Consider the following 57,671-nt stretch of genomic DNA (forward strand, 5'->3'; position numbering starts at 1 on the left):
CGCGGGGGTGTCCCCCCCCCCGGCGGGGGGGCGGTTCCGTCCCTGGGCCCCCCCCCCCCGCCACGAGTGCCTCGGTCGACGGCGGATCAGGTGTACAAGCCCAGCTCGGGCAGCTGATCGCGGGCCTCTTTCAGCATCGATCGCACCGTCGGAAGGTAGGCTTCGACGTCGTCAACGGTGGCGCGGCTGTCCCGGCCGATCGGGTTGTTCATCGCCAGCATCCGGCGCCGCATCAGCTCCACGTGGCCGAACTGGGTGCCGAACTGGACCACGATGATCTTGCTGACCGTCGCGGTGTCGGTTCCGGGTGTGAGCCGCAGACCCTGGCCGGCCAGCAGACCTCTGCCGATGAGTTGCGCCGCCTGGCAGATCAGCATGAACGCCGAGCCGGGTGTGGTTGCGGCGACGTGGTCGGCGGCGGTGAGATGTTGTTCGGCTAGGTCGAAATACGGCACGCCACTGGCGGTGGGGCCGCTGATCAGTTCGAGTTGACCGTCGTCGACGAGTTTGTCGATGAGTTCCGCGCCGGTGGGTGTCTCGTCGTCGGGTACCGGAACGCTATCTGGGGGCGCCACCGGCTTGACATGGACAACGGGTGGCCGGGCGCCTTGGTCGCGTAGTGTGACGTCCGCCGATGGCCTAACTGCTGGCCCGGCGGCGCGGGTGGGGCCCAGCGGAGCCGGTGGAACGGCCCGCGGTGGCGTGGTCCCGTTCGACCGCCGAACCCCGGGGCGCAGGCTCAACGGCGCCAGCCGATACCGTACCGGGCGCTTGAGCCGGCGCTCCGCGCGGCGGACCGCCGCGGCCAGAGCATCGCGGTCCGGCCGGACCCCTTCGGTGATCACCAGCCGAACCTGGATGTTGTCCGGCTCCGGGCCGGGTACCCCGCCGAACCGCTCGGCCCAGGTACCGGTCAGCGCGATCCTGGTGATGCCGGGAACCTGGCCGAACTCCTCGCCGATCACCTGCGGCACGCCGTATGTGACCCGGATGAGTTCGGTGAGCGGGCCCAACATGGGCCGGTCGCTCGCCGCCTGGGTGAGCCGGATCGCACCGTCGTTCCTGGTGCACAAGATGCCGGCGTTCTCCAGCAGCACTGACTCCTTGGAGACCGACGCCAACGACGCCCCCGCATGTTCGGCGAGTTCAGTGAGGCTGAACGCACGATCGGGGTTGAGCAGGACAGCGGCCAGCACGCCGGCGGCGACACGTGACCGGAAGACCGGCAGCAGAGCCGGTGTGCCCTGCATCCGGCGGCCATGGCGCGGATCGGACGAGTTGGCCGTTGATCCGGCGGCGTTGCCCAGCCGGTTCAGCTGGCGCGCGGCGGCCGCCCCGGCATCGAGTTGCTCTGGAGGGACCTTCAGCACCGCTGAGAGCCACTGCCGCCACTCCGACCGGGGCACCTGGCGGCCACGTTCCCACCGGGCGACCCGGTCACGACCCATGGTTGGTCGGCCGGAGATGGTGGCGAGTTCATGCGCGAGCGAGTACTGACTCATGCCGAGCCGGTGCCTGGCGGCGCGGATGATCTGCCCAATCGGCTGTTGTGGGGGGACTTCGGTCATGGGTGTCACCTTCTTCGTGATCCCGTCCGCAACCGGGGGCAAGACGGGCCTACGGCGGTGACACTACGGCGGCTGTTGGAGGGCAAGTAGTTCGTTTTGTGCGGATATCAGGCCACTTTGCGAACGTGCACGTCATGGGCCTGCCGGCCCGAGCGAAACTGGCCCCCACGTCCGTATATGTGGCCGCGAAATGGCCCTTGGCTTCCGCTGAGCGGATCAACGGTGACGAATTGGGGCAGGTCATGAAAGCACAGAATGCAACAATGAAAGCCAGAGACTATCCGGTTGACCGCTCCCGCCACCAGTCCGCCGCCATATCGGCCGATCTGCGCGACCGGTGATGCACAACGTCGTCCCATCGAGCCCGCACGTCAACGTGACCTCTTAAGTGTCGTCCACCGGAAAGGCGATAGTGGATGCGAGCTGAGCTGATCGATACCGCGAACGGACCACGCACCACTCTTGGAGAGAGCCCTCGGTGGGAAGGACGTGCGTGGTGGTGGGTGGACGCCTGGCAAGGTGTGGTGTGGCGACGACATCCCGACGAGGCCGCCGTCGCCGTGTGGGCGCCGGGGGAGCGGACGTCGCTGGTCCAGCCGGCCACGGATGGTGGGGTCGTGGTGGCTCGTGGCGGACAGCTGGTCCTGGTGGATGGGGGCGGCAGCGGTCGTCCGTGGTGCGACCTCGGCCTCGGGCCGGGGTGGTTGGCCAACGACGGCGCGGCGGATGCGCGCGGCCGGCTGTGGATCGGGTCGGTCGCCCCAGGCGGTACACGGCGCGGAGGTGCGCTGCTTCGGGTCGACGGGGACGGAACCGTTCATGAGGTGGCCGGGGGATTCACCATGTCCAACGGGATGGCGTGGCATCCGGTGGCGAGTGTGCTGTTTCATGCCGACTCGTCGGAGCGGGTCATCTGGGCCCATACCGTCGATCTCGAGTCAGGCACCGTGATCCAGAGTCGGGTGTTCGTCCGGCTGCCGGAGAATGATGGACTGCCCGACGGCCTGGCCACCGACGTGGACGGCGGGGTGTGGGTGGCCGTCCACGGCGCGGGGGAGGTACGCCGCTACTCCCCGTCGGGTCGGCTCGACATCGTGGTCGCCGTCGACGCCCCGCAATGTACGAGCCTGGCGCTGGGCGGCCCCGACGGCTACGACATGCTCATCACCACCGCACGCGAAGGTTACGAGGCCGCGCGGAGCCTGAAGGAGCCGGCTGCCGGCCGGCTGTTCCACGCCCGCAGCCCACACCAGGCCACACCCATCTCGACGGTCACCGTCGATCCGGTCAGTTGAATCCCGTGCGCGGTTGGGGCGGCGGCCGGTCAGACTCGGGCAGGAATGTAGGTCTTGTCGTGATCGAGCCGGCCGGCCGTGGCATCCTCGACCATGCTGCGGAAGGTGTGCCGAGGCCGGTAGCCCAGGGTGGTCCGGGCCGCGTCGACGGTCATCTCCAACCGCCAGGTGAACGGCATCTTGACGACGAGCTTCTGCACACCATCGAGCTCCGAGATGATCGACGCACCCTCGTCGTAGTCGGTAGGTTCGGCTGCCGCGATGTTGAACGCGCGCCCCGAAGCGTCCGGAACTGTCAGCGCCAGATGTACACCCTGCACGGCGTCCCGGACGTCCAGCATGTGGATGCTCCACGGCTGGCCATCGGCACCTACCACCGCGACCGCATCGTCGTCGTCGGCGCCACCCACCACGTCGTCGAAGATCTGCAGCAGGTGTGGATGGCGGCGGAACAGCTGCCAAATGTTCGTGTCTTTGCCCATCGCGTCGCGGCGCAGCACCTCACGCACGCTGCCCACGCGGAACTGCCGCCTGGCTTCGGCGGGGTCGAGGACCGTCGCGAAACGCACGATCGAATAGTCGATGTCGAACTGAGCCGCGTGGTTGCGCAAGATCACCTCGCCGAGCAGCTTCGACGTGCCGTAGTAGTCGGCCGGCTCTTGCGGGGTGTCCTCCGGCAACGGAACGGTGGGCGGGTCTCCCGGGCGATACGTCCCGTCGGTGCTGGCCAGCACGAACCGCTCCACACCCCCGGCACGCACCACACCCTCCAGCAAGCGCAGCGTACCGAACGCGTTGACGTCATAGAAGCGGTCGACCGGTGTGGAACCGCGGACGAGCTGGGCAGCCAGATGGGCCACATGGGTCACACCACGGCAGGCATCGTCGATGGTCAGCTGATCGCTCAGATCGGCCTCAACGAGCTGCACACCAGGCATCGACGTCAGCTTCCGCACCTGCGGATCAGCGGGCATCACCATCGCCCGCACCTGGACTCCCTGCGAGACCAGGCGGTTCACCAGGTTTGCGCCGACGCGTCCAGTGGCGCCGGTGACCAGAACTCTCATGGGTAAGCCTCACTCTAGGTTCAGGCGGGATGCGCGAGTTGCACGGCGGCGCGACTCACCTCTGGCCCGCCGGCGCATCATCCACCTGTGCGAGTACGAATAAGACATCGCCGGCCAGAACTCGAGCTTGCCGGCGAAGGAACATCACCATTCCGTCGTTGGGAGCCTCGACCAGGCGCCGGAACTCGCCGTCGTACGCGTGACAGCGTCCGATCTCGTCGCCGGCGACGACCACTTGCCCGGATCGGACGCTAGAGACGAACAGGCCAGATTCGTCTGCTTGGGCACCCTGGTCCAGGTCGCCCAGGCCGCTCACCCGGACAGGATCAACGCTCGAATCTGGATGACGCGGCGCGATCATGCCCAGCTCCGCCATCACCGCCAGCACACCGTCGACGTACGCGTCGAGCTCCCAGGCGCGGATCGATCCACCGCCGGAACATTCGGCATAGAACGCCGGTATGCCGAACTCGGCGGCCACCGACAACGAACGCCCGGGCGCTCCGTGCGGATGTGCCCAGATCACCGGCGCCCCGAACGTCTCAGCCAGCTGTTGGGAACGCTTGGCGACGGTGTTGTCCTCGCAGTATCCGCTCATCAGCGGCATGCGATACCGCAACCCGGCCGAATGCAGGTCGATCAGCGCGTCGCTGTCTCGGATCACCGCGTCCGTGATGGCCGCGGCGGCTGCGGCCGTCGGACCGTCGACAGCCGACCCCGGGAAGACCCGGGCCAGGTTGGCTCCATCCAGTGGACTGAATCGGTCGTGCGCCGCCCAAGCGGCGACATTGGCCGGCGCGACAGCTCGCAGTGTTCCCAGCAACGGCAGAAGCGAGACGTCGTGGATGAGCCTTCGCACCGCGAGAACACCCTCGTCTTCATCGCCGTGGACACCTCCCAGCAGCGCGAGCGTCGGCCCAGGGCCAGCACCGGTGACCGTAGTGAGGGTGGCATCCCCGGCCAGGGGGGCGTGGGCGACGCGGTTACCTGATGCTTCGACCATGGACGCCTCCACCTCTGCGCCGACCTGCACGGGCTCGTCCGGTTGCAGCTAAGTGAAGAGAACTTTGTTGGATGATACACAGGTTTCAACTTCTTGTGGGTAGCTCGGCCCTGAGCTATAGACGGATGGGATTGTCCAGGCCCAGGGCTACGGTCTCGTAGTCCCATTGCGGCGTCTGTGGGGAGCGGACTCAAAAGGCGGCGCGCGGCGAGTATTGTGACGCCACCTCTGCCACGTGGATCAGTGCGAGTGTCGTGGCTCCACATGTCCACTGCCCCCGACGAGAAAGTCAAGGTCGGCGCCGTGATTCGCTTGCATGACATGATCGGTATACAGCTTGGTCCAACCACGCGATGGCGTGTCCGCTGGAACCTGGTACCTTGCTCGCCGTGAATCAAGCTCGGCAGCATCCACGAGGAGTTCGAGCTTGCGGTTCGCAACATCGAGCTCAATCCAATCGCCGCTGCGGACGAGGGCAAGTGGCCCACCTACCGCCGCCTCCGGCGCGACATGCAGGATGCATGTGCCGTAGCCAGTGCCGCTCATGCGGGCATCACTGATCCGAACCACGTCCTCCACCCCCCTGTTCAGCAGAACCTGGGGCACGGGTACGTTGCCAACCTCCGGAAAGCCTGGATAACCCTTGGGGCCGGCATATCGAACAACAATGACACTCGAGGCCACCACCGGTAGATCAGGATCATCGGCCGCTGCGACATAGTCCTCCACCCTGTCAAAGACGAGTGCTTGCCCTCGGTGACGGAGCAGATGCGGGGATGCCGCCGAAACCTTGAGGACGGCGCCGTCTGGGCACAGGCTACCCCTGAGGACCACTGTGCCAGAGCCCGCGGGGAGGACAGGCCGCTCGACCTCGGAGATGACGTCTCGGTTCCAGCATGGAGCGTCCGCGGTCTCTTCGCCGATGGTCCGACCGCTGACAGTGAGGGCGTCCCGGTGAATCAGGTGGCCGAGCTCCCGTATCACCGCAGGAAGCCCACCAGCGTAATAGAAGTCTTCCATTAAGTACCGACCAGAAGGCTTGAGATTGACCAGGAGGGGGACGTCGGTGGTCAACTCATCAAAGTCGTCTAGCACGAGCGGTACGCCCAGGCGGCCTGCGAGGGCCAAGAGGTGAACCACTGCGTTGGTGGAGCCGCCAATAGCGGCATTGACACGGATAGCGTTCTCGAATGCTGCGCGCACCAGCAACCGGGAAGGTCTAAGCCCTTCGTCGGCGAGTTCAACGGCTCTGCGGCCGGCGGCCTGTGCGAGCGAGAGACGGCGTGAGTCAACCGCAGGGATAGCTGCACCGCCGGAAAGCTGCAGGCCAAGCGCCTCAGCGAGGCATGCCATAGTCGAGGCCGTGCCCATCGTCATGCAATGACCACGGCTGCGCGACATGCAGCCCTCCGCCTCGGACAAGTCCGCTTCGGTCATGCGCCGGGCTCGTACCTCCTGGCTGAACCGCCATACGTCAGTCCCGGAACCTATGTTGTGGCCACGGAACACGCCATTGAGCATGGGGCCGCCTGTCACCATAATGGCCGGAACGTCCACGCTGGCGGCGCCCATGAGCTGAGCCGGCGTGGTCTTGTCGCATCCGGCCAGTAGTACCACAGCATCAAGTGGATTCGCCCGAATTCCCTCCTCGACCTCCATGGCCATCAAGTTGCGAAACAGCATGGTAGTTGGTCGCATCATCGATTCGCCGAGTGACATGGTGGGAAACTCCAACGGCCAACCGCCGGCCTCCCATACTCCCCGTTTTACGGCATCGGCAATGTCCCGTAGGTGGGCATTGCACGGCGTCAACTCAGACCAGCTGTTCGCAATCCCCACGACAGCGCGTCCGTCGAAGACCTCGGGGGTGAATCCCTGGCTGCGCATCCATGACCGGTGGATGAACCCGTTTCGTCCGTTCGCCCGGAACCAAGCCTCGCTTCGTCGTCCGAGGGGAATTCTCGTCGTGCTTGCCTGATCTTCCACGTACCGTCCTCCTGGCTGAATTGGATTGATGGTGACGGGCGAAACACCTGGCCGCCGTATCAACCGACCTTCTGTCGACACCTTCTTTCGGTCTTGTCGTTCGTTGCTGGGACGCAGAACCGAACGCCGCGGTCGGCCGTGCGCCAAGCCGTTCTAGAGAGGAAGGCGAACGCAAGTCGTGCCAATCTAGAGGTGGATACGTTGTTGTCTACATGGGAGAGCAACACTCGCCGACTCTCCATCAGTGGAAAACGTCCCCTGGTTGGAGCTACCCCTGATGAAGAGGGTAGTAGAAACAAGGAGTCGCCGGCCCTAAGAGCCTAAACCGGCGTTTCAGGAGGCTGGCCACTCCTTCAGTGGATGCTGGTCGACACGAGCCTGAAGTGGCGTGATCCCTGGAGTCCCGTTGTTCAAGGAGCGAAACCTCAGCGATATAGAAGTCAAATTCAAGGGGAAGGGGCCTTGCTACGTCATCGGATACAGCGGCTCGATAGACGAAGCGTCGTTCAAAGAGGCCACGGTGTTGCTGTGCCAGCGCCACCCTGTCCTCGGGGGAAGAATCAGACGGGACAAGGACTCATATATTCTGGACCTACGGAGCAGTCGGCCGCCACCCTTTGTCGCGGGCGGCGGCAGTCTGGCGACAGTGCTGAGGGCGGCATTCTCTTCATGGGATCCTGAGCAAGCACTGTCAAGGTTCGTCCTGGTGCAAGACGGACGCCGTGGGTACGTCGGGTTCCGGCCCGATCACTCCGTCGCCGATGCGAGCAGCACCTTGGTCATGTTGACGGATCTCTGGACCATCTACGTACAGATAGTTCAAGGTGGCGATCCTTATCTCCCGCCCTCGCGTGCGATGCCGGCATCTCCCGACGCGTTGCTCCGAGGCTGGAGCGCGAGTCAGGGTGAGCGCCAGCCAGTCATACGTGATGCTCACGAGGACCAGGGCTACGTCGCAATGACTGAGCGGATCTGGCTGTCTGTGGAGGAGACGGCGCGAGTTGTGACAGGGGCAAAGGCAAAAGGAATGACGGTTCACGCGCTAGTTTGTGGAGCTATTTTTGTTGCACATGCCCGGCAACAACGTCACCAGTGGCCATTCGCGTGTATCTCTACCGTTGATCTACGGACTCGGACTGTCCCACCTGTGTCGCCAACCGATACGACGAACCTAATTGGATTCCATCGCATCGTAATTCAGGCAGGGGCAAATTTGAGTGCTCCCATGATGGGTAAACGAATTGGTGCTGACTTGGCACACTGTATCGCTGACCGGTCCCTCTATGTGCCGACTTCGTCGCTAGAACTCCCTTTCCTGAAGAGTGTTCAAGGGGTGGAATGGCAGAGGTTGAATATATGTGTGAATAACTGGGGGATAGTTCCAAATTTCGTGCAGCCGCCCGGTGTTGACTGGCTGGACTTTCGAGGGATCTGGCCGGATCCGATTAAGACTTCATTTTCCGGGTATCTGGTGTATACATTCAATGGCCGGTTGAGTATAGACTGTCATTATCCGGGTGGATTATTTGGTAGAGACGAAGTGAAGGAAATGGCCTCAGAAGTGGTAGATGAACTGGAGGTGGCGACCCGTTGACTGGCCGAGTCTGTTGAGGAAGTCCGAGGTTGTGCATGTTCGGAAGTCTCGCTCCTCGCCCTCAATGCACCGTTCGGCACCCATTGGTGACGGGTCTGAGTTGTGTCTGGGTGGTTGAGGTTGCGGTGGAGTGAATGTAGGAAGGCTGCGGCATCCCAAAAGGTGTCCCGGATTTCGGGATATAAGGCTTCGAGCGAGGCAAAGCCGTGAGGTAGACCTTCGAGCATCGTGTACAGATGAGGCGTTCGTAGCGCTTCGAGGATTGATAATAAGTCCTTGGACTGTTGCAGGCATAAAGTATCATCTGAGCCCACGGCAATGTAGGCTGGTGGAAGATTTCGGGCCAGATGGATCGGGCTAACGCGAGTGTCGTCTATGAAGTCATCGAAGTTGGGGCCAAGGTAATAGGCGAGTACCTGTTGCCAATCTCTCTTGTTCTTCGTGTCGCGCATCATTCTGGCGTTGTCATATATGCCATACAGAAGTACAGTTGCGGCGATCTCGGGCGCTTCGCGCTCGTTTGCAAGATTGACAGCGACGGAGGCGCTGAGATTGGCGCCAGCCGAGTCTCCGCCGATCGTGAGGAATGACGGGTCTCCGCCGTACTGACCTGCAACCTCGGAGACCCATCGCACCGCCGCAATGCAGTCGTCGTAGGCGGCTGGGAAGGGGTGCTCCGGCGCAAGTCGATAATTAATGTTGAATACAAGAATTCCTGCTTCTGCGAACCTCATTGCCACGTTTCGGTAATCTCTTGCGCGACCCGTAATGAAGGCACCGCCGTGGATGTAGATCAACACAGGGTGTGGTCCAGGACCCCGGGGCTGAACAACGTCGGCGGTCATGGTGAATTGGTTCACCTCACGGATCACGACGTCGTCGTTGATCGCTCCTAAACCCAGATCGGTGCCGAAATGAGCGAAGCACTCAGATGCCTTGGCGCGAGTGTCTTCAATGGGTCGATCAAGGATTGGCGAGGCAGTGAGCTCCGCGATCCTAAGCTGTAACTCGGTGTCTTTGAGGTGACGAAGGTGGGAGTGGCAGGCAGGGCTCATGATTCCCCACGTTGTGGTTGGCTCTTCATTTGCCATATGCTGACACTCCCATCGTTTTCGCATTCGCTTCTGGCGGGTCGTCTAGGCTGACCGACTTTCAGATGCTGACTCCGTCGAGGTAAATCCCGGTAGTTGCGGGTGCCTGGAATCCAGTAACGCGGTTACTCCAGGCCGTTATGCTCATCTTCCGATGAAGGGGCGCTAGGGGAACGAGCTCTTGAATGAGCCGCTGCGCGTTTTCGAGGGACTCGCGACGTAGCCCGTCGTTAGGTGCTTGGTATGCTTCGTCAAGTGCGTCTTCGATGCGGGTAGCGGTCGCGTCGTCGAGGAACGCGAACTGACGAGGTATTACCCCGTAGTACAGCCAGCGAAGAATGAACTCGGCATCCGGGGCGAAGATGTCAGGACCACCAACGAGGATGAAGGCGTCGGCTCCCACATCGGCCGGAGAGCGTGGATCGGCAGGCCTGATCTGCGGCTCGAATCCGACGTCTCGGAGGTTCTCTTGGATGATCGGGAGTTGTGCCGTGACGAATTCCAGCGCCATGCCATGTACGTCGATTGGTACGGGTTCACCGCCGAAGCCAGCTTCGCTTAGGAGTGCCCTGGCCTGATCAGGGTCATGACGATAAATCAGATCTGGTTGTGCATAGTCAGGGTCCTCGGGGCGAATGACACCGTCCCAGGCTGGTTCGGCTAGACCAAAGAAGCACGTCTCCGAGATGGCATCACGATCGATAGCATAGAGGGCTGCCTGGCGAACTCGTACGTCGTCGAAAGGCGGTTGGCTGTTGTTGAAGAATATGAAGGTTGAAAAATTGCTAGGCACCGCATCGATACCCACAGCTTCGCTTGTGGAGAGTTCGTTGAATGCGCTCTCAGGTGGAAGCTCGATGATGTCGAAGCGATCGCTATATAGCCCGGCGAGCCGCGCGGCCGCATCTGCTGCATAGGTGTAGTTGACCTGATCCAAGTGATATGTGCCTGCGCCGGAGTAGCCTGAAGACTTGACGATAGTAAGAGCCTCACCAGGGACGACCTCTGAAACTTCGTAGGGACCGCTGCCAAGCGGCCTAGTCTCGAAGATGTCGGGTGTGTCGGCGACGGCGGCCTGGGAAATGATCTGCAACACTCCCAGACGATGTGCAAGCAGGGTCGTTGGCGCCTTGAGGATGATCTCTAGTTCCCCCGGTCCTGTGGCGGTTAAACGGGTGAATAGAGGCTCAAAGAATCTTGTGAGGAATGATGGCTGATCAGGGTTCATGTAGTGGTCGAACGTAAAGACCACGTCGTCGGCCGTGAGTGGGCGGCCGTCGTGGAAAGACACGTCATCGCGGAGTCTAAGGCGATACGTCGTTTCGTCGACCTGCTCGGGAAAGTCGATAGCAAGGTCGGGCGTAAGGTCCGTCTGGGGTGGGAATGGGCTGTGACGGTAGAGAGATTGGTAGATGTGCTTGTTGACGGCGACATCCGCGCCCCTCGCGGTTTGTGCTGGATCAAAGCTCGTGTTGACCTCGCTCTGGCCTATTGAGACAGCCCCACCCGTTGGCGGAGTTCGGTCGTTCTGATCCGGCTCATTCTGGCTTGTGCAACCGGCGAGGTAGGGCGGCAGGACTACAGCGCCAAGACCTATACCCGCTGTGCGGAGAAGCGCGCGTCGGCTGACCTCGGTTCGGGCGTCCAGCCGGTTGGTGGGGAGACTATTGCTCATAGCCGTTCTCCTTAGGAAAAGGCGTCGGGAGGAGACTACGTTGCTTGCTGAAGCAGTAGAAGCCAGTCAGCCCAACTGGGCAGGGGAGAAGCACCGTTGTATCCGCGGCTGAGGCTATGGGAACCGTCACGCTCAGGCTCGACGATGAACTCTTGCTGGACCGCACCGGTAGTGGGGTCGATTAGGCGCGCTTGCCAGAGTCCGTCTTCGAGGCCGTGTAGTCGGATGGAGGTGTATGCAAGCTCGTTCCGGAGCACTGAGTGGCACGGAAAGTAGAAGACTCGAGGTCCGCCGGAGGTGCCGGCGGCGTAGGGAAGCAGGCGGTCACCGGCGTGTTGGCTTGGGGAAACCCATTCGGGATGAGGCTCAAATTTATGCCAAGGCAGTGAGTTGAGAAGCCGGCGGCCGAGCCCGAGCTGGTGTGCTCCGGGCAGTTTCGCGGCATCATTCCAGGCCGGCGCTAGGCCGGAGTAGAGTCCAGGGATCGTCGCGTTGTTGAAGGCCCAAACGCCGTGCGCTCCGTAGCTGTGCCCTGCAGTGCCCGAGAGAAGGTGAGACCAAAAGAAGAATCGCTGGGTGTCTTGCCAGCTCGACCCGGCGATTCCTTCGTAAGACGGCTCGCCATTGATCACCGGCTTCGCAGGTTCGTGTGCAAGCGCCTCGTGGATCGCAGTGACGGCGGGCTCAAGGCTGTTTGCGCCTTGGTGGCCCGTCTGGAGAAGCCAGAAGTCAACCAGACTCTCGTCATCGAGGTAGTGCCAGGGCTGAACGCCGGGAACTGAATGTATTGTTACTGGTCGTCCGAATGGTTCCATGTCACGGAGGGCGTACGCCGTTTCGTTGAGGCGTTTCAACTGCTCAGCTACGGCGAGGTCCGCGCCGGCTAAGGCGATCGGAATTGCCTCTTCGGTTGTCGCGGCCAATGCAGCCTTGGCGGTGTCCAGGGTCTCGCCTGGTCTTTCCGAGCTGGTCTGCGCAGGGAGCGGGGGTTCACCTGCTAGGCACCAAACGACGGGATAGGCTCCCCATCTGGCGATCAGTTCGCGCCAGTGTCGAAAGATCTGGTGGGGATCCATAAGTCGGAAATAGTGGCCCCATGAGCCAACTATGCAAGGTATGAGGTCTTGATCTAGCAGCGTTACGACGCGGCGGTCCGCCTCATCGAACCAGGCAGAGTTCGGCGCGGTGAAGTCTTCGCTCCAGACCCATCCACTGCTGCTGCGGGCCTCAGGTGTGAAGGGCATCGTCTCTGGGTATAGTCCGGCTACGATCTGGACGACCGAGAAGCCTTGCCGGGCGCGTAGAGCGGCGAGATCGCTGAACTCGGTCAGCGACACTCGATCGGTGAAGCCATACCACCAGGTGTCGGCCAACCATAGGAATGGTGTGCCATCGGCATGTTCGAGGCGGCGCCGGTCGCATGACACCTTGATCGGGCCGTGTGCTCGGAGTGGCCCAGAGGCGTCGCGTGGCGCAACTTCAATTTGACCGTTAGCGCCGGAGAATGAGTCGTCCGCAGGTGCTTCGGCACGGTATCGGTGCGTTCCGACCAGGCTCGAGGAGTAACGGACTCGCCATCGGCTGCGCGAGGCAAAGGCGGGCACGCGTCGTTCGTTGCCTTCTGGATCGGTGAAGACCACATCAACGATCTTGTGTCGAGCATCGGTCTCAGATGAATCGCCGAGACTAACCTCGACGACTTCGTACTGACTCACCCGAGTGGGGGCGCCTGGCATGTGACCTCCGTTTAGGTCTCGAGACGTGAATATCTGGCAGAAGATGGCCTGGTGACAACTGCTGTTAGCCAGCTCGGTCGTCTCACACTCAGCAACTCCGGTTGGGCGCCTGGGCCAACTTGGCGCCGGCGTACATGTCGTTCGCAGTCAGTCGACGGTCCACATGGTTTGCCGCGGTTACGGTCTGAATCTTGGGTTGCATCCAGCCAACAACCTCAGATCACTGAACGAAACAACTATTTCACCGTAGTGTATATTGGTACGACCGCTAGTACCAGCCCTTTGAGGGGCGGGTTAGGGTCAAGGTGGCCACGAAATATAGCTGTGAGTTACGAGCACTCGCGGAGTGTAGTGTCCCTGTTCAATCTTCTACCCTCGCCGATCGCGGTGCGGCAGATGGGAGGTGATCGGCTTGGCGGTCGTTGAAGATGACGTTCAAACTAACGCGGCGAGCAGTCGGAGAGGGCTCGCGGGCGCATCCGCTCGTCGCTTAGTGCTGCGCCGGGTTCTCCTGGCCCCGGCTATTCTGTTGGCCGCAACCTTTTCGGTATTCGTCATGGTCGACTTATCGCCTCATGATCCCGCTTTGGCTACATTAGGTCCGTTCGCCAGCGCGGAGGATCGGTTGCGTTATGCGGAGGAGCATGGCCTCAATGATCCGTTGCCTCTTAGGTTTGGGCGGTTCTTGGTAGCGTTAGCGCATCTCGACTTAGGTGAGTCGCTGATTCGGCCGGAGCCTGTCATCGAGTTGATTTCACGCGCCTTGCCGGTGTCCCTCCAGTTGATGGTGCTGGCCGTCACCCTTGCGGTGGTGTTCGCGTTGGTGCTGGGTGTTTTGGCTGCATGGAAGGAGGGGCGCTGGATCGATCGGGTCATCAGTGGCGTCGCTGCTCTGCTTCATGCTGCGCCCGACTTCTGGCTCGGCCTACTGTTCATTCAGGTCTTCGCTCTAGGTCTCGGGGTAGTGCCCTCCGGCGGGTACACGCCCCCGTCGGCAGGTTTCACGCCGTGGCTCTCGTCAATGATCGGCCCAGCAGTGACGCTTGCCCTCGGGAGCATGGCCGTCTTGACCCGGGTGATCCGTGCATCGATGGCCGATGAGTTGGCCAGAGACTATGTCATTACTGCCCGAGGTGCCGGATTGTCCTGGCCGGTCGTATTGTTCCGAAACGTGTTTCGTAACGCATTGATAACGCCAGTTACGGTTCTGGGAATAATCGTTGGGTCGCTGATATCTGGCGCCGTGTTGGTGGAGAGTGTTTTCAATATTCCCGGAATGGGCACGCTTCTGGTCGCTGGAGTAAATACGGGTGATCTTGGGGTCGTGCGAGGCGTCGTGATAGTTGCTGCCGCAGCATTCATTCTGGCGAATCTTGTCGTTGATCTTCTATATCTGGCGCTCAGTCCCAAGAGTGCGGAGGTGAGCGGTCAATGACAAGGGGTAAAAAAGAGACGCATGCCAAGGAATCCGTCGGGACGATGGACGCTGAAGCGATGTCTCGGCGATTTAAGTACAGAAATCCAATGACTTACTGGGCAGGCGCAATATTCGTCGTACTTCTCGCGGTCCTAATTGTCATTCCAGCGGCTATTTCGACATCACCCACTGCGTTGAACGTTGGGGACCCGTTGGCGGCGCCGTCATCGGAACACTTGCTGGGCACCGACCAACTTGGTCGCGATGTCCTAGCGCGCGTTCTACATGGCACCAGGATCAGTATGGTGGTAGCAGTAGCGTCGGCCGCGCTGGCGTTGGCGATCGCTACCGTCATCGGGGGGCTAGCCGCTACTGGGAGGCCATGGCTGCAGGAAGTCTGCATGAGACTTGTCGATGTCGGCTTAGCCTTCCCTGGAATTCTCTTTCCTCTCGTTCTTTCGGCGGTCATTGGGCCAAGTCTTATTACTACAGTGATCGCGCTTGGCGTCTTGTTTTCGTTTCCCTTGTCGCGGGTAGTTCGATCGGCGATCTACAACGAGTACGGAAATGATTATGTGACCGCCGCCCGTATGCTGGGTACTAACCGCGTCCGTTTGGTTGGCTATCACATTGGCATCAATGCGATGCTCCCGGTCTTGGTCTATACGACGCTTGTTATGGCTAGCGCGATTCTTGCGGAGGCAGCCTTGTCGTTTCTCGGCGCCGGTGTGCCACCGCCCGCGCCGAGCTGGGGAAATATGATCCGTGACGGGTTGACGATCGTCCATGCTGGAGCCTGGTGGGTGAGCTTCTTCCCTGGCTTGGCGATCGTGTGCACGGTGTTCGCACTGAATCGCTTCTCTGAAGCACTCGGACGGCGACTCCGAACTCGTTGAACTTTGAGGCCGCGCTTAAGCGCCCGGGGCAATCCAAGTTGTGCATGCTCGCCGGGCACGGGAACAGCACAGCAACGACTCAGGAGGTTTGTGATGTCGACTCCAGGGCCACTCCGGCGGCAGCGCCGCAGACTAAACGAGGGATGGTTGTTCCATCAGGGTGAACTCGAGGTTGCACCGGGACGAGGTGCAACCAAGGCCGGAGCTTGTGGCGGGCTTAGCGATCTAGCGATCGAGGAGTTGTCGGAGACTCACCTTCATAAGGCGTCCGTGGCAGCGGCAAATTCAGATGGGATCTTCTCAGGTGAGCCGCCGCCGGGAATCGGAATGTCGCCGGCATCGTTGGGGCAGGGTTGGAGAAAGGTACGTGTGCCTCATGACTGGCGTATCGCTCAACCACCGGCACAAGATGGTCCAGTCTGGCAGGCCTTTTCGCCGAACGGTGTCGCCTACTACAGACTCACCTTGCCGCCGCTCGAGTGGTTGGAGCGTACACGTACCGTGGTCGAGTTTGAAGGAGTGATGCGGGATGCCACGCTGTGGTGCAATGGCTTCCTTGTTGATGACCATTTGAGCGGCTATACGAGCATGCTTTTTGATCTCACCGAGTTGCTCAGGTATGGCGATGAGGGAAGTAACGTACTTCTGATTCGATGCGACACGACTACCCCCGAGGGCTGGTGGTACGAAGGTGGTGGCATCTACCGGGACGTCTGGCTGATCCGTCATCCAGACGTACATGTCGACTATGACGGCGTGTATGTGACGACGGCAGATGTGAGCGGCGAGGTAGCGGCGATCCGGATCGTCACGGCTGTACGCAACCAGACGACAGAGGACGTCACAGTCCCGGTGATGACGCGTGTGAATAACGATGCTCCTTCCACCCAAGTTGTGATGGTGCGAGCTGGGGACACTGCGGAGGTAGTGGCCGACGCGAAAGTAGTGTCACCGACACTGTGGGACATCGCGCAGGGCAATCTATATTCAGTCACGTGCGAAGTCGGGTTCGATCGTGTCGAGACTAGTTTTGGGATCCGGACCATTGAGGTGCGCGCTGGGGAAGGAGTCTTCCTCAATGGTGAGCGGGTGCGGTTCCAGGGAGCAAACCTTCATCAGGACTTTGCGGGACTGGGGATTGCTTTGCCAAACCGTGTCGTCGAGCACAAACTCGAGTTGTTGCAGCAGATGGGCTGTAACGCTGTTAGGATCGCGCACCACCCGCCGTCTCGTGTGTTCTTGGATGTGGCGGACAGATTAGGGATGTTGGTCATCGTAGAGAATCGCCTGTTGTCGACAGCGCGTCCTTACCTGGATGATCTCATCCAGACGGTGCGACGTTATCGCAACCATCCTTCGGTCTGGGCGTGGAGCCTCGAGAACGAGGAGCTGCTTGAAGATACCGTCCAAGGTACAAGAATCCTCCGCCGTCTAGTGAACCTCGTCCGACGCGTCGACTCGACGAGACCAACCATGGTCGGAGCGGACGGCCTGAACTGTTACTCGATTCGGACAGGCTACTTCGACGCCGTGGACGTGGTGGGAGTGCACTACCGAGCGTTGAACAGCACCATGGGCGATCTACACGCTTCACTGCCGAAGGCTGTTGTACTCGCAGATGAGGATGGTCTCTTCCCGACCGTGCGAGGGCAGTACGAAGATGATGAGATACACGGTTGGGCTTCATCATTCGGAACGAGAATGGGACAGTACGCGGTCTTACGTGAGTTGCACGCTGAGAGATCCGGTAGGGCGTTGCCTGATTACGATCTCGGCGCCACCTGGCAGTGGTTCGTTGACCATCCCGAGTCAGGGGGTGGATTTGTTTGGTCTGGCATGGACTACTTCGGTGAGCCAACGCCGATTAGGTGGCCGGTGACCCTAGCGAGTTATGGCGCCATGGATGTATGTGGATTCCCGAAGGACTATTACTGGCTGCTGCGTTCGTTCTTCCGACCTGAACCGCTTGTACACGTTCTACCTCATTGGACGTGGCCAGGTCATGAGGGTAGGCCGATACGGCTGTGGATCTATAGCAACTGTGACGAGGTCGAGCTCTTGGTCAACGGATCATCGCTTGGAGTCCGACAGGTGGAGAATCACATCGTAAGATGGGACGAGGGCATTGTTTACCGGCCGGGGATTCTCACCGCCCTCGGGCGTCAAGATGGGGAGATCACCGCGAAGTTCGACAGCCATACGGCGGGTCATCCGGTGAGCCTTCGAGCTACGGTCGACCGAAGTGTCATAGAAGGCGATGGCCGAGATGTTGCCCTCGTGAGCTTAACGGTCGAGGACGCTGAGGGGCGGTTTTGCCCCTGGGCGGACGACGATGTTCACTTTGAAGTTGAAGGTCCAGCCGAAGTGATCGGCGTGGGGAATGGTGACCCAACAAGTCTAGAAGCACATGTTGGGGATCGCCGTCGTGCTTTTCGTGGGCGCTGTCTTGCCATCGTGAGAGCTACTGGCGTTGGTTCTGTGAACGTTCATGCCACGGCACACGGCTTGGTGAGGGGCACCGCGTCGTTCGAGGCAGTTCTTTCGTAGTGCACGAAGGATCTCCACCTGGGGCAGCAAAGGCAGCGTCGACTCAGGGTGTCGTGTATGTAGGCCGAATTTCAAGCCGAGGAAGGTTCAGAGGCCATCTGTCTGTGTGAACTTCTCGGCGCAACGGTAAGCAAGCGCGAGAACGGTCAGGGCCGGATTGACACCTCCGTTGGTGACGTGGAGGGATGCATCCATGACCCATAGACCGGGGTGGTTGTGGACTCGACCATAAGGATCGGTTACTGACGTGGCTGGGTCGGTACCCATTCGTGCTGTTCCGGCCTGATGTTGGCCGGCACTCAAGCCGGTTTCAACCGGAAGCGACCACACACGTGTGGCCCCGGCGGCGGCTAGCCACTCTTCAGCCCGGCGTTTTAACGAGTGCCCTGCCTTCACGCTTTCGCGGTGGACCCGGCCCCGCAGCTCAGGCACGGGGACGCCGCGTCTGTCGGTGATGCCGGTGAAGAGCCGAACGCGGCAGGATGGCGTCGGAATTTCCTGGACCGGACCTAGAACGTGGCTCGTATATGCGTAGGAGTTCGCCATCGCCTCTTTGCCTGCCGTTCCCCACCGTCGAGCGTCTGGCGCCAAGGCGAGTTCCCAGAACATGACTGGGAGCTTAACGGTCGCGTTGCTCAATACACCGCCCCCAACTACGTCACCGACAGGGTTGTGTGCAAAGTCGAGGGTTGCGATGCTTGTGCCAGGGCCCTGTCCGTCCTGGACTTTGGTGTCGAAGATCCCAAAAGCATTCACATAGATGTGTCCCTGGAGGTGCCGGCCGACTTGTCCGGTGGCGTTGCCGAGCCCGCTTGGAAAGGTGTCGTTGGCGCTCGCAAGCAGGAGACGGGCGGTTTCGATGGCGCCAGCAGATAGCACTACAGATCTTGCATAGATCTCGCGCCGTTCGCCAGTGTCGGTATCGGACACGAGAACGCCTGTTGTGCGGCCAGTGGTGTCAACGAGGACACGTTCTGCCCGCGTGTTGGTGGCGAGTGTGCACCTGCCGGTCTCCAGAGCGATAGGAATAGTGGTGTTGTGGGTGCCGTTCTTCGCATCGACCGGACAAGCGAAGCCTGCGCATTCGCCGCACCCAACGCACGCCGAGCGGCCACCATGCGGGAGTGAATTGAGTAGGAGCGGCACTGGCCCTGTGGTCCAACCGAGCTTGTCCGCTCCTCTTCGGAGGACATCTGCTTCGAGATTTGCCGGCAGAGGTGGCATCGGATATTTTGTACTGCGGAACCCAACGTTGAGGTGAGCATGGTCGTCACCGCTTACCCCAAGTTCGTGTTCTGCTCGACTGTAGTACGGCTCAAGTTCATCGTAGGTTAACGGCCAGTCAGCTAAAGAGCTGTCTTCCGGGATGCCGTACTTTGTGGCCATGCGAAAGTCGTCGGGATGAAACCGCCATGCGATTCCCTGATAGACGCGACTTCCACCGCCGACCGTCATGGCGTTGTTGTTCCATTTCCGTGCAAAGGGCTGGCGGACGACGTGGGCTGGCTCTCCGGGCTGAACTATGACGCGTGGTCCGCCATCGGCGGCGTCAGGTCCCGTGTTATGTCCATAGAGCGGAAACGCTTGGTTTGCGACGTGATCATCTCCCACGGAACTGTAGGGGAGGAACTGGCCACGCTCGAGGAGTAGCACCGTAGCGCCGGCACTGCTAAGTACCCGAGCTGCCACACCGCCACCTAAGCCAGCCCCGACTACGATCACGTCGTACGTGGCGGACGAGTTGGAGAGTCTGGACTGCTTGAGTACGACATGGCGGCACGGCGGCGAAGGTGGCTGCTTCGGGCCAGGCGTATATCCCAGTGCGGTCCAGGCCTTGCTATTCGGTTGACGGTACCAGCCATGCGCTGTCAATCGTGTGAGAGTTTCGATAAACCGAGAGGGAGAAACGTTCCAGCCTGGGCGGGTCCGCTTCTGCTCCAGCTCGTGCACGAGAGCGGCGTCAGGCGCGCGGGGTTCGTTGGCGAGGGAAGCAAACCCTGGGCTTAGAATGTCTCGCCATAGCGGTGCATGGCTTGTCTGTGCAAGTGAATCTAGCCAACGCATGACTTCGTCTTGTTCGGCCGAGGGTTGGTCGTCGGGAACGATCACGTTGATGATCTTAGCAACGAGCTTACGATCGTTGAATGGAATCATTAATCGATCTCCTAATCCATTCGGGGAAGCAGGTCACAAATATGCGCCGTTGTGGTCTTGGTTTCCTTACTATTTTCTTATAGAGATCGTGGTGGGTGAAATTGTGGCGACTCTAGGAAACTGGACGGTCGGGGCAAATCATCTCCAGCGTCGGGCGTAGTTGGAGTCTGGAATGGTGCCGAACTGGTGTGGCGATCGGTTGGGCTCCTTCAATCTTGCCAGTACTCTTGTGGTGCGGCGGAGCGTTCAAGCGTTTCCCAAAGTTCTTCCGGAATCGGCCAATGAGCGAGGCGCAGGGTGTTCCGAATCCGCTCAGGTTGAGAGACGCCGATGAGTGTGGAGCTGATCCGAGCATCGCGAGTTGAGAATTGGACGGCAGCAGCGGCGAGCGGAACCTGGTGGGCTAGGCAGGCGTCCTGAATCGCCCGAACCCGATCAAGGACAACCGGGTGTGCGTGGCGATATGCATAACTAGCAGATCGGCTAGCACCGCGGGCGAGCAGGCCGCCTCCGAATGGCGCGGCGTTCACCACAGCAAGACCTGCGGAGTTAGCAGTGTTGATCAGATCGTTCGCCGAACGATCGAGCAGTGTCCACCGGTTGTGTGTCAATACCGCATGGAAGATCCCGGTATGGATATAACGAGTGAGCAGGCCAACCGGTCCACCCGCAACGCCGATATAGTCGGCGAGTCCCTCATCGTGGATGCGGATAAGCTCTTTGACTGGACCGCGTGGGCTTGTAGCCTCGGAGAACGAGATATGCTCTGGGTCGTGAAGGTACAGGAGCGGGAAACGATCCAGACCCAGCCGTTTGAGGCTGCCTTCTAGGGACTTCCGGATCTGCGATCCGGAAAAGTCGCCTGTATATTTGTCCCGGTCAACCTTGGTTGCTAGCACGAACCGTTTCGGTATCCCGCCGTACTCGGAGATCGCCGTGCCGATGCGTCGTTCTCCCGAGCCGTCGCCGTACTCCGCCGCGGTGTCGATGAGGTTCACCGGCCCGCGCAAGATCTCCAGTATGGTGTCGATCGCGCGCCTTTCTGGAACCGCATACCCGAACGCCGCAGGCATGCTCGCGAGTGCGCTGGTGCCAAACCCGATCTCGGTAACTTCTAAGCTGGTTGACCCGAATGTCCGTAGCGGCATGTTGACCGTTGGTTCGTTCATGGCCCTCGCCTCGGGGAAGGTGGAGTGCGGCGGTACGCGATCGTCAGGGGACAGTCTCCAAGATCTTTACTGCCTTCGTGGGGCCGTCCTCCGCGCGGATGCGGTCTCCCAGTTCATGTGCACGGCGAGCTAGTCGACCGTCGGTGACCGCCTGATGGATCGCCCGAGCGAGGCGCTCTGGTGTGAGGTCGCGGTAGGGCTGAGGCGGTGGGGCGACGCCACATGAGTGTAGTTGGCGGGCGTAGAACGCTTGGTCTGTTGTGCTGAATGGGCAGACTACTTGTGGCCTGCCTGCGGCGAGCGCGTAACCGATCGTCCCGTTGCCACCATGATGGACGATGGCGGCTACACGCGGGAAGAGCCAATCGAATGATGTCTCTTGGACGTAGGCTATCTCGTCTGGTAGTTCGTGGGGGTCGATAGCTCCCCAGCCGCCCACTACAACTGCACGTACGTCCGCGAGTCGAACCGCTTCCGCTACGGTGCGTCCCAAGCGCCGCGGCTCTGTCAGGGCCATGCTGCCGAATCCGATACAAATCGGGGGATCGCCAGCTTCGAGGAAAGCTGAGAGGGCTGTCGGTGCTTCTCGACGATCCGGAGCGGTCGGGAGGAGCCAGTAACCGGTGGTATGCACCCACTTGGGGTACCTCAGGGGCGAAGGCAATACATGCCTGCTGAATGCCTGGAGTGCGACAGTGGGTGTGCCATCTGGGCGCAACATCACGTTTCGGTGACCTCGCCTTGGGGGCAGGCCTAGCGTTCGACGGCGCCATCGGCCGACCGTTGGGAAAAGCGTCCGCATGACCAGTCCGGTCCATGCATAAGAGGAGCGATTTAAGCTAGATGGCAGAGCATACGGGAAGAACGGATTGGCGAACGAGGTGGTCGGAACCCACGATGGATGTGCGCACACCGGCACAGCTGGCACGCCGAGCAGTTCGGCAATTTGATGTCCGGGAAGTGCTGCGGAGTGTATGACAATGTCCGGCTTTTCGTCGGCCGCGGACGCGAAGTCGTCGAGCATGCCTGCGCGTTCTCGCTGAACTCGGGGAATCAACTGGAGTGGCACGTTCTTGCGGCTGAGTCCGCGAATGTGAGGGTCGTTCACGATCTTCTTAGTGCGGTCCTGAAACCGAAGAACGCGTTGTGCGTTGGCATGGAAGAGGTGTGCCGATGTCTCGGGTGCCCCTACCGTCACCTCATGGCCTTGCTCGCTAAGGCTCTTCGCTAGTGCGGCAAATGGTTGAATATCGCCGCGACTAAAATGAGTGAGAATCAGCACCTTCATGTGGCGACGGCCTTTCGGTAGCGGCCGCGGCGTGGCCTGCAGGGCCAAACGCGGGCAACGTGTTGGTTTATGGCCGGGCTGGCTCGGCCGAGGTCCCGCGCCTCTTCCTTGTGATCGAGTTCGCCAGGTTGTGGCTCAACCTTGACACGAGCCAACCTTGAGTGTGGAGGGGGTCGGTTTTGCCCCCTTGCGGCGCACCCCTCCTGCTTGGTGACGTGCGGATCGAACCGAGGCATCTACCGCGGCAGCAGGTTTTCCCGTCTGCCTGGTGGCGATTCTGGACAGTTCTTCTTGCGCCATAAATGATCCCCTACTCAAGCAGGAGAAACGATGGGAGAGTCTCGTTGATGGACTACCGGAGCTTCAATATTCCGAACGACAAAGTAGGTAGCATGTGCATCATCTGTTCTTTTGCGGTGGAATGACGGTAGGCTATGAGGGTTCTAGTAATTACTCACGGTACTCGTGGTGATGTCCAACCATTCGTCGCCCTCGCTCAGGCGCTAAGCGTTGCTGGCCATGAGCCGGTCTTGGTTATGCCCAAGGGATTCAGTGCCCTAGCGGAGCCGCACGGCGTACATGTTGAGGCCATCCACGATGCGTTCGGTGAGTTCGGCAAAGATCCTACGGTGCGGGCTGCGTACGAAATCAACTTCCGTGGTGTGCGTGGCAAGCGACTTGCGATTGAATTCATGCGAAGGTACAGGGGTTCAATTGCTCGTGCATTCGACGACATCGCAGCTGTCGTTGATCATTGTGATGCCGACCTGGTTGTACATCTTCCGAACATTCCTGGTCACGAGGTCGCCGAGCGACTCGGTGTGCCGTCCGTCGCGGGGTGCCTGCAACCTGGTTGGGTTCCGACGGATTCATTTCCGAACCCGCTCATATCCCTGCCGCTGCCACGCGCCTTCAACCGAATGTCGTATGTGGCGACCAGGCTATGGTCTCGTGCGCAGAACGGCAGTACCAGGAAATGGCGGCGGACCGCGCTCGGGTTGTCGTCCCGCCGTCGGCGTGCGGACATCTTCCGACGACCCGATGGTTCTCGAGCGATCGCGCTGCACGCCTTTAGTCAATATCTCCTTCCCCCGTCTACCAGCTATCCGAGTTGGGCACACACGACGGGATTCTGGAGCTTACCGGCACCGCCTGACTGGCGTCCGCCGGCTCGCTTGGTGAACTTTCTCGCTTCCGGTGAGCCTCCGATTTATGTAGGTTTCGGAAGCGTCGCTGGTAGCGATCCGGCCCGTGCGGCACAAGTGGTTACCAAGGCTGTAAAGCAAGCTGGTGTTCGGGCGCTCCTGGTGAAGGGTTGGGGAGGGATTCGCTCTGCCCAGGAGACGCCAGACGACATACTCGTCCTGGACGACGTGCCGTTTGAGTGGCTCTTCAGCCGCGTCTCCCTCATTGTCCATCATGGGGGAGTCGGAACGATCGGTGCGGCGCTAGCCTCTGGGCGACCCCAAGTGGTCTGCCCTTTTATGTACGAACAACCCTTCACTGCGCGGCGTATGCACGCGATTGGTGTGGCGCCACCTCCAATATCGCAGACCGAGTTGACTGCCGACTCGCTCGCCAGCGCTATTCGCGAAGCGCTCACTGACCGTTCGAGTATCTACAGGGCCGAAGAGGCGGGGGATCTGGTCCGCTCCGAACGTGGTACAGCGGTTGCCGTGAAGATTCTAGAGTCACTCACCTAACGCATAGCAACCCCTCCGCGGATCGGCATGGGTTAGGCCATTATGTGGGCGGCGAACGTCCATGACGGTCGCTGCTGAAGCCACGAGTTGATGTTGTTGAACTGCAACGATTTGGAGCGCGCCGGTCAATACGCTCAACCCCCGTAGCGCCAACTGGCAGCGCTGTCTGCCCTGGCCATTTGCCGTACTCGTCATCGATCAGAGGTTGACCCACCTTGTCTGTCTCGACATCGAATGACACGGGAGTTTGAGTATCAAGATGGCTGGACTGCTAAGCCTGGCCCGCGAACGTCGGCGCGATAGTCCCGCTGGCCGCTTCGTTAGCTGGAACTGTGCTTGCCATGACCGAGGCGAGTCTTGGTGCGGCGGCGAGGAGTGACTTGGTGTAGGGGTGCTGAGGGTCTTCGTAGACCTGCTCGGTATGACCTTGCTCGACAATCTCGCCACGGTACATCACGATCGTACGGTTGGTTAAGCACCGCACTACTCGCATGTCGTGGGAGACTACGAGGACTGCGAGTTGTCGTTGAGCACGTATGTCACGTATTACGTTGAGAACTTGTGCTTGCACAGACACGTCGAGCGCTGAAGTAGGCTCGTCGGCGATGATCAAGCTGGGGTCAACTGCCAGAGCGCGTGCGAGTGCCACTCTCTGAAGTTGCCCGCCGGAGAGTGCTCTGACGGGACGGCCCGCTATGGACGCGGGCAGGCCGACGCTTTGGAGCGCATCTATCACCTTGGCGTCACGTTCGCGCCGAGTGCCGATGTGAAGAACCGTTAGGGGGTCGCGCACTACCGCGGCGACACTCAGTCTCGGGTTCAATGAACTACGTGGATCCTGGAATACCGTTGATGCATCCCGGCTGAGCATCCGGAATCTAGCGGTATTGCGAATGGCGTATATATTGCGCCCTCGATGTGCAACTTGGCCTGAAGTTGGCCGGATGAGGCCGAGCATACAGCGAGCTAAGGTCGTTTTTCCTGACCCTGATTCGCCGATCAGCCCTACGGCCTCAGCAGGCCGAACGCAGAGGGTAACATTTTTTAGTGCCCACGTCTGACCATGTTTGCCTGGATACGAAACGCTGACGCTGCGAACATCGAGGATGGCTGCTGAGGTGGCAGACACAGGACTCGAACGGTTGGTTTCCTCGAGAACGGTCATCACTCGTCCTTTCCTCGGTGCTACCCGTTGGCCGAACGACGTGTGCCTTCATTTGCTTCACTAGTCCAGGAGGACTGGTCGCTAGGCGGGAGCGGGTGGTGACATGCCAAGAGGCGGCTGCCTGAAGTCTGAAGGGCTGGTCGAGTGACGCACGCGTCACTCGCTCTGGAACAGCGGTCACGGAAGCGGCAGCCGGTGGGAAGATCTCGCGGTTGACGAACTTGACCTGGAATGGGTGCCAACCGATCCCAGCGTTGTTCGATGCTCATGCTCGCTCTGAGCAGGCCAGACGTATATGGATGACGCGGCTCGAGGAGGATGTCGTTGGTCGGTCCGGTCTCGACGACCTGGCCGGCGTAAAGGACGGCCGCACGGGAGGTGACCTCGGACACGAGGCCAAGGTCGTGGCTAATGAAGAGTAGGGCGAACCGCCGACTAGTCTGCAATGCCCGGAGAAGTTGGACGACTTGCCGTTGGATGGTGACGTCCAATGCGGTGGTCGGCTCATCGGCGATGATGAGAGCGGGATCGCGGGCCAACGCAAGTGCTATGAGGACGCGTTGACGTTGCCCTCCGGACAGCTGATGCGGTCTGGAGCGCATAATACGGTCGGTTTCTTGGAGGCCAACTGAACTGAGTAGGTCTTCGGGGGTAGACGATGAGCCGAGCCTACATATTTGCCGAAGTTGGGAAGCTATTGTCATTCCTGGGTTGAGGCTACTGGTTGCATCTTGATAAACCATTCCAACACCTGCGCCATGCATGCGACGCACCTGAGATCGTGACATGCTGCGGACGTCTTGCCCTCGGAATTCCACGGCGCCGTTCCATGTGGCGGCCGCCGGAAGAAGGTTGGCTGCGGCCAAGCCGAGGAGTGACTTCCCGCAGCCTGATTCGCCGACGACGGCGACAGCTTCGCCGGGGTTGATCGTGAGGTCGATTCCATCCAGCACAGGAACGTTGCCGTGGCGTTTGGGAAAGTGCACATGCAGGTCCTGGACACGCAGGAGCGGTGTTCCGCTGGGCGCGTCCATCGTGCACTGTGCGGTCGGATCGCTGGTGAGAACCATTGTCACCTCCGAGTAGGCCCAGCCTGAGGTGGCGCTCATACATGAAACACATGTTTCGTTTTACGGTAGCTCAAAAAGGCCGCGACTACCTAGCCCGGCGAGATGTAACTGTTCAGATGCACTTCAGAGCGCGAGAGGCGCGAGAGCGCGAGAGCGCGAGAGCGCAGGGTGGAGCAGCCATGTGTTCAGCACTTCAGGTGATGGTTCGTGGTCCGGGTGGAACTCTGCCCCCTACCTTTAGGCGCTCTCGCGCGGCGACGATGAACTGCAGTCGCGATGTGCCGGTTGGACTTGAGGTAGCGGTATCTATGTCGAGATAGTCCCATTTCATGGGCGAAGGCTTGGCTGCCGAGACTGGCCGCCTCGTGTGTCAGACAGCGCTATGACGTCCTGCATGGACTTCGAAAGTGGCGGGAATTGAGGCGAGCGGAGGTGGTCATGAGGATCTTGGTGACCGGAGTGGCGGGACGAGTCGGCTCGACGTTGGCGCAACATTTGGTCCAGGCTGGCCATGACGTTAGGGGTGTGGTCCGCCCCCGGGGCCGGCTGCCGCATGAGTCGATGATGCAGCATGTCGGCCTCGTCCAGGCTGACCTCAGCGACACAGACGCACTCATGCGCGCGGTGTCCGGTACTGACGTTGTCGTCCACCTCGCAGCTCGGATGGTGATGTCCGACATGCCGGTCGAAGAGTTCTTCGACGCCAACGTCACAGGCACCCTCAGAGTGCTCGAGGCGTGCGTTCGCCAGCCGACGCCACCGCGCCGGATCGTCTTCGCCAGCACGGACAACGTCTACGGCCCGGCCGAGCCACGGTCGTGGCCGATGACGGAGGAGCACCCGCAGGTGCCGGGAGACTATTACGGCACGTCGAAGGTGCTCGGCGAAGAGCTAGTGCGCAACTACGGCAAGCTGCACGGGCTTCCATACGTGATCGTCAGGTTGGCATCTGTGCTCGCCCCCAACGAAACCTCCAGTGTGTGCCGGCTTGACTGGGCCCGATCCTTTGTGGCCGCACACGTCGCGGCGAACCGGCGCAGCAATCTGTGGCCGCTGTTCGCTGATCGTCTCGATGTCATGTCCGCCATGGAGGCGGAGGCCATGGGACGCAGAGACAACCCCGCTGTCGCGTTGACCGGACCCGACGGGGAGCCGTGGGCGATCCACTTCACCGACGTTCGTGACGCGGTGACCGGCCTGATGCTCGCCATCAGCGACGACGCTGCGGTGAACAACACGTTCAACATCGCCGGCCCGCGGACGACCACCTTTGAGGAGGCATCTCGGGCTCTGACCCAACACCTGCAGCTGGACAGCGTGACGTTACGCCTGCCAGTACGGCTCGCTTTCGAGCTGTCGATCGACAAAGCGGGCCGCCTGTTGGGGTACTCGCCCGAGTGGACCTTCGGGAGGTCACTAGCGAGCGGTATTGGTCTGGCCGACGCGCATGAGGTGCACGACTATGTTCCCGTCGGCGAGGTGTGAGGCTGGTGCGGCGGATCTGCGTAGTCACCGGCTCGCGCGCAGACTACGGACCGCTGTTGGCGTTGCTCCACGCGCTCCGAGAACATCCGGAGATCGACCTGCGGCTCGTGGTGACGGGCGGCCACCTGGTCCGAGGCCAGGGTATGACCGTTGACAGAGTGAAAGCCGATGGTTTCCAGGTCGATGAATGTCTCGACATCGTGCTGGCCGGTGACAGCCCGGCAGCGGTGGCGAAATCGTATGCGCTCGCGGTGATCGGACTGGTCGACGTATTCGACCGGCTCACGCCGGACATCCTTGTTGTGCTCGGCGACCGTTACGAAGCCCATGCTGCCGCCTGGACCGCACATCTTCGTCGGCTTCCCGTCGCTCATATTCATGGTGGCGAGCTTTCCTATGGATCGACCGATGACGCCGCTCGGCACTCCATCACCAAGCTCGCCCATCTTCACTTCACCGCCAATGAAGAGTTCAGCCGACGGGTGATCCAGATGGGGGAGCAGCCCGACCGGGTCTTCACTACGGGGGCGCCAAGTCTCGACACAATCCGCTCCGTCGCCCTACTTCAGCGGGGCGACCTTGAGGCGCTGCTCGGGATCGATCTGCGAGACCCTCTCTTCGCGGTCACCTATCATCCGGCTACCAACGATCCGCCTGGAAGTGTGGCCGGGGCGAAGGGGCTGATCGAGGCACTCGACACGTTCCCGCACGCGACCTTCGTCTTCACCGGCACCAACGTGGACCAGGAGGCGTCGGCCATCGCCGAGATGATCGATGCCTATGTCGGCCGCCACCCCGGCCGCGCCATCGTTGTTCCATCCCTCGGGCAGGTCGCATATCTGAGTCTCGTGGCGTGTGCCTCCGCGGTCGTAGGAAACTCCTCCAGCGGATTGGTAGAAGCGCCGGCGTTGGGGACGCCGACGGTCAACATCGGCTCTCGGCAGCAAGGCCGGCCTCGCGCCACCTCAGTGATCGACAGCGGTGAATCGGCGGCCGAGATCGAACACTCGATCCGACAAGCGTTGACACCCCGCCATCAGCAGCGTAGCCGCCTAGCTCGTTCTCCCTGGGGGGACGGTGACGCGGCGGGCCGCATAGTGGACGTGCTTGCAGGCATTGAGCCTGAGCTAGTGTATTCCAAGGTATTCGGCGACGAGCCGATGAAGTGCCATGATCGGTCGTGAAGCTCTCACCCGACTACCGAGATCCGCGGCTCGCGTACGCGGAGGAATAGTCCATTTCCAGCATGGACATGGAGCCTGGGATTGTGGGCTCTACGAATTCTCGATAGCGCCAAAGCTCGTCCACGACGCTGAGGCGACCTCGAAAGTACGACCGTGAGACCGGACAACCGCGTTGGGCGGTCGCTGGGGTACGGGATCAGCCAGACAGCGGGCGGTCTGCCGGTGCTACTCATCGGTTGCCTGGCTCAGTTCGTCGTGGCACTGAACGCCACCGTCGTAGTGGTCGCGTTGCCCTTGATTCAGGCAGACCTAGGCTTCAGCGCACAGGATCTTACCTGGATCTTGAACGCATACATTCTCACCATTGGAGGCTTCTTACTGCTTGCGGGGCGCGCGGGGGACCTACTTGGACACAAACGTGTACTCCTAGCTGGCGCGTCGATCTTCACTATTGCGTCACTCGTCGCGGCTGTCTCTATATCCGCAGGCATCCTTGTCGCCGCCCGCGCCCTGCAGGGTATTGCTGCCGCATTAGTGGTGCCGTCAGCGCTCTCTATCGTGATCGCAACCTTCGGCGACGGCGTCAAACGACGAAGAGCGTTGTCTGTTTGGGGGGCAGCAAATTCAGTAGGCGCGAGCGTTGCCTTCGTCGTTGGAGGTGTGCTAACCGAGTTACTGACTTGGCGCGCAATCTTCTTTATTAACGTTCCCTATGGGCTGATGATTGTTGGAGCCATTCATAGATGGATGCCGGAAAGTAGACGGTCATTCGCGCCTCACATGGACATCGCGGGTGCTCTACTTTTCACAGGGACTGCCATAATGTTGGTATATGGAGTAGTGCGCGTAAATCAAGTGGGGCTGTTGGATCCTCTGGCCGCGGTGGCTGCGGCGACGACCTTGGTCGGTGGAGTTATGCTTGTAATTGTTGAACATGGTCGACAAGATCCACTTGTGCGGCTAGGCATCTTCCGGATAAGGACATTTACGGTAGCGATTGGCGGTGCGACTATTGTGGCCGGTGCTGCCCTGGTGACTGCCTATCTTGCGGCTCTATATTTCCAGGAAGCTCTGCACTTCTCCCCGCTAACTACCGGTGTGGCTTTTTTGCCAATGATGATTGTCCTATCGGTCGCGGCACTCAGTACCCATGCGCTCTTAGGACGAGCGAAAGTTCATTGGGTGATGCCGGCCGTACTGGCACTGATGGGGCTCGGCGCTGGCTTGTTCGCGGTCGTCGGTATGAACTCGGGGTACGGGGCCTCGCTGCTGGGCTTGGTGATGATCTATGCCGGAGTAGGTTGTGCAAGTGTCATAGTGACCATTCTGGCATCGACGCGACTTTCCGAAAATGAAGTCGGGATGGCCTCGGGCTTGATTTCGACATCATTTCAGGTTGGCGGTGCTGTCTGGTTGGCGGTCTTCTCGTCTGTCGCGTTGGCTTCGACAACTTTGGTTGGCTCTGGTGGAGCGGGCCAAGAGATGGTCTCGGGATATCGGACTGGGCTCTTTGTGGTTGCGCTGCTTCTGATCGTGTGGTCGGCTGCAACGGCTGCAATTCTCCGGCCACGATCTGCCTCGCCGAGATGATGGTCGTAGTTCATGGTCCACGGACGAGTCTGGACTTTCTCGCCGCCAATTGTCATGCGGCGAAGGGAAGCTCTCGCGGCTCAATCTAGGGCGGACAGCGCCCCAGACGGGCAGAGTTCGATCGCTTCATGTATCCTCGCAACGTCGACGGATTCCGGTTCGTTACTTCTGAGTTCTACGCGGCCGTTATTTTCGTCCTGATCGAACACGTCAGGAGCGGCGAAGACGCACATGCCGGCACCTATGCATACTTCGCGATCTGCATTGATTCTCATTTATCCTCCAGCTGACGTGCTACTTGATAAGTATAGTGAAGACTCGCACCGATGCCTGGTAAATGGCCAACCATCAACCGGTCGCAGATGATGATTGCCGAGAGGTCTCAATAGTAGCTAGCGAACTAGCCGGCCGTCCAGCTGCATATGGCCAAGGTGCAGGTAATCAAGGTGGACAAGAGGTCCAGTCGGGGAACGCGAGATCCTCGGGCGGCGTCCGGTTAAACGTGCAAACGCATGCGCCCCGCTTTCCGCACGTCCGAGGGTGGTTTGTGCCGCCGGGTCGAGTTGGTTGTTTATCCGGTGGTGTGGGGATGTTTAGCCTGCGGCAGGCTCATGCCACGATCCAGGCCAGCACGTGCCCTATCATCCGGTCGGCGCGCCGGCGCGCTGATCTGTCAAGAGGGCTCACACGCACTTGCCCATCCCAGGCGTCGCACCGCGCCACCCGAGGCAAACGCCCACCACGCCGGTCTGACCCGAGAAGTTCAGCTCCCGTTTTCACGAAGGCATCGGCGACGCTTGCGCCGCCATTAGTTTCACGCGCCGCCGCCAAGGTCAGCTAAGAGTCGGCCGGCGAGTGAAGCTTGCGGACCGGCATCAGCGCGACTCGAGTGTGTTGGGGGATCCGCTGAGGATGGGCAGACATGTTCCAGTGTGTGTGGGACTCAGGCGTCGTGCTCATGAATCCCGGCTGGAAGTCATGCGTTCGACCAGTTAAACTGAGTTGAGTTGTATCTATGCTAGCTGCCCGCCCGTATGTCGCGTTGTGCAAGGTCAGTAGCTAACTCCGCCTAGGGCTTTTGGTCCAGCAGAGGATTTCTAGGCGTATCGTTCAAGATCTGATGAAGTGTCCCCGGCCCTAGCTGGTACTTCGTCCTTAGTTGGGACTCCCAGCTTCTTGGTCGACGTTGACAAATGTGACTTAAGCCCGACTGAATGGCGACGATTTTCGGAGCCCGGCGTAGTGTGCTGCAGTCGCCTTGTCGAAGGGTCGTTGTCACCAGTCTGGCTCCGGTCCAGATCACTGACAGAGGGTGAACCGTTCCGCATGGAAGTAATTTGCTCTCTGCCGCCGAGCCGAACACTGGTTGCCCGCACCGGCGGCGCCTTTAACCCGGGCGTATCCACGGCACGGGTGCAAGGCATTTACATGGATAGGATCGCGATGAGGAGAACCAACCCTACGCCCCCCGGCGCAGTGCCCTTGCCCACACAGCGGAGAGCATTTGAGTTGCCGTCGGAAATTGCAAGCATGCGTCGAGAGCGGCCGATATCGCCCCTCAGATATCCCGATGGTAGAAACGGGTGGCTGGTCACGAGTTACACGCTCGCACGTATGGTCTTGCGAGATGCGCGATTTAGCATGCAACCGGCTATCCTTCCGGTGGGCCTGCCAGCCAAGCTTGCGGCAGTCCTATTTAACAGTCCTGACCTTCCGGACGACGTCAGATCAGAGTTTGAACGCATCATAGGTGAAGGAAAGGAACTGCACGCGGCATTGGGTGACGAAGATGTTGTTAGGTCGATTCGACGGTCGCCGACTAGTGCTCAAATTCTTCTAGGAATGGATCCGCCTGAACATGCGAGAATAAGGAGAATTCTAGCGGGCTATTTCACGGTTCGTAGGGTTCGGGCGTACCGAGAAAAGATCAATTCAGTGGTGTCAAGTTGTCTTGACGAGTTGGAGGAAATGGATTCGCCGCAGGACCTTGTGGAGAATTTTGCACTCCCGGTGTCATCTATGTCGATTTGCGAATTGTTAGGCGCCCCTTATGGTGACCGATGTAAGTTCGAGGACCTGGCGAGCGTGGGAATTGATCCAGAATCATCGGTGGATGATCTTATGTCAGTGAGGCAAGATTTCTATGATTACGCAACTTCGCTTATTGAAGGCGGTCGGGCGTCATCTGATGGAATACTGTACGCGTTGGCCAATGAAGGACAGTTGACGACCAGTGAGCAGCTTGGAGTCGCGGAACAGTTGTTTGTTGCAGGTCATCACACGTCGGCGAACATGTTGGCGCTCGCGGTGTGCACCTTGCTGGAAGATCGAAGAAGATGGGACTACCTTCGGGCTGACTTCTCAACGATTGGTGGAGCTGTCGAGGAGTTGCTCCGTTACTTGACAATCTTTCAAGTTGGAGCCTTTACGAGAACTGCGCTGTGTGAAGTTGAGATTAATGACATCGTGATAAAGTCGGGAGATCCGGTAACCGTTTCATTGCTCGCTGCGAATCATGATCCAGATCAATTTGATCAGCCAAGCGAACTTAATTTAGGTCGGTCGGCATCGGGGCACCTGGCGTTTGGTCACGGCGTGCATCAGTGCTTGGGTCAGCACTTGGCCAGACTTGAACTTGAGGTCGCTCTTTCTGGCTTGGTTAGTCGTTTCCCAACGCTTCGATTGGCCGTTCCTTTCGATGATATCGCCTTTTTCGGTGGGGACCAGATGATATATGGCGTGCGGAAGTTGCCCGTGGTTTGGGGGGGGGGGGACGTGTGATTTGTTGTGTACCGGCGAATGAGTGCTCCTAGGCTGGACGGGAGCGGCGCGATGACTCTTGATGCGATGTGTTTGTGCGCGAGTAACAGGAGGTTGAGAGATGGAGACGAGTGAGTATGAGGCGGCTCAGATGGGACCCCGCGACAGGAAAGCGTTGAAGGCGAGTAGCGGAGGAAACTAGTCCCCTGGCCCGGTGAGCATCAATGGTCGAGCCTGAGATGTGTTAAGCATCGTGGCACGCGCGGTTCGGGATGTCCGCTTGCGCGCGGGCCGACGGGGAAGGGACGGCTATGACCATCGAGAACGTTCAGCTGACCGACCTGGTGGTACGACATGACGCGCCGTTGCGCGATTGCTTGATGATCATCGACAAGCATGACGTCGACTCCGTGATCGTGACCGACCATCGTGGTCGGCTGGTGGGTGTGCTTGATGAGACTCGCATTCGCAAAGCGTTGCTTGGCGGTGCCGAGCTGTCCGATCCGGTCGGTGATCAATCCCGCGAAGCGATGACGACGGTACCGCCGACGTGTTCGCGGCCTGCCGCACTGGACGTTATGCGCGCCTTAGGGCTGGGTGTTCTGCCAATCGTCGACACCGATGGCCGGGTCCTGGGGGCGCATGTCGACGAGCGTGTCGTCGGCGTCGGGCGTCGGGAAAACTGGGCCGTGGTGATGGCCGGCGGCCGGGGACGCCGGCTGTCGCCGCTCAGCGATGACACACCCAAACCGATGCTGACCGTTGCAGGGCGGCCAATTCTCGAACGTATCGTGCTTCACCTGGTCGGCTCCGGCATCGAGACCATCTACATCTCGGTCGCCTATCTTGCTGAGGCGATCGAGGACCATTTCGGGGATGGCGCGGCGTTCGGTGCGCGGATCTCCTACCTTCGGGAAACGACCGAGTTTCCGCTGGGGACAGGTGGACCGCTGGGCTTGCTGGGCCAGTGCGTGGCACAGCCGGCCGCGCCGGTTCTGGTAATGAATGGTGATCTGGTCACCGCGTTCGACGTGGGCGAGATGCTTGATGCTCACTCTGACTCGGGCGCCGTCGCTACCATTGCGACGAGCCAATACCAACACCAGGTTCCGTTCGGTGTCCTCGAGGCTCGCGACGAGGACCATCTGGAGCGAATCGTGGAGAAGCCAACCTCGTCGTGGCCAATCAATGCTGGTATTTATGTCCTCGAGCCGTATCTGCTGCGCCGAGTGCCGCCGCGGACTAACTATCCGATCACGGAACTGTTCAGCGAATGCCTGCGGCGAGGCGAACCGGTCGGACTCTGGTCGATGAGGTCCGACTGGCAGGACATTGGCCGGCCCGATGAGCTTGCCCGTGCTCGGGGCCACGGGTGACAGCTCGATGTATTTGAGTTGTCGCCCCGTGGCCGCGTGACGTCCGAGGTTCTCTGAACGACTAGTTCCTGACGGTGACGCCCCGCCCGGGTGTCGCCGTTAGGTTCCGGGCACGTCGTGTGCGCGTCCGTTGGAGATGCCAGATGTCGAGTCTTGCGGTATCACTGGTCGTACCACTAGAATTGCAACGCGGGTTTCGGTTCAAGAAACCAAGGGGACCGAAACGGGTAGGGCGGAGCCGAGGGGGCTCGCACCCGTGCCTGTTCCTGGGTCGCTGGCTCAGGAACAGGCACGACGAATGCTCTTCTGCCATCTACGTCGTGCATATTGAGAGGAGCCCGTGTGACAACAATCGCCGGCGTCAAATGCAGACTGTTCGCAGCGTCGTCAGATGGCCCCGGGGAGTTGTACGCCAATCCGCTGCGGGCGTGGGACGGCTCCGGTGACGGTGAGACGTCCTTCGGGTTCCACGAGTGGCTCGTGGTGGAGGTGGAGCTCAGCACTGGTGAGGTCGGCATCGGCAACGCCGCGTTGGGGGCCCGGTTGGCGCGCGACGTCGTGACCAGATATCTGGAGCCGGTGGTGGTGGGGGAGAGCCCGGCTGACCGGGAGAAGTTGTGGCAGCGGATGTATCGGACGGTGGTGGCCTTCGGGCGCCGCGGTGCCGGGATGGCCGCGGTCAGTGCGGTCGACATCGCCATTTGGGACGCCGAGGCCAGGCGGCTCGGTGTGCCGGTGTATGAGCTGTTGGGCGGCCAGAATCGGCCCCGGATCCCGGTGTACGCGAGCCAGCTGTACCCCACGGCGGATCTCGACGCGCTCGCCGCGGAGGCCCGCGGATACGTCGAGCAGGGTTTCGGTATGGTCAAGCAGCGTTTCCTCTGGGGACCAGCGGACGGCCGGGAGGGTATGCGCAAGAACGTGGAGTTGGTGCGTACCGTGCGGGAGGCGGTGGGTGACGCCGCCGACGTCGCGGCCGACGCCTACATGGGGTGGGATCTCGACTACGCCCGTCGGATGGCGTGGCTGCTCGAACCGTTCGATCTGCGATGGCTGGAGGAACCACTCCTGCCCGATGACGTCGTCGGCTACCGCGAGCTTCGGCGGGTCAGCCCGGTGCCGGTGGCCGCCGGTGAACACGAGGCGACCCTGGCGGGCTTCTACCATCTGATCACCACCGGGGCGGTCGACGTGGCGCAGCCGGACGTGAACCGGGTTGGTGGTCTCACCCCGGCGCGCAAGGTGTGCGCCCTGGCGGAGGCGGCTGGTGTCCCCGTCGTGCCGCACGCCGGCCAGGTACATAACTATCATCTGGTGGCGTCGCAGCCGGCGTGCCCCATGGCCGAGTACTTCCCGGTTAATCCGCAACCGCTGGTGGGCAATGAAATGCCGCATCTGCTGTTCGGCGGGGAACCCATCGCGAAGGACGGCCACATCGAGCTCGCCCAGCTTCCCGGCCTCGGAATCACGGTCGCACCACGTGGGCCGGTGTACGAGCAAGATCCAGCTGATGGGGAGGTCACGTATGGCAACGGCCCGGACCGGCGTGCGGCAGCTCAAGTGTGACGAGCTGACCAGGCTCGGTGGGCAACTGCTCGAGGGCCCCTGCTGGGAGGCCCGCGCTGGGCGGTTACTCCTGGTCGATATCAAGGCTCCCGCCGTGATCATGATCGACTGGGATACCGGCGCGGTAGGGACCATCGCGACGGAGGAGTCGGTCAGCGCGATCGTCCCTCGCACTAGGGGCGGGTACGTGGTTGCTTGCCGGCAGGGTGTCGCCACGTTTGACGGCGAACGGCTGCGGCCTATTGTCCCGATCGAAATGACGAAGACGTGGATCCGCACCAATGACGCCAAGTGTGACCCCGGCGGCCGGTTATGGGTGGGCACGATGGCCGACGACGACCGACCTGGCGCCGGGGCCCTATACCGCGTCGACCCCATGTGGGGGTTGCATCTGATGGTGCCGGAGGTGGACATCAGCAACGGCCTCGGCTGGAGCCCAGACAGCTCGCGGATGTACTACATCGACAGCACCACCCGGCGTATCGACGTATTCGACTACAACGTCGGCGACGGCTCGGCGACGAAACGCCGGGCCCTGGTCGACACCTCGGAGTTCCCCGGACTACCCGACGGTATGGCCGTCGACGCCGACGGTGGGCTCTGGGTGGCGTTCTACGGCGGCTCGGCGGTGCGTCGGTTCGCCCCTGACGGTCAGTTGACCGCCGTCATCGAGGTTCCGACACCCAACGTGACCAGCTGCGCGTTCGCCGGGCCACAGCTGGACGATTTGGTGATCACTACTGCCCGCGCCGAAGACACCGGGGTGCCGTCGCCCGGCGGGGATCTGTACGTGACGCGGCCCGGAGTTGCCGGCCTACCGACTGAGGAGTTCGCCGCATGAGCCGCAAGGCACTAGTCACGGGTGGAGCCAGTGGCATCGGAGCGGTCACCGCGGACAGGTTGCGCGCCGACGGGCTCGACGTCTTGACCGCCGACGTCGCCGGAGCGGCCGACATCGAGTTGGATGTCACCGAATCGCAGCTGGTCGACGACACGCTGCGCGAACTCGGCCCGTTCGACGTGCTGGTCAACAGTGCCGGAGTGGTGGGGCCGAACGCTCCGCTGTGGGAGGTTCCGGCCAAGGAATGGTCGCGGGTGATGGCGGTCAACGTGGACGGCCCGGTCAACACTTGCCGAGCGGTCGTGCCGGGCATGATCGACCGCGGATGGGGGCGCATCGTCAACGTCGCGAGTATCGCCGGCAAGGAGGGCAACCCGAACCTGTCGGCCTACTCGGCGTCGAAGGCGGCGGTCATCGGCCTGACCAAGTCTCTCGGCAAGGAGCTGGCCGCTTCGGGGGTGCTGGTCAACGCGGTCGCCCCCGCGGTGATCGCTACCCCGATGAACGCGTCGACCGCACCGGAGACCCTCGAATACATGATCGCGCGTATTCCCATGGGCCGCCTCGGGCAACCGGACGAGGTCGCCGAGCTGATCGCCTGGTTGTGTTCCGACCGCTGTAGCTTCTCCACCGGAGCGGTGTACGACATCAGTGGCGGTCGCGCCACCTATTGACCAGGGAGCAGCGTAGCCAGCAGCAACGACGGTCGAGCAGGGGGTACTCAGGCCAACGAACACGTCGGCCGGATTGGAGTGGCGCCATGCGGGCATTCGTCATCGAAGGGCCGTCGAGCGGTTCTATCCGGGAGGTCCCCGAACCGGAACCTGGCCCCCGGGACGTCGTCGTCGACGTGGAGGTTGTCGGGCTTTGCGGCACCGACGTGGAGCTGTTCGAAGGGACTATGCCGTACTTCCGGCAGGGCCTGGCCGCCTATCCGCTACGTCCTGGCCATGAATGGGCTGGTACTGTCCGTGCGGTCGGCAGCGACGTCACGTCGGTAGGTCCGGGAGATCGAGTCACCGCGGACACCTTCATCGGATGTGGTGTGTGCCGGCTGTGTGGTTCGGGCCGGCATTACCTGTGTGCGGACCATGTCGAGATCGGCGTGCGCGGTGGCCGGCCGGGTGCGTTGGCCGAGCTGATCTGCGTGCCCGAGGTTGCCGTCCACCGGCTCCCAGCGCAGATGTCCGCCGTGGCGGGTGCGTTCGTCGAGCCGGCCGGCTGCGCACTCCGGGCGGTCCGCGCCGGCGGAGTGGAACCGGACATGCGTACCCTCGTGCTGGGCACGGGCACGCTCGGTCTGCTGGCCGCGCAGTTCGCCCGGGCCCTCGGAGCATCGGTCTGTGTGGCCGGCAAGGAGCCTGAGCAGATCGAGCTGGCGTGGCAGCTGGGGTTCGACGACGTGACCCGCCCGCACCTGTTGAGCGGCGCCGGGTTCGACGCCGTCATCGAGGCCACTGGAGCACCGGAGGTTCCGGCCCAAGCCGCCGGGTGGTTGGCGCCGGGTGGGCGGCTGGTACTGCTGGGTGTGATGCCGGAGCCCGCGCCCGTCGACGTCGGCGCACTGGTCGTCAACGACGCCGCCGTGATCGGCGTTCTGGGCGGGTCCGCCTGCCTGGGCGAGGCGATCGACCTCCTCGCCGCCGGGAAGGTCCAGGTAGAGCCACTGGTGGCGGCAACCGTCGGCCTGAACGACGTCGGCGGGGTGCTCGAACGCGGCGGCCGGGTAGCCGGAGCGGGGGCACCGAAGGTCCATGTCCGGCCGCAGGTGAACCCGCCGGGCACCCGACGGGCCGCCGTGCGGCACGCTTCCTGACTCCGGGTGGATCAGGGTGGGCCCGCGAAATGGTTCTTCACTCGTCGACGTGGTCGGCGCCTGGCTGGTCCGCGGGCGCTGAGCCGTCCGTCTCCGGTTTGGCCAGGTCGAGCGCGAACCGCGAAGCGGTCCGGGCGTGTTCGCGGATGAGTGTCGCGGCCCGGGCGACGTCGGAGGAGGCCAGTGCGGTGACGATCGCTTCGTGTTGAGCGATGGAGTTCTCCGCCGCGCCCGGAACCTGGTAGACCGCCCGGGCGTGGGTATCGGCCATGGCGATCAGTTGTTTGGTCAGCACCCGCAGCGGCACGTTGGGGGTTTCGGCGGCCAGCAAGGCGTGAAACTCGGAGTCGAGGCGGGCCGCGGTGTCGAAGTCTTCCAGCCGGACTGCCTGCACCTGCCGGTCGACGATCTCGCTGGCGAGTTTGGCGATGTCGGCGGCACGAGCAGCCGGCATGGTCTCCACCGCACGAGGCTCGAGGAGTCCACGTACCTCGTTCAGCGACTCGAGATCTTGGCGGTGCATGTACACCCAGCGCATCGCTGCGGCGGCGCTGTGGCCGGCCGCCACGTCGCGGGCGACGAACCGGCCGCGGCCCACGTGGACCTCGACCAGTCCGCTGGTTTCCAGCGCTTGGAGGGCATCGCGCAGCGCGGTGCGGGAAATGCCGAGCTGCCCGCTGAGGACACGTTCGGACGGCAGCTGGCTGCCGGCGGGAAACGTGCCGTCGAGAATCTGGCGGCGCAGCAGTTCCGTGGTCTCGGCTGAGATATGAAGGGCTGCCATAGCAGTACAACGGTACCCCGTGGAGGTTTGCTCTGAACCTTTGGTGATAGGTTTGAAATAAGAGTTTCATTTAACTCCCATTCTTGTTCAGCCATGCCTATGCCCGCGCGGCGCCGGCGCGACGGATGATGTCCGGGGCATGGAAGCCGCCCCCGTGTCCGGTCCGACGGCGCGGCTCGATACTCGAGACGTGACCCGTTGGCTCGTGACCGGTGCGAGCGGCCTCCTTGGCCGCGACCTCGTTCCCCTGCTGCCACCAACCCACACGACGGCGCCGACCAGTAGCGATGTGGACGTGAGAGACGAGCGCCGAGTATTCGACGCGATCGCCGGACACGACGTCGTGGTACACCTGGCCGCCTGGGTCGACCCGGACCGCGCCGAGGCTGAACCCGACCGGGCGATGGCGATCAACGCCGCCGGCACCGAGAACGTCGCGCGAGCCTGCCGTGCACATCACGCCCGGCTGATTTACGTCTCCAGCGACTACGTCTTCGATGGCCGCGCCGACCATCCGTACCAGGAGGACGCACCAACCCACCCGATCTGTGTCTACGGGCGCAGCAAGGTGGCCGCGGAGCAGGCGGTCCGGCGGCATCTGCCGGACGACGGGATCGTGTTGCGCACCGCGTGGCTCTATGGCGCCTACGGCCGGAGCTTCGTCGCTACGATGCGCCGCCTGGCCGACGAGGGTACGTCTCCGTCCGTCGTGACCGACCAGACCGGCCAGCCGACGTGGGCTCGCGACGTTGCCCAGCGCATCCTGGAGGTAGTGCGAGTTGGTGCGCCTGCCGGGACGTACCACGCTACCAACGGAGGGGCCACGAGCTGGTATCAGCTGGCCCGGACGGTGTTCGCGGCGTTGGGTCATGACCCAGACCGAGTCCGGCCCATGACCTCCGACCGGCTCGACCGCGCCGCCCCGCGGCCGGCCTATTCCGCGCTCTCGCACGCTGGCTGGGCCCGCGCCGGCCTACGGCCTTTGCGCCCATGGCGCGAGGCGTTCGACGCGGCCGTGCCGGTCCTGTTCTGACGTTCCCCTCCCATGATCATGAACACTTTGCCGTGCCATGGCACGGCAAAGTGTTCATGATCATGGGAGGGGAACGTGGTGGGGGGCGAGGCGAGGCAAGGCGCCGGCCAGCCGGGCTTGCTCCAGCGTCGGCGCGGCGGCGTCGCGGGGAGACAGCAGCGGTGTCATCGGCCGGCCTCGCCGGTCGATGTCGGGCCACTCGATGGCCAGGTGGGGGTCGAGCGGGTTGATCGTGCGCTCCCGTTCGGGAACGTAGTCCGACGAGCACAAGTAGGTGATCACGGACCCGTCCTGCAGCGACATCACCGCGTGCCCGAGCCCTTCGGATAGGTAGACCGCGCGCCGTTCGGCGTCGTCGAGCAGCACGGCGTCCCATTCCCCGAACGTCGGCGATCCCTCACGCAGGTCGACGACGACGTCGAAGACGGCACCATAAGGACACGTGACGTGTTTGGCCTGCCCCGGGGGGACGTCGGTGACATGGATGCCGCGGATGGCCCCGGCCGCCGACACCGCGCAGTTCGACTGGCGGACCGGCATGGCCGAACCCAGGACCGGCTCCAACAGGTCCTGCTGAAACCAGACGGCCAGCGTGCCCCGGTTGTCGTGAAAACGGGGTGGCGTGATGATCCAAGCGCCCGGAATGGTCATCGGCTCTACCCGAGAATGTTCGGTCACGGCGTCCTCCTCGGATCGCGGTCGCTTGTACGGGTGGTGCACCCGCGGTGTCCGGTCAGGCGGGAGACAACCGGGCCCGCCGCTTCAGTGGCTCCCACCACGGGCGGTGCTGTCGATACCAGCGGACCGTGTCGGCGAGACCGTCCTCGAACGACACCTCGGGCCGATACCCCAGCTCGCGCTGGATCTTCGTGATGTCGACCGAGTAGCGCCGGTCATGCGCCTTGCGGTCGGCGACCGGCTCCACCATGTCCCACGCCGACCCGAGGGCGGTCAGGATCACGTCGGTGAGCTGCCGGTTGGTCAGCTCGGTGCCGCCGCCGATGTTGTAGATCTCGCCCGGTTTGCCGTGTTCGGCCACGAGCTGGATGCCGCGGCAATGGTCGTCGACGTGCAGCCAGTCGCGCACGTTCAGCCCGTCGCCGTACAGAGGAACCCGCTCACCGTCCAGGAGGTTGGTGATGAACAGCGGGATGACCTTCTCCGGGAATTGGTACGGGCCGTAGTTGTTGGAGCATCGCGTGACACACACCGGCAGGCCGTGGGTCTCGTGAAACGCCCGTACGATCAGGTCCGCCGACGCTTTGGATGCCGAGTACGGCGAATTGGGCCAGAGGGGGTGATCCTCTGGCCACGATCCGGCCGTGATGGACCCGTAGACCTCGTCGGTGGAGACGTGGACGAATTTGTCGACAGCTGTATCGACCGCGGCCTGCAGGAGAGTGTGGGTGCCGACGACATTGGTCTGTACGAAGTCGGCCGAGCCCACGATCGAACGGTCGACGTGTGACTCCGCCGCGAAATGCACCACCAGGTCGACTCTCGCCATCAGATCGCGAGCCAGGAGCGGGTCACAGATGTCCCCGTGCACGAAACTCAGCCGCGGATGGGTGGCGACGGGGGAGAGGTTCTCCCGGCTGCCGGCGTAGGTCAGTTTGTCCAACACGATGACCTCGGCGCCGGCGGCGTGTGGGTAGGCCCCGGTGAGGACCTGGCGGACGTAGTGGGATCCGATGAAGCCGGCACCGCCGGTGACCAGGATGCGCATGGCGTTACCGGAGCGCGACGGACATCGGCGAACGACGGGCCTGCTCGGCCAACTCCATGACGTAGTGGCCGTAGCCGGAGTTGCCGACCCGGCGGCCGAGGTCATAACACTGCTCGGCGTCGATGAGACCGGCATGCAGGGCGATCTCCTCCAGGCAGGCGATCCGCACGCCCTGGCGTAGCTCTAGCGCACGAACGTACTGCCCGGCTTCGAGCAACGACTCGTACGTTCCCGCGTCCAGCCACGCGAAGCCGCGGCCAAGGTCGACCAGCCGGGCCCGCCCCCGCTCCAGGTACGTCTTGTTGACGTCGGTGATCTCCAGTTCGCCCCGGGCGGACGGGGTCAGGCTCCGGGCGATCTCGACGACGTCGTTGTCGTAGAAGTACAGGCCGGTCACGGCGCGGTTGGAACGCGGCGCGGCCGGCTTCTCCTCGAGTGAGATGAGGTGTCCGTATTCGTCGACCTCTCCGATGCCGTACCGGTGGGGGTCCGACACGGCATAGCCGAACAGCACACAGCCTTTGATGCCGTCCGAGCTACGTGTGAGCAGCTGGGAGAAACCCGGACCGTGGAAGATGTTGTCGCCGAGGATCAACGCGACGGAGTCGTCCCCGACATGGTCGGCGCCGACGATGAACGCGTCGGCCAGCCCACGTGGGTGAGGCTGCTCGGCGTAGCTGAACGTCAGACCGAGCCAGGAGCCGTCACCGAGAAGGCGCTCGTAGGCATCACGGTCCTGAGGTGTGGTGATGATCAGGATGTCGGTGATTCCGGCCAGCATGAGCACCGAGATGGGGTAATAGATCATCGGTTTGTCGTAGACCGGAACCAACTGTTTGGACACTGCGAGCGTCATCGGATACAAGCGTGTTCCGCTGCCGCCGGCCAGGACTATTCCTTTCATCGCGCATCCCTGCCAAGCGTCCACACGCTGGGCGGACGCGGTTGTGCGAATATGACTTGACGAATGTATCCGGCTGAGAGCAACTGTTTGAGGGGACGATTTCTGGGTTCGCGGCGCGGCCTCTAATTCCGCAAAAAGATTGCGGGTAGCCGGCCGCCACAAAGTGGGACCCATAACTAGAATGTGTTCAGCCGATATTCACTGCCGGTATCGCGGCTTGCGGGAATAGTAGTCCACGCAGATCTGGGGGTACCGTCTTCGCCGCATCTCCTGGATCACGACGGCCGGATCATACGTCATAGCCCGGGGTTCCACGGCGCTGGTCTCGACGTCGACGACGAGGTAGTTGACGACGTCGAGGTACTCCCGGTTCTGTCCGACGCTGCCGGCGTTGTGCAGAACGTACGGCGGGTCGACGATGGTGAACTGGCGGTGCGTGTGGCCGATCAGGTAGTTGCGGTCGAGCACCACCGCTGAGTCGGCGTAGACGTACTCGCCGTCGAGTGTGTGCTGGCAGGTGAACGGCGGCAACGGGTGGCTGACGGGCAGGTCGGCGATGGCGTCCGCCCGGTCGAACTCCGGGAAACACGTATCGAAGAAGCTACGCACCAGCCGGCTCGACCCGGGGTAGTCCCCGTGCCGGAAGTAGGTCTCGTGGTTTCCTTCGACGAACACCAGGCCGGGCAGCGTATCGATGAGATCGAGGCACTCGTTGCTCCACGGCCCATAGTTCACGACATCGCCCAGGCAGACGTAGCCGTCGGCGGTTCCGGCGTGACGGAGCATCAGCTCCAGGGCTGGCAGGTTCCCATGGACGTCGCTGAAGACCACCACCCGCACGTCACAACGTCCGTTCCCGCGACTGGTGCCGGCTGCCGGTGGAGGCCATAGCCGCGACGTCGTCGTCGGGGACGACGAGTTCGGTCCAGTACCGCAGGATGGTCTGCTCCTGGATCCGGAATGCCGGTGGCCGGCCGTGGCAGATGAAGTCGGTGATCATCCGTGGCTCGTTGAATCCGCTGAGGCTGCGTGCGGCGGTGGTGCCCGAACACCTGGCGTTGATCTCGAACACATACGCCGTACCGCCGTCGACGCGGAGCTGGACGTTGCATGCCCCGAAGGGCCGTAGCGCTCGCGCGACCTGCGTCGTCGTCTCTTCGACGACGGCATTCCGGGTGACGAAGCACTTGTAGGTGTCGCCGTCGCGGAGGGTACGGCGCATCGCGATCACCCCGTGGCACTGCCCGTCGAGATTGACCGACCCACACGTGTACTCGTCGCCCTCGATGTACTGCTGTGCGATGAAGGCGGATGGATCGCCGAGCTGACCGGCCACCGTGGCGAGGTCGTGATCGTCGCGGACGAGGTGCACGTCGCGGGAGCGGGAGCCGCCGGTGCGGCGCTTGACGATGAACGGGTAGGGCAGCGGCGGCTCCAGGCCAGCCGCACCGGGGCGGGGCGGGGCGGCCGGCCGAGGAGACTGGGTGAGGTCGACGGTCGCCGGCACCGGGACGTCGTGTTTGCTCAGCACCTGATGCGTGAGCAGTTTGTTGTCGGAGCATTCGACGACGTCCGGTGTAGAGACCACCACGGTGGTACCCACCCGCTCGAAGGCAGCGCGGGCGCGGGACAGCGCGGCCAGCTCCGTGTCCAGGCCCGGGAACAGCACTCGGCAGCGTTCGGCCCGGCAGAGGTCGATCAGATGGTCGATGTACGACGGCTCGTGCGGCGCCGGAACGAGATGCGCGCGAGGAGCCGCATACAGGCCCGTGGCCAGTGGGTGGCTGTCCAGCGCGACGACGTCGTACTCGCTGTCCTGCAAGGACTTGATGATGCTCTGGCCCACCCCGCCACCTGCGCCGGTGACCGCGACACGTATCCGGTTGCTCATACCCACCTCGGCTGGTTCGACGGCGGTCACGACCGGCCGGAAGCGGGCCGGGCGTCCTCGACGATTGTCGGGACCCGGGCGGGGCCGCGGCCAGGGGAGGGCTTCCACCAGCGGAGGGTGTACACCGGCGATCTGCCCGGCCCGGGCTGATCCCGGCTGGTTGACGTCGCCTCCTGCCGTGCGGGCGTTGGCGCGGGTAGGAAGAACGAGCGGGGCCGGACCAGGGCAGTCGGGCCCGGACCGGGTATCTCTGGGAGGCGAATATGCGCTACCGGCGGCTGGGTAGGTGGGGTCTGAAGGTCTCCGAGGTCACCTTGGGGACCTGGCTCACCCATGGGGGCGCGGCCGACGGCGACACCGCAACCACCTGCACTCGGCGGGCCTATGAACTCGGCGTGAACATGTTCGACACCGCCAACATCTATCCGCGCGGCAACGAGGGGGCCGCGGAACGGGTGCTCGGTGCCGCCCTGTCGGTGTTCCGGCGGGAGACATACGTGGTCGGCACCAAGGTGTACGCGTTCATGGGTGACGGGCCGTTGGAGCGTGGCCTGTCCAGGAAACACATCATGGCGCAGATCGACCACTCTCTACGACGCCTCGGCATGGACCACGTCGACCTGTACCAATGCCATCGCTACGACGTCGAGACACCACTCGATGAGACGGCGCGGACGATGAACGACCTCGTGGTTCAGGGCAAGATCCTCTATTGGGGGGTATCCCAGTGGTCCGAGGAGCAGCTGGAGCAGGCCGTCGCGCTCTGCCAGGCCAACGGATGGGCCCCACCGGTGAGCAACCAGCCTCGGTATTCCGCGTTGTGGCGCGAGTGTGAGCCGCGGGTGCTGCCGGCGTGTGAACGGCTGGGTATGGGGGTGCTGGCCTACTCACCCCTGGACCATGGAGTGCTGACCGGGAAATACCAGCCTGGTTCGTCCGCGCCGGCCGGTAGCCGCGCAGCGACCGCTTCGCACGCCCGGCTGTTCGATCAGTTCTTCGACGACGACCTCCTCGGTGCGGTGCAGCGCTTCCGTGAGTTGGCCGAGCAGGCCGGATACACCGCCGCGCAACTGGCGCTGGCCTGGTGTTTGCGGCAGCCGACGGTGTCGAGTGTTGTTGTGGGGGCGTCGTCGTTGCCGCAGCTGGAGGAGAACGCGGCGGCGGGCGTGTTGGACGTGGAGCCGGAGCTCGTCGATGCGGCGACGAAGATTCTCGATCCGGTCCGGGTGACCTGACGTCCTAGTGTCGCGTGAACCTGGTTCCCGCGACACTAGCCGCGCAGACCTGTCCGGTTCCCGCAGGCAGGTGTTACACCGTGCGAAATCGCCCGAGATCACTTCCATCGAGGGTTAGACTGTGGTTTCATCGAGTGCAACATCGCGGCCAGACAAAGAAGAGGGGGTCCATGGTGAGGCCGGCCCGGACGCCGGTCCGACATGCAGGTGAGTACCCACGAAGTGGAGTATCGATGTGAAGGACGAGGGTCATGCCCAGAGGTAGGCGCCGGGTCTACTCGATCCGGGCTGTCCACCGTGTTTGTGACATCCTCGACTTGGTCCAGGAAAGGGCGGGTGGATTCACGCTCACGCAGGTGGCCGAGGCCACCGGCTTCCCGAAGAGTTCCGGCTACCGCTACCTTGCCACGCTGATCGACCATCGTTACGTGATCAAAGACCCCGAATCCGGGTTCTTCCGGATCGGCCCCGCCTTCTTGCCCACGCCCGACGAGCGGCTCATCGCGCTGGCCGACCGCGTCCGGCCGTTCCTGAGCCGGTTGCGCGATCAGGTGCAGGAGACGGTTAACCTCGGAGCGCTCGACGGTGGGCGGGTCTCATACGTCGAGATCTTCGAGAGCCCGCACTGCGTGCGGCTCGCGGCCCGTCCCGGCGACCGCGACGCGCTGCACTGCTCGGCGCTGGGCAAGGCGATCGGCGCCCAGCTGTCCCACGACGCCGTCGGCAAGATCATCGAGGTGGAGGGGTTGCCGCGGCATACGCCGCACACCATCACCACCATGGTCGACTACGAGGCTGAGCTGGCGAAGATTCGGAAAGATGGCTACGCGCTGGACAACTGCGAGAGCGAGATCGACGGGCGTTGCGTGGCGGTGGCCTTGCCCGACGTCGTCCCGCCCGCCGCGATCAGCATATCCGCGCCTGCCACCCGGTTCCCGGTCGAAGACGTACCCGAGTATGCGAAGGCACTACGGGAGACCATGCGGTTGTTACAGGGAAAGGCGGAGTAACCCGGGCGGCCCGGCACAGGGTGTTCAGCCGTCCGGAGATCAATTAAAGTTGTGAGCTGTCAAGACCCCGGATCTTGGCAGAGTTGAGCGGGGTGGGGTTGTCTGACGGGTGGGGCGGCTGAGCGCACGTCCTGAGAAGACCGTCGAGTCATTGATGATGCGCTCGAGGGCAGGGCCGCGGTTGGTTGGTCTCGGGGGCGATAGTGGAGCAACCACTGCGCACCGAGGGGACTAGACATGCGAGTGCTGGTGGTTGGGGCGGCCGCCATGGGTGCGGTGTTCGCCCGGGTGGTCTGCGAGTTGAGCGAGGCCGAACTATGTGGTGTCGTGGACGACGACGTCGACGCGGCCGCGGAGCTGGCGGATGCCCTCGGTGTCGCCTGGTTCGTCGACCTAGCTGACGCCATCGACGCGAAACGCCCGGACGCGGCCGTCGTCGCCACTCCGGACCACCTCCACCGAGAACCGGCTGAGATCCTCATCGAGGCGCGGATCCCGATTCTCGTCGAGAAGCCGCTGGCGACGTCAATGGAGGACGCCGAAGCCATCATTTGGCTCGCGGAGAAACGCGGGGTGCGGGTCATGGCCGGCCACACCGCGCGTTTCCTTCCTCGTTATGCCCAGGTGCTCGACGTCGTCCAGGCCGGCGAGCTCGGTGAGCCGTTGTTGATCACCACGTCGTCATGGGGGCCCCGATCGATTGGGTCGAAGACGCCACAGCCCACCGATCCGCTGTGGTACTTCGGCATACATGACATCGACCTGGTGCAGTGGATCGGCGGTGGAACCGTGCGTGAGGTCGACGGTGCACACCTGGTGGAGTCCGACTCCGGGGTCTGCACCTTCGCGGCTATGGGCGCGTTGCACAACGACGTTGCGTTCAACGTGGTGGCCGGCTGGACTCTGCCCGACGATGCGGCTCCCCGCTGGGACCTCCAGGTCCATGGCCGGCACGGTTCGGTGCAGGTGGCATGGAACGCCGACGGCGACGGTGCCGACGGCTGGGCCGGTGGCGCGTCGTGGGCGAACGTCTATGGGCGGGTCGGGGGCGCCATGCAGGCCGAGTTGGAGCATTTCGTCCATGCGTTGACTCACGATGAGCCGTTCCTCGTGACGATGGCCGACGCGGTTCGAGCCGTGATCGGAACGGCGATCCTGGACAGTGCGGTGATCATTCGCCGGGTCGACTGACCGGTATCAACCGCGGAAACTGCGACGCGCTCGGAGGCTGTATCGGCAGGGGATCCGAGAAGCAGGCTCCGAGCACGTCACGCTTCGGGGTGCCGAATGTCACGGACCGGAGTTGGGTGCGCAGGCTGTGGTGGCCTTGGGTGTGCACGGTTTAGAAAGCGCCGGATCGGCGACATCCGGGCAACTCCCAAGACCACCACTGCGGCTTGCCCATCCCCAGGTTGATGGTGAATACCGTAGACCCGATCAGCGCATTCCTCAACCGCAACGAGCGAAAAAAGCTGGATGGCTTGTTCTGGAAATTTTGTAGCCAGTCCGAATCGGTTAGTTCGATGATCTCGTTCGATCTGTCAGATCATCTTCGACCACTGCCTTTCCGGGTGTGACTTCCTCGATGAGGTGTCGGGAGCGGGGATCATGCCTGCCAGAAGGTGGTACGTACCTGTATTGGGTGAGGAAAATAGTTTTCGGGTATCTGGTGTGTAATGCGGGACGGCACTATAGATACCCGAGTGGAGCTTCGCCGCTTCCCATCGGCCCGGCGTTCAATGGATTCGGTGATGCTCAATCGGATTCAGCGCTCTTGATGCCGCCCGTTGTGTAGCGGAGAACAGAACTCGGCCCCTGCCCGCCGGCTGCTAGCCCGAACCAGAATCGGCACGGGGCAGGTGGTTAAGACAGCCGGCCCCTGGTCGAATCGCGGACAGACGCTAGGGGCCGGCATTGCGCATAGACGGGTTGAATGGACTATCCGGGCGGCGAATTCTCGTCACGGGTGCCGATGGGTTCATCGGCAGTCATCTTGTGGAACGTCTCCTGGCCGAGAAGGCGGACGTTACGGCACTGTGTGTGTACAACTCGAACGGCTCGTACGGCTGGCTGGACGAACTGCGGCCGGACCAGCTCGCTCAGCTCGACCTGCGGCTGGGTGACATCCGCGACGCGCGGGCGGTGCGCTCGGCCGTGCAGGACGTCGAGGTCGTGTTCCACCTCGCCGCCCTCATCGCCATCCCGTACAGCTACCAGGCACCGGAGTCGTTCATCGACACCAATATCTCCGGAACGCTGAACGTCCTCGAGGCGGTACGCGATGCCGGCGAGGTGCGGCTGGTCAACACCTCCACCAGCGAGGTCTACGGCACGCCGGAGACGGTGCCGATCACCGAGGAACATCCGTTGCGCGGGCAGTCGCCCTACTCGGCGTCGAAGATCGCCGCGGACCAGCTGTGCCACGCCTACGCGTGTTCGTTCGGCGTGGACGTGCGGACGCTGCGCCCGTTCAACACGTACGGCCCACGACAATCGGCGCGGGCGGTGATTCCCACCATCCTCGGGCAGTTGCTCACCGGTGCGCGCGAGGTCCGACTCGGTAGTCTCTGGCCGCGTCGTGACCTGACGTTCGTTTCGGACACCGTGGATGGGTTCATCCGGATGGCGGTGGCGGACCTACCACCGGGCTCCCTGGTGCAGCTGGGCACGGGGGAGGCGGTGTCGATCGGCGAGCTGTTCGACCTGTGCTGCGCCGTCACCGGCGTCGACGCCACGGCGGTCACCGATTCCCAGCGGCTGCGGCCGGCCGCCAGCGAGGTCGAGGTGCTGTTGTCCGAGCCGAGCCGGGCCAAGGAGCAACTCGGCTGGCAGGCGACCCGGACGCTGGCGGACGGGCTGCACGAGACCGCCCGGTGGCTGGCGCCGCGGGCCGACGTCGGACAAGCCGCGAGGTATCACCGATGATTCCACTGTCCGAGCCGACCCTGGACGGCAACGAGGAACAGTACGTACGAGACTGCCTGCTCAGCGGGTACGTGGCGGGCGGAAGGTACGTCGAGCGCTTCGAGCGGAACTTCGCCGCCGCGGTGGGCGCCGGAGCGGCGGTGGCGTGTGCCAGCGGCACGGCCGCGTTGCATGTAGCACTGCGGTTGACCGGGGCTCACCACGGCCGCACGGTGGCGGTGTCCGACTTCACCTTCGTCGCTTCCGCCAATGCGGCTGGTTATACCGGCGCCGACCTCCTGCTGGTGGATAGCGAGCCACGGACGTGGAACATGAACACCGAATTGCTGCGCGACGAGGTGGTCCGCCGGGCGCGCCGAGGCCAACCGATACCGGACATCGTCGAGGTGGTGCATGTCCTTGGGCACCCCGCCGACATGGAACCGCTGCTGGAGTTGCGGGACACGTACTGGATCGAGATCGTCGAAGACGCCGCGGAGTCGCTCGGGGCCAGGTGGGTGACGGACGGCCCAGTGGGCCCCCATTCGGTGGGAACCGTCGGCCTATGGGGGTGCTTCTCGTTCAACGGCAACAAGCTGATCACTAGTGGTGGCGGCGGCATGATGGTGACCGACGACGACGAACTGGCCGGCCGCGCCCGGCATCTGATCAATCAGGCCAAGGTGTCGGGGGGCGGCTACATCCACGACACGGTGGGTTACAACTACCGGCTGTCCAACCTGGCCGCTGCCGTCGGCACCGCTCAGCTGGAACGGCTCGACCGGCGGCTGGCGGCCAAACGGGCGATCGCCGCTCGCTACCGCGACTGGCTAGAACCGCTCGGACTGAGCCCCGCGCCGTGCGCGGCGTGGGCGGATCCGTCCTATTGGCTGTATTCGGTGCTGCTCGACACCAGCGAGGTCGACGTCGACGACGTGGTGGAGGCCCTGGGGCGGGACGGGATCCAGGCGCGGCGGTTGTGGCCGCCGCTTCATCAGCAACGGCCGTACCGGCGCACGGAGCGGGTCGGCGGCGACGTGGCCGAGCGGCTGTACCGGGACGGTCTGTCGCTGCCGAGTTCGGCTCATCTGGCCGAGGAGGACCAGCAGGCCGTCGTAGCGGCGTTGGCGTCCACGCTGGCCCGGCGCCGGGCCAGCGTGTCGTGAGATATGTGGCACCGGCGACTCTCTTGCGATCTCCGGCCCATTCTGATGAAATACGTGTTTTATCAGCTGGGTCGTGGGGGGTGGATGGGGCGGGGAGCAATCCCGTGAACGGAACGGGTAACCCCAAAGCCCCGCAGGCCGGCTCGTGGTTCGCCACGGGTGGCGGATCCGTGTCGTCGGTGGTGGTAGCTGGATGGTGCGGGTTTCGGGTGGCGGTCTGCGGGGCGTGGTCGCCGACGCCTGCGCAGGTGACGATCCAGCCCCACCCGCATCGTTGATCGGTTGCCGTAGACCGGCCGGCCCGAGCCTCCGCGTGGGCGGCAAAGGAGACTCGAGCCAGCCGGCCGGCCCGGAAGGTCGGCGACGGCAAGACTCGGTGCTCCGGCGGCAGGGCACTGGTGAGCCGCCTCAGGGGCGCGGCGGCCGCGTGACGGTGAAATAGCCAGGCCCGCAGGCCGGACATCCTGGACGGCGACGTTCGTCGTCGGTCGACGCACATGCGGTGCGCCTCCGTGCTCCGCCGTCGCCGCCAGGTGCCCGAGCCCGCAGCCTCATCCGGCGCCGTTATTCGCGAGGAGTCTTACTCCGCGTCCGCGATGGCGTCGGAGAAGACCTCGTCCGGATGCGGCGTGATCTCGTTGGCGATCTCGACCAAGCGTCTGCCAATGGCGGCGAGCTGCCGTTTGGGTTGCCGGAACGCTGGTGCGCTGATGCTGATGGCCGCCGCGATCCTGGTGCCCAGCAGCGGTGCGGCCACACACCGGCCGTCGGGATCGTTCTCGCCGTCGTCGATCGCGTAGCCCGCCTTGCGCGTGCGGTCTAGCTCCTCGAGGAAATGGTCCGTCGAGGTGATCGAGTTCTGGGTGACACCAGGCAGGCCGGTCGAGGCCAACAACTCGCGCACCCGGGACTCCGGGAGTGTCGAGGCGATGGCTTTGCCGAGCGCCGTGGTGTTGATGGGATCACGCTGGCCCGCGTCCGCGGACAGCCGCACCGAGTTGGGGCTCGGCACCACATCCAGGTAGAGCACAGCGTCGTAGTCGAGTATCCCGAGGTTGGAGGTCTCGCCCAATTCCTTGCTCATGTTCACCAACCACGGCCGGGCCCGTTCGCGGAGCACCTCCAGTCGGCGTGACTGGAGGCCGGCGAAGCCGAGCCCGAGACGGTAGACACCACCTTTGGTGTCGCGTTCGACGTAGCGCTGACGTTCGAGAGTCCACATGTAGCGGAAAGCCGAAGGTTTGGCGAGGCCGGTTGCCTCGACGATCTGATTCAGCGTGACCCCGTCGACCTCGCGCTGGAGCATGTTCAAAATGGAACACACCCGCACGACGGACCGCTGCGTGTAATCGCGGCCGGAGATGACGTCGTCGTCGGGTGTGTTGTCGTCTGATGGGGCGTCATGAGACGCCGCGGAGTGGTGGGAAGGGTCCGGGGATGAGTTCTGATGCATCGGTGTTGCTTTCGACGATTGGTCGTTGGCCTCGGGGTCCATCGTGACTGTCCTTTCCCGTGTCGCGGGCTCCGCCCTGCTCTGCCGGAGGCGCATACGCGACAGAGCACCCGTTTCGTTTGTTGAATTCCGCGTTTGAAGTCTAACGCGGTGAGGGTGGTTGACCAGGGGCCAATTGGCGGTTTTATGGGTCATTTTGCCTGTTGTTGGCAACTATTCATCCACACGTTGCCTGAGTGGGCAGATCAGTACGAAAGGTATCCGGCGCTCGTTGTTGCCCCCTCGGGTAGTGGTCGTTGGATGGTCATCTCATGGCCCCTTGACGGCTCGGAGTGAGGTCGTAGACTCGATCATCAAGTGGACGGTCTGTTTTGAAGCTCAAAACGTGCTCCTCGGGGGTGGGGGAACTATCGCCCCATACGACAACAAACCCCCCAAGATCCAACAAGGGGACGAGATCACAGATCGAGGAGATCGACCATGCCTTCTGGTTCGCATCAGAACCGGCGGTCGGCTGACCTGAGCCGCCGCGCCAGTGCACGGACTCCGGGGGGTGTCCATTCCAGCGTTCGGATGTCGGGGCCACGTCCGTTCATCTCTCGGGCCAAGGGCGCCTGGCTGTATGGCGTCGATGGCGACAGCTACGTCGACTACCTGCTCGGACAGGGTCCCAACTTCCTCGGACACGCACCCGACGCACTCGTCAACGCCGTCACCAGCGCTATCCGTCGAGGGCTCATCTACGGAGGACAACACGAACTCGAAGTGGAGGCGGCCGAGGCCGTGTGTCAGGCGCTCGAATGGCCGGCCATGGTCCGCTTCGCGGGTTCGGGAACCGAAGCCGTTCAAGTTGCGCTACGGCTGGCCCGCGCGGCCACCGGGCGTCGCACCGTCGTCCGCTTCGAGGGCCATTACCACGGCTGGCTCGACAACGTCCTCGTCGCACCCGACGGCGACGGCGTGTGGGGTGCGGCCAGTGCTGGCCAGCTCGACGGCGACCTCGACCACTTCACGATCGTGCCGTGGAACCGGCCGGACGTGGTGGAGGAGGTATTCCGGGACCACGGAGATCAGATCGCGGCGGTGGTCATGGAGCCAATCATGGTGAACGCCGGTGTTATCCAGCCGCGCGCCGGATACCTGGAGCACGTCCGCCGACTCTGCACCGAGAACGGTGCGGTCCTCATCTTCGACGAGATCATCTCCGGGTTCCGGTTCGGCCTCGGCGGCGCGGTGGAGCGTTACGGCGTGGTTCCCGATCTCGCCACCTATGGCAAGGCACTAGCCGGAGGGTGGCCGGTGGCTGCGGTGGCCGGGCGGGTCGAGTTGATGGAATTGCTGAACGGGCAGGTGATCCACGCGGGGACCTTCAACAGCTCGGTGGCCGGCATGGCAGCAGTCAAGGCCACCGTCGCCCGGTTGCGGCAGGATCCGCCGTACGAGGCGATCGAGGAGCACGGCGCGGCGCTGATGCGAGGCATCCAGGACATCGCCGACGCCAACCACCTGTCAGTGCGCCTGCAAGGGTTGCCGATGGCATTTCACATGTCGTTCGGCGCTGCGGAGGTCACCGACTACCGCAGTCTGCAGGAGTTGGACCTAGGGCTCTACGCCGACTTCGCCGAGGCGTTGATACACCACGGCGTATGGGTGGCCGGACGCGGAGTGTGGTACGTCTCGGCCAGCCACGGCGACGAGGAACTCGAGGCGGCACTGACCAGGATCTCCAAAACGGTCAGCGACTGGATCTGAGGGCGTCGTCGGGTGGAGGTGGCCGACGGTCCTCGGGCATCACGAACGTCCCTTTGGCGGGCAGCGTCAACACCAGGCCCCGGATGCGCAGTTCGGTGGTAGCCCGCCGGATGGTGCCGATGGACAGGCCGTACTCGACGGCGAGATCGCGTTCGCCGGGCAGCCTGGCGCCGGGCGGCAACCTCCCTTCCTCGATACATGTGGCGATGAAGTCGGCGAACTGCATGTACAGGTAACTCGGCTGGGCCGGATCAGGCTCGAACTTCGGCAAGCCCATGTCGAGGACCGTAGATCTGCCATGTGCTCTACATATGGGCTGCCCTCGGTCTTCTGCTCTATAAAGCTTCAGGCTGTACCGGGTACGTCCGGTCCGCGGGCGACGTCAGCCTAGCGCTACGAGAAAGGACCGTGAGTGCCGGTCCGACAGGGGAGCGGACCGGCACTCACGGTCGGGTGGCGAGACTGGTGTCGTTCGCTGCCGAGTCCGGTGATCGCGGCCGCGCGGCCAGGTTGGCGACAGCGGGTGGTCGGCGACGGCCTACGGTTGCTCAGTCCGCCGGCTCGGCGTATGTTCCGCGGCCTTGGACCACCCTCACCCGCCCTTCCTGCCGCAGCTCCTTGATGGCCCGACGTACCGTGATGCGCGACACGCCGTAGGACGAAGCCAGATCCAGCTCGCTCGGGAGCTGCGCACCGCCGGGCAGGGCACCCGAGTTCAGATCGGCCAGGATGTCCTCGGCGATCTGCCGCCACAGCAGTTTCGGGCCAGAGTGGTCAATTCGGCTGGAACGATCTTCAACAGACACAAGCTCACATTAAACGCCCTGTGACCTGCAAAAACAGGCCATGACGGCACAAGAAGTATCGAGATGTCCTATGGTGAGCTGCGGATTTACCGTTTCAAGATCGTTCACCCCCTCGGCGTGTCGCCACGGCGCACTCACCGCGGGGCAGCCGGGTCGGTCAGCCGTGCCCACGCGGACGCAGCGAACCCGCCGGTGTGGACCATTTGGCGTACCTGTGGCCGGAGGGCTGTTACCCTGGAGGCCCGTGGGAATCGAGCAAACCAAACACGTCTTCGTCACCGGAGGCGTCGCCTCCTCCCTCGGAAAAGGTCTCACCGCCTCTTCCCTCGGAAACCTGCTTACGGCACGCGGGCTCCGAGTCACCATGCAGAAGCTGGATCCCTATCTCAACGTGGATCCGGGGACTATGAACCCCTTCCAGCATGGGGAGGTCTTCGTCACCGAGGACGGAGCTGAAACCGACCTCGACATCGGCCACTACGAGCGGTTCCTCGACCGCGACCTCAACCGCAGCGCCAACGTCACCACCGGACAGGTGTACTCCGAGGTCATCGCCAAGGAACGGCGCGGCGAGTATCTGGGCGACACGGTGCAGGTCATTCCGCACATCACCAACCAGATCAAGGAACGAATGCTGGCCATGGGCGGGCCCGCGGTCGACGTGGTGATCCACGAGATCGGCGGCACCGTCGGCGACATCGAGTCCTTGCCGTTCCTCGAGGCCGCGCGGCAGGTCCGGCACGACGTCGGGCGGGAGCGGTGTCTGTTCCTCCACGTCTCCCTCGTGCCCTATCTCGCCCCGTCCGGTGAGCTGAAGACCAAACCGACCCAACACTCGGTGGCCGCGCTGCGTCAGGTCGGTATCACCCCCGAAGCCATCGTCTGCCGCGCCGACCGGCCGATCCCGGCCAGCGTCAAGCAGAAGATCTCGCTGATGTGCGACGTCGAACCCGATGCGGTCGTCGCCGCCGTCGATGCTCCGTCCATCTACGACATCCCCAGGGTCCTGCACGCCGAAGGGCTCGACGCGTTCCTCGTGCGCAGACTCGGGCTGGCGTTCCGCGACGTCGACTGGCGTGGCTGGGAAGAGCTGCTCCGCCGGGTGCACCATCCCAAGAACGAGATCACGGTGGCGCTGGTCGGCAAGTACATCGGACTTCCCGACGCGTATCTGTCGGTCACCGAGGCGTTGCGTGCCGGGGGGTTCGCCGAGGATGCCAAGGTGTCCATCCGCTGGGTGGCATCCGACGAGTGTGAGACGAAGGAGGGTGCCGCCGCCCACCTGTCCGACGTCGACGCCGTCTGTATCCCCGGAGGGTTCGGCGTGCGTGGCATCGAAGGCAAACTTGGCGCCATTCAGTACGCCCGCGAACACGGTGTGCCGTTGCTCGGCCTGTGCCTGGGCCTTCAGTGCATGGTCATCGAGTACGCACGCAACGTCGCCGGGCTCGACGGTGCCAGTTCCACCGAGTTCGACCCGGACACCCCGGCACCGGTGATCGCCACCATGGAGAGCCAGAAGGCGATCGTTGGCGGCGGGGGAGACATGGGCGGCACCATGCGGCTGGGCTCATACCCCGCCGCGCTGGGCGCCGGCACCGTCGTGCGTGAGTTGTATGGCGCCGAACGCGTCACCGAGCGGCACCGGCACCGCTACGAGGTCAACAACGAGTACCGGGAGAAGCTGGCCGGTGCCGGTTTGGTGCTGTCGGGCACGTCGCCGGACGGCAAACTCGTCGAGTTCGTCGAGCTGCCGCCCGAGGTGCACCCGTACTTCGTCGCTACCCAGGCGCACCCCGAGCTCAAATCCCGGCCCACCCGGTCGCACCCGCTGTTCCGCGGCTTGGTGGCCGCAGCGGTCCGCCGCCAGCAGGAGACCCGCCTGCCGGTGGACGTCGACTGACGCTGGGGCGGCGGCCGTCGTCGGCACTTGCTGGCTTTGTATGACGGATCCGGGCCGGTTCG

Annotated in this window: 47 protein-coding genes and 1 pseudogene; 25 read left to right on the plus strand and 23 right to left on the minus strand. The window is 62.9% G+C overall.

Annotated elements, in window-relative coordinates:
* Window positions 1-86 precede the first annotated feature (86 nt).
* Window positions 87-1,568: a helix-turn-helix domain-containing protein gene (locus G8760_RS24915; RefSeq protein WP_166355553.1), complete on the minus strand. Its 1,482-nt coding sequence runs from the start codon at window positions 1,566-1,568 to the stop codon at window positions 87-89.
* Window positions 1,569-1,702: 134 nt separating this feature from the next.
* Here G8760_RS24915 and G8760_RS24920 point away from each other — a divergent pair, with 134 nt between their 5' ends.
* Complete coding sequence (locus G8760_RS24920) at window positions 1,703-1,909, plus strand: hypothetical protein (RefSeq protein ID WP_166355554.1); 207 nt, start codon at window positions 1,703-1,705, stop codon at window positions 1,907-1,909.
* Window positions 1,910-1,984: 75 nt separating this feature from the next.
* Window positions 1,985-2,863: an SMP-30/gluconolactonase/LRE family protein gene (locus G8760_RS24925; protein WP_166355555.1), complete on the plus strand. Its 879-nt coding sequence runs from the start codon at window positions 1,985-1,987 to the stop codon at window positions 2,861-2,863.
* 29 nt (window positions 2,864-2,892) lie between these two features.
* Here G8760_RS24925 and G8760_RS24930 read toward each other — a convergent pair whose 3' ends face one another.
* From G8760_RS24930 to G8760_RS24940, 3 genes are all read right to left on the minus strand, one after another.
* On the minus strand, window positions 2,893-3,930 hold the full coding sequence (locus tag G8760_RS24930) for an NAD-dependent epimerase/dehydratase family protein (RefSeq protein ID WP_166355556.1): 1,038 nt from the start codon (window positions 3,928-3,930) through the stop codon (window positions 2,893-2,895).
* Between the two features lie 55 nt (window positions 3,931-3,985).
* Entirely contained in the window at window positions 3,986-4,933 is a 948-nt protein-coding gene (locus G8760_RS24935) for a succinylglutamate desuccinylase/aspartoacylase family protein (protein WP_166355557.1), read from the minus strand.
* 240 nt (window positions 4,934-5,173) lie between these two features.
* Window positions 5,174-6,919, minus strand: a complete 1,746-nt coding sequence (locus tag G8760_RS24940; protein WP_207782700.1) for an IlvD/Edd family dehydratase — start codon at window positions 6,917-6,919, stop codon at window positions 5,174-5,176.
* Window positions 6,920-7,877: 958 nt separating this feature from the next.
* Between G8760_RS24940 and G8760_RS31205 the strand changes: the two genes are divergently transcribed.
* Complete coding sequence (locus G8760_RS31205; RefSeq protein WP_425502378.1) at window positions 7,878-8,513, plus strand: phthiocerol/phthiodiolone dimycocerosyl transferase family protein; 636 nt, start codon at window positions 7,878-7,880, stop codon at window positions 8,511-8,513.
* On the opposite strand, the gene G8760_RS24950 is transcribed toward G8760_RS31205, so the two are convergent.
* From G8760_RS24950 to G8760_RS24960, 3 genes are all read right to left on the minus strand, one after another.
* Window positions 8,429-9,604 (minus strand): alpha/beta hydrolase, encoded by a 1,176-nt coding sequence (locus G8760_RS24950; RefSeq protein ID WP_166355559.1) that lies wholly within the window; start codon window positions 9,602-9,604, stop codon window positions 8,429-8,431. The genes G8760_RS31205 and G8760_RS24950 overlap by 85 nt on opposite strands.
* A 61-nt stretch (window positions 9,605-9,665) precedes the next feature.
* On the minus strand, window positions 9,666-11,279 hold the full coding sequence (locus tag G8760_RS24955; RefSeq protein ID WP_166355560.1) for an ABC transporter substrate-binding protein: 1,614 nt from the start codon (window positions 11,277-11,279) through the stop codon (window positions 9,666-9,668).
* A gap of 35 nt (window positions 11,280-11,314) precedes the next feature.
* Window positions 11,315-12,994, minus strand: coding sequence for an apiosidase-like domain-containing protein (locus G8760_RS24960; RefSeq protein ID WP_166355561.1), 1,680 nt, complete (start codon window positions 12,992-12,994; stop codon window positions 11,315-11,317).
* 433 nt (window positions 12,995-13,427) lie between these two features.
* On the opposite strand from G8760_RS24960, the gene G8760_RS24965 reads away from it, so the two are divergent.
* The 3 genes from G8760_RS24965 (at window position 13,428) to G8760_RS24975 (ending at window position 17,875) form a co-directional block, all read left to right on the plus strand.
* Complete coding sequence (locus G8760_RS24965; protein WP_207782701.1) at window positions 13,428-14,450, plus strand: ABC transporter permease; 1,023 nt, start codon at window positions 13,428-13,430, stop codon at window positions 14,448-14,450.
* 284 nt (window positions 14,451-14,734) lie between these two features.
* Window positions 14,735-15,328 carry an ABC transporter permease gene (locus tag G8760_RS30400; RefSeq protein ID WP_166355562.1) on the plus strand — a complete coding sequence of 198 codons (594 nt, stop codon included), beginning with the start codon at window positions 14,735-14,737 and terminating at the stop codon, window positions 15,326-15,328.
* A gap of 369 nt (window positions 15,329-15,697) precedes the next feature.
* The gene (locus G8760_RS24975; RefSeq protein ID WP_166355563.1) at window positions 15,698-17,875 is read left to right on the plus strand and encodes a glycoside hydrolase family 2 TIM barrel-domain containing protein; all 2,178 of its coding nucleotides are present in this window, start codon (window positions 15,698-15,700) and stop codon (window positions 17,873-17,875) included.
* Between the two features lie 87 nt (window positions 17,876-17,962).
* On the opposite strand, the gene G8760_RS24980 is transcribed toward G8760_RS24975, so the two are convergent.
* The 3 genes from G8760_RS24980 to G8760_RS31210 all read right to left on the minus strand — a co-directional run bounded on the left by G8760_RS24980 (window position 17,963) and on the right by G8760_RS31210 (window position 22,486).
* The gene (locus G8760_RS24980) at window positions 17,963-20,029 is read right to left on the minus strand and encodes a GMC family oxidoreductase (RefSeq protein ID WP_166355564.1); all 2,067 of its coding nucleotides are present in this window, start codon (window positions 20,027-20,029) and stop codon (window positions 17,963-17,965) included.
* Between the two features lie 209 nt (window positions 20,030-20,238).
* Window positions 20,239-21,198: an aldo/keto reductase gene (locus tag G8760_RS24985; RefSeq protein WP_207782703.1), complete on the minus strand. Its 960-nt coding sequence runs from the start codon at window positions 21,196-21,198 to the stop codon at window positions 20,239-20,241.
* A gap of 43 nt (window positions 21,199-21,241) precedes the next feature.
* Window positions 21,242-22,486, minus strand: coding sequence for a glycosyltransferase (locus tag G8760_RS31210; RefSeq protein ID WP_166355565.1), 1,245 nt, complete (start codon window positions 22,484-22,486; stop codon window positions 21,242-21,244).
* Between the two features lie 434 nt (window positions 22,487-22,920).
* Between G8760_RS31210 and G8760_RS31215 the strand changes: the two genes are divergently transcribed.
* Window positions 22,921-24,189, plus strand: coding sequence for a glycosyltransferase (locus tag G8760_RS31215; RefSeq protein WP_166355566.1), 1,269 nt, complete (start codon window positions 22,921-22,923; stop codon window positions 24,187-24,189).
* A gap of 271 nt (window positions 24,190-24,460) precedes the next feature.
* Here G8760_RS31215 and G8760_RS31220 read toward each other — a convergent pair whose 3' ends face one another.
* Together G8760_RS31220 and G8760_RS31225 are read right to left on the minus strand one after the other, a co-directional pair.
* Window positions 24,461-25,354 (minus strand): ABC transporter ATP-binding protein, encoded by an 894-nt coding sequence (locus tag G8760_RS31220; RefSeq protein WP_166355567.1) that lies wholly within the window; start codon window positions 25,352-25,354, stop codon window positions 24,461-24,463.
* Window positions 25,355-25,374: 20 nt separating this feature from the next.
* A complete protein-coding gene (locus G8760_RS31225) occupies window positions 25,375-25,674 on the minus strand; it encodes an oligopeptide/dipeptide ABC transporter ATP-binding protein (protein WP_425502379.1) in 300 nt (99 codons plus the stop codon).
* Here G8760_RS31225 and G8760_RS30645 point away from each other — a divergent pair.
* Window positions 25,654-25,776: a hypothetical protein gene (locus tag G8760_RS30645; RefSeq protein ID WP_281355181.1), complete on the plus strand. Its 123-nt coding sequence runs from the start codon at window positions 25,654-25,656 to the stop codon at window positions 25,774-25,776. The genes G8760_RS31225 and G8760_RS30645 overlap by 21 nt on opposite strands.
* A 24-nt stretch (window positions 25,777-25,800) precedes the next feature.
* On the opposite strand, the pseudogene G8760_RS31230 reads toward G8760_RS30645, so the two are convergent.
* Window positions 25,801-26,463: pseudogene (locus G8760_RS31230) on the minus strand (ATP-binding cassette domain-containing protein); the annotation flags it as partial.
* A 399-nt stretch (window positions 26,464-26,862) separates the two neighbouring features.
* On the opposite strand from G8760_RS31230, the gene G8760_RS25010 reads away from it, so the two are divergent.
* From G8760_RS25010 to G8760_RS25020, 3 genes are all read left to right on the plus strand, one after another.
* Window positions 26,863-27,909, plus strand: a complete 1,047-nt coding sequence (locus tag G8760_RS25010) for an NAD-dependent epimerase/dehydratase family protein (RefSeq protein WP_166355569.1) — start codon at window positions 26,863-26,865, stop codon at window positions 27,907-27,909.
* A 5-nt stretch (window positions 27,910-27,914) separates the two neighbouring features.
* Complete coding sequence (neuC, locus tag G8760_RS25015; RefSeq protein WP_166355570.1) at window positions 27,915-29,093, plus strand: UDP-N-acetylglucosamine 2-epimerase; 1,179 nt, start codon at window positions 27,915-27,917, stop codon at window positions 29,091-29,093.
* A gap of 153 nt (window positions 29,094-29,246) precedes the next feature.
* A complete protein-coding gene (locus G8760_RS25020) occupies window positions 29,247-30,683 on the plus strand; it encodes an MFS transporter (RefSeq protein ID WP_166355571.1) in 1,437 nt (478 codons plus the stop codon).
* Between the two features lie 80 nt (window positions 30,684-30,763).
* Here the strand turns inward: G8760_RS25020 and G8760_RS30990 are convergent, their stop codons facing one another.
* The gene (locus G8760_RS30990) at window positions 30,764-30,958 is read right to left on the minus strand and encodes a (4Fe-4S)-binding protein (RefSeq protein WP_166355572.1); all 195 of its coding nucleotides are present in this window, start codon (window positions 30,956-30,958) and stop codon (window positions 30,764-30,766) included.
* Window positions 30,959-32,297: 1,339 nt separating this feature from the next.
* Between G8760_RS30990 and G8760_RS25030 the strand changes: the two genes are divergently transcribed.
* From G8760_RS25030 to G8760_RS25055, 6 genes are all read left to right on the plus strand, one after another.
* The gene (locus G8760_RS25030; RefSeq protein ID WP_166355573.1) at window positions 32,298-33,464 is read left to right on the plus strand and encodes a cytochrome P450; all 1,167 of its coding nucleotides are present in this window, start codon (window positions 32,298-32,300) and stop codon (window positions 33,462-33,464) included.
* A gap of 290 nt (window positions 33,465-33,754) precedes the next feature.
* Window positions 33,755-34,819, plus strand: a complete 1,065-nt coding sequence (locus tag G8760_RS25035; RefSeq protein WP_166355574.1) for a sugar phosphate nucleotidyltransferase — start codon at window positions 33,755-33,757, stop codon at window positions 34,817-34,819.
* A gap of 342 nt (window positions 34,820-35,161) precedes the next feature.
* Window positions 35,162-36,385, plus strand: a complete 1,224-nt coding sequence (locus tag G8760_RS25040) for an enolase C-terminal domain-like protein (RefSeq protein ID WP_166355575.1) — start codon at window positions 35,162-35,164, stop codon at window positions 36,383-36,385.
* On the plus strand, window positions 36,345-37,226 hold the full coding sequence (locus G8760_RS25045; RefSeq protein ID WP_166355576.1) for an SMP-30/gluconolactonase/LRE family protein: 882 nt from the start codon (window positions 36,345-36,347) through the stop codon (window positions 37,224-37,226). Before G8760_RS25040 ends, G8760_RS25045 begins: the two co-directional genes overlap by 41 nt.
* Entirely contained in the window at window positions 37,223-37,900 is a 678-nt protein-coding gene (locus G8760_RS25050) for an SDR family NAD(P)-dependent oxidoreductase (protein ID WP_166355577.1), read from the plus strand. The genes G8760_RS25045 and G8760_RS25050 overlap by 4 nt, the downstream gene beginning before the upstream one ends.
* Before the next feature lie 86 nt (window positions 37,901-37,986).
* On the plus strand, window positions 37,987-39,042 hold the full coding sequence (locus tag G8760_RS25055; protein WP_166355578.1) for a zinc-dependent alcohol dehydrogenase: 1,056 nt from the start codon (window positions 37,987-37,989) through the stop codon (window positions 39,040-39,042).
* Window positions 39,043-39,079: 37 nt separating this feature from the next.
* On the opposite strand, the gene G8760_RS25060 is transcribed toward G8760_RS25055, so the two are convergent.
* Window positions 39,080-39,826: a FadR/GntR family transcriptional regulator gene (locus G8760_RS25060; RefSeq protein WP_166355579.1), complete on the minus strand. Its 747-nt coding sequence runs from the start codon at window positions 39,824-39,826 to the stop codon at window positions 39,080-39,082.
* Window positions 39,827-40,016: 190 nt separating this feature from the next.
* Between G8760_RS25060 and rfbD the strand changes: the two genes are divergently transcribed.
* A complete protein-coding gene (gene rfbD, locus G8760_RS25065) occupies window positions 40,017-40,859 on the plus strand; it encodes a dTDP-4-dehydrorhamnose reductase (RefSeq protein WP_166355580.1) in 843 nt (280 codons plus the stop codon).
* A gap of 60 nt (window positions 40,860-40,919) precedes the next feature.
* Here rfbD and G8760_RS25070 read toward each other — a convergent pair whose 3' ends face one another.
* The 5 genes from G8760_RS25070 to G8760_RS25090 all read right to left on the minus strand — a co-directional run bounded on the left by G8760_RS25070 (window position 40,920) and on the right by G8760_RS25090 (window position 45,488).
* A complete protein-coding gene (locus tag G8760_RS25070) occupies window positions 40,920-41,510 on the minus strand; it encodes a dTDP-4-dehydrorhamnose 3,5-epimerase family protein (RefSeq protein WP_166355606.1) in 591 nt (196 codons plus the stop codon).
* A gap of 82 nt (window positions 41,511-41,592) precedes the next feature.
* Window positions 41,593-42,585 (minus strand): dTDP-glucose 4,6-dehydratase, encoded by a 993-nt coding sequence (gene rfbB, locus G8760_RS25075; protein ID WP_166355581.1) that lies wholly within the window; start codon window positions 42,583-42,585, stop codon window positions 41,593-41,595.
* 4 nt (window positions 42,586-42,589) lie between these two features.
* The gene (rfbA, locus tag G8760_RS25080) at window positions 42,590-43,489 is read right to left on the minus strand and encodes a glucose-1-phosphate thymidylyltransferase RfbA (RefSeq protein ID WP_166355582.1); all 900 of its coding nucleotides are present in this window, start codon (window positions 43,487-43,489) and stop codon (window positions 42,590-42,592) included.
* A 198-nt stretch (window positions 43,490-43,687) separates the two neighbouring features.
* On the minus strand, window positions 43,688-44,329 hold the full coding sequence (locus G8760_RS25085) for a metallophosphoesterase family protein (protein WP_166355583.1): 642 nt from the start codon (window positions 44,327-44,329) through the stop codon (window positions 43,688-43,690).
* Between the two features lies 1 nt (window position 44,330).
* Window positions 44,331-45,488, minus strand: a complete 1,158-nt coding sequence (locus G8760_RS25090; RefSeq protein WP_166355584.1) for an ATP-grasp domain-containing protein — start codon at window positions 45,486-45,488, stop codon at window positions 44,331-44,333.
* A 155-nt stretch (window positions 45,489-45,643) separates the two neighbouring features.
* Here G8760_RS25090 and G8760_RS25095 point away from each other — a divergent pair, with 155 nt between their 5' ends.
* From G8760_RS25095 to G8760_RS25115, 5 genes are all read left to right on the plus strand, one after another.
* Window positions 45,644-46,615 (plus strand): aldo/keto reductase family protein, encoded by a 972-nt coding sequence (locus G8760_RS25095; RefSeq protein ID WP_166355585.1) that lies wholly within the window; start codon window positions 45,644-45,646, stop codon window positions 46,613-46,615.
* Window positions 46,616-46,866: 251 nt separating this feature from the next.
* On the plus strand, window positions 46,867-47,625 hold the full coding sequence (locus G8760_RS25100; protein WP_166355586.1) for an IclR family transcriptional regulator: 759 nt from the start codon (window positions 46,867-46,869) through the stop codon (window positions 47,623-47,625).
* 237 nt (window positions 47,626-47,862) lie between these two features.
* A complete protein-coding gene (locus G8760_RS25105) occupies window positions 47,863-48,816 on the plus strand; it encodes a Gfo/Idh/MocA family protein (protein WP_166355587.1) in 954 nt (317 codons plus the stop codon).
* Window positions 48,817-49,554: 738 nt separating this feature from the next.
* Window positions 49,555-50,550: an SDR family NAD(P)-dependent oxidoreductase gene (locus G8760_RS25110; RefSeq protein ID WP_281355182.1), complete on the plus strand. Its 996-nt coding sequence runs from the start codon at window positions 49,555-49,557 to the stop codon at window positions 50,548-50,550.
* Window positions 50,547-51,695, plus strand: coding sequence for a DegT/DnrJ/EryC1/StrS family aminotransferase (locus G8760_RS25115; protein WP_166355588.1), 1,149 nt, complete (start codon window positions 50,547-50,549; stop codon window positions 51,693-51,695). Before G8760_RS25110 ends, G8760_RS25115 begins: the two co-directional genes overlap by 4 nt.
* Window positions 51,696-52,275: 580 nt before the next feature.
* Here the strand turns inward: G8760_RS25115 and G8760_RS25120 are convergent.
* Window positions 52,276-53,190 (minus strand): IclR family transcriptional regulator, encoded by a 915-nt coding sequence (locus tag G8760_RS25120; protein WP_207782705.1) that lies wholly within the window; start codon window positions 53,188-53,190, stop codon window positions 52,276-52,278.
* A gap of 438 nt (window positions 53,191-53,628) precedes the next feature.
* Between G8760_RS25120 and G8760_RS25125 the strand changes: the two genes are divergently transcribed.
* A complete protein-coding gene (locus G8760_RS25125) occupies window positions 53,629-54,900 on the plus strand; it encodes an aspartate aminotransferase family protein (protein ID WP_166355589.1) in 1,272 nt (423 codons plus the stop codon).
* On the opposite strand, the gene G8760_RS25130 is transcribed toward G8760_RS25125, so the two are convergent.
* Both G8760_RS25130 and G8760_RS25135 read right to left on the minus strand, forming a co-directional pair.
* The gene (locus tag G8760_RS25130) at window positions 54,884-55,177 is read right to left on the minus strand and encodes a GntR family transcriptional regulator (RefSeq protein WP_166355590.1); all 294 of its coding nucleotides are present in this window, start codon (window positions 55,175-55,177) and stop codon (window positions 54,884-54,886) included. The genes G8760_RS25125 and G8760_RS25130 overlap by 17 nt on opposite strands.
* A 271-nt stretch (window positions 55,178-55,448) precedes the next feature.
* The gene (locus G8760_RS25135; RefSeq protein ID WP_207782706.1) at window positions 55,449-55,706 is read right to left on the minus strand and encodes a GntR family transcriptional regulator; all 258 of its coding nucleotides are present in this window, start codon (window positions 55,704-55,706) and stop codon (window positions 55,449-55,451) included.
* Window positions 55,707-55,950: 244 nt separating this feature from the next.
* Here G8760_RS25135 and pyrG point away from each other — a divergent pair, with 244 nt between their 5' ends.
* Window positions 55,951-57,609: a CTP synthase gene (gene pyrG, locus G8760_RS25140; protein WP_246222681.1), complete on the plus strand. Its 1,659-nt coding sequence runs from the start codon at window positions 55,951-55,953 to the stop codon at window positions 57,607-57,609.
* Window positions 57,610-57,671 lie beyond the last annotated feature (62 nt).

This window comes from Phytoactinopolyspora limicola (assembly GCF_011320225.1).
Taxonomy (GTDB): Bacteria; Actinomycetota; Actinomycetes; order Jiangellales; family Jiangellaceae; genus Phytoactinopolyspora; species Phytoactinopolyspora limicola.

Excerpts from the sequence above, each read along its gene's own strand:
- G8760_RS24915 (WP_166355553.1), bottom strand. The coding sequence starts at position 1,568 with ATGACCGAAGTCCCCCCACAACAGCCGATTGGGCAGATCATCCGCGCC.
- G8760_RS24920 (WP_166355554.1), top strand. The coding sequence starts at position 1,703 with ATGGGCCTGCCGGCCCGAGCGAAACTGGCCCCCACGTCCGTATATGTG.
- G8760_RS24925 (WP_166355555.1), top strand. The coding sequence starts at position 1,985 with ATGCGAGCTGAGCTGATCGATACCGCGAACGGACCACGCACCACTCTT.
- G8760_RS24930 (WP_166355556.1), bottom strand. The coding sequence starts at position 3,930 with ATGAGAGTTCTGGTCACCGGCGCCACTGGACGCGTCGGCGCAAACCTG.
- G8760_RS24935 (WP_166355557.1), bottom strand. The coding sequence starts at position 4,933 with ATGGTCGAAGCATCAGGTAACCGCGTCGCCCACGCCCCCCTGGCCGGG.
- G8760_RS31205 (WP_425502378.1), top strand. The coding sequence starts at position 7,878 with ATGACTGAGCGGATCTGGCTGTCTGTGGAGGAGACGGCGCGAGTTGTG.
- G8760_RS24950 (WP_166355559.1), bottom strand. The coding sequence starts at position 9,604 with ATGGCAAATGAAGAGCCAACCACAACGTGGGGAATCATGAGCCCTGCC.
- G8760_RS24955 (WP_166355560.1), bottom strand. The coding sequence starts at position 11,279 with ATGAGCAATAGTCTCCCCACCAACCGGCTGGACGCCCGAACCGAGGTC.
- G8760_RS30400 (WP_166355562.1), top strand. The coding sequence starts at position 14,735 with ATGGTGGTAGCAGTAGCGTCGGCCGCGCTGGCGTTGGCGATCGCTACC.
- G8760_RS24980 (WP_166355564.1), bottom strand. The coding sequence starts at position 20,029 with ATGATTCCATTCAACGATCGTAAGCTCGTTGCTAAGATCATCAACGTG.
- G8760_RS24985 (WP_207782703.1), bottom strand. The coding sequence starts at position 21,198 with ATGAACGAACCAACGGTCAACATGCCGCTACGGACATTCGGGTCAACC.
- G8760_RS31210 (WP_166355565.1), bottom strand. The coding sequence starts at position 22,486 with ATGAAGGTGCTGATTCTCACTCATTTTAGTCGCGGCGATATTCAACCA.
- G8760_RS31215 (WP_166355566.1), top strand. The coding sequence starts at position 22,921 with ATGAGGGTTCTAGTAATTACTCACGGTACTCGTGGTGATGTCCAACCA.
- G8760_RS31220 (WP_166355567.1), bottom strand. The coding sequence starts at position 25,354 with ATGACCGTTCTCGAGGAAACCAACCGTTCGAGTCCTGTGTCTGCCACC.
- G8760_RS30645 (WP_281355181.1), top strand. The coding sequence starts at position 25,654 with ATGACGCGGCTCGAGGAGGATGTCGTTGGTCGGTCCGGTCTCGACGAC.
- G8760_RS25010 (WP_166355569.1), top strand. The coding sequence starts at position 26,863 with ATGAGGATCTTGGTGACCGGAGTGGCGGGACGAGTCGGCTCGACGTTG.
- G8760_RS30990 (WP_166355572.1), bottom strand. The coding sequence starts at position 30,958 with ATGAGAATCAATGCAGATCGCGAAGTATGCATAGGTGCCGGCATGTGC.
- G8760_RS25030 (WP_166355573.1), top strand. The coding sequence starts at position 32,298 with ATGGTCTTGCGAGATGCGCGATTTAGCATGCAACCGGCTATCCTTCCG.
- G8760_RS25035 (WP_166355574.1), top strand. The coding sequence starts at position 33,755 with ATGACCATCGAGAACGTTCAGCTGACCGACCTGGTGGTACGACATGAC.
- G8760_RS25045 (WP_166355576.1), top strand. The coding sequence starts at position 36,345 with ATGGCAACGGCCCGGACCGGCGTGCGGCAGCTCAAGTGTGACGAGCTG.
- G8760_RS25050 (WP_166355577.1), top strand. The coding sequence starts at position 37,223 with ATGAGCCGCAAGGCACTAGTCACGGGTGGAGCCAGTGGCATCGGAGCG.
- G8760_RS25055 (WP_166355578.1), top strand. The coding sequence starts at position 37,987 with ATGCGGGCATTCGTCATCGAAGGGCCGTCGAGCGGTTCTATCCGGGAG.
- G8760_RS25060 (WP_166355579.1), bottom strand. The coding sequence starts at position 39,826 with ATGGCAGCCCTTCATATCTCAGCCGAGACCACGGAACTGCTGCGCCGC.
- G8760_RS25070 (WP_166355606.1), bottom strand. The coding sequence starts at position 41,510 with ATGACCATTCCGGGCGCTTGGATCATCACGCCACCCCGTTTTCACGAC.
- rfbB (WP_166355581.1), bottom strand. The coding sequence starts at position 42,585 with ATGCGCATCCTGGTCACCGGCGGTGCCGGCTTCATCGGATCCCACTAC.
- rfbA (WP_166355582.1), bottom strand. The coding sequence starts at position 43,489 with ATGAAAGGAATAGTCCTGGCCGGCGGCAGCGGAACACGCTTGTATCCG.
- G8760_RS25095 (WP_166355585.1), top strand. The coding sequence starts at position 45,644 with ATGCGCTACCGGCGGCTGGGTAGGTGGGGTCTGAAGGTCTCCGAGGTC.
- G8760_RS25100 (WP_166355586.1), top strand. The coding sequence starts at position 46,867 with ATGCCCAGAGGTAGGCGCCGGGTCTACTCGATCCGGGCTGTCCACCGT.
- G8760_RS25105 (WP_166355587.1), top strand. The coding sequence starts at position 47,863 with ATGCGAGTGCTGGTGGTTGGGGCGGCCGCCATGGGTGCGGTGTTCGCC.
- G8760_RS25115 (WP_166355588.1), top strand. The coding sequence starts at position 50,547 with ATGATTCCACTGTCCGAGCCGACCCTGGACGGCAACGAGGAACAGTAC.
- G8760_RS25120 (WP_207782705.1), bottom strand. The coding sequence starts at position 53,190 with ATGGACCCCGAGGCCAACGACCAATCGTCGAAAGCAACACCGATGCAT.
- G8760_RS25125 (WP_166355589.1), top strand. The coding sequence starts at position 53,629 with ATGCCTTCTGGTTCGCATCAGAACCGGCGGTCGGCTGACCTGAGCCGC.
- G8760_RS25130 (WP_166355590.1), bottom strand. The coding sequence starts at position 55,177 with ATGGGCTTGCCGAAGTTCGAGCCTGATCCGGCCCAGCCGAGTTACCTG.